Genomic DNA, 56754 nt, shown 5'->3' with positions numbered 1-56754 from the left:
AACCAAGCAGTAGCATTTTAAAGAATACGATGGGATCTAGGGAGGGACGCCCATTGTTCTCACAGTAATAAGGTTTAACCAGATCAATAATGAAATTAAAATCGATATATTTGTCGATGTTGCGCAAAAGATGATCTTGAGGAACTAATTGCTCCAAGCAGACCAGTTCATACTCTAATTGAGGGTTTGTATCATTTGTAAACAACATAAAATCACCGCTCTCTGGCATATATTATATAGATATTATACCATATTAACGCGGTGATTTGGTGAAATAATGACTTTTTCAACAGTCTGATAATTGCATGCTTTCAGGCCATAAGGACCTTTGAGTTCTACGGATTATGAAATCCCTGAGATTCTTGTGATTCTTGTGATTCTTGAATACCTTGAGACCCTTGAGTACCCTGAGAGTCTTCCTTCGCTTCCGCCTTTTCCTCTCTTGGCCCCTGATCGATCGACTTTTTCTTTTTCCGACTGACCGGACGAATATAGCGAATAGCGAGCCAAATGAACAATACGATTAATATGCTGTAAAAAATCAGAAACTCCAGCCACAGCTCAATCGGTGCAGATGCCGTCAGGTTGCTGCCCTGAACCAAAAAAACTGTATCTGAAAAGGAAGGTTCAAAAATGCTGATCAGTGCACCAGCTGGGTTAAGTCCAAGAATAAAGCCGATCCATGAATACGGCGGCGGTTGTGAACCAGTTGCATACATATTCGACTGAGTAATGCCAAGCGATAGTATATACACAAGTCCTGTGACCAGAAAAATGACTAACCCTACTCCATACGTCATAATGACCGACAGCATCGTCCGCTTGAACAGAGTCGAAAAAAATACGCCTATCGATCCTAGCAGCAGCATAACGAATAAATAAAACAAAAACACAAGTACAAGCTGCTTCGGCGACACTCCGCCATACAGGAACACAATACTGTACACCGGAAGCGTGGCCAATATGATAAGAGTCATGAAGCTTAAGGAGGAAATCAGCTTACTAAGAATGATAGTAGATGAGCTCTGCTGAGTCGTAAGCAGCATATTCAAGGTCTGCTTTTCTCTTTCTCCACTAATTACACCTGCGGTCAATGCAGGGGTCATAAAAGCAATCAATACAAGCTGAGCCATACTAAGTGCATAAAAAATCATTCGGCTAACGCCAGCATCAACGCGTCCCATTTGACTTGAACCGCTGCTTGTCGCGACATAAATAATTCCCATAGCAAGAAGGCCCATTACGAGAATATAAGCAAGCATGGAGAATGCCGAACGAGGCGTTCTCATACGAAGTCTGAATTCTTTATCCAGTACGGGATTAATGAGCATTTTACGCCAATTCATCGTGAGACCCACCTTTCGTAATCTCCAGAAATACATCCTCCAGATTGCTCTGAACCTCATTGTAGGAGATGACTTGAAAACCTGATGCAATAATATTGCCTAGTAAAATAGATTGCTCAGCATCTCCGCCAGTAAACTGAACATGGATACCCATTGCATCGCTAAATACTTGACTGACATGTGCCTCATCACGAATTCGGGCAGCTAATTCCTCAGCACGATCGATTACGCGAATGTGCAGCACTCTTTTCACACGTAAGCGGTTCTGAATATCGGATACTCTGCCTTGGGCAACCATCGCCCCATGCTCTATTACGCCGATCTCATCTACCATTTCCGCGAGCTCAGGCAAAATATGAGAGGAAATAATAATTGTCTTGCCCATGAGCTTAAGCTCCTTCAGGATTTCGCGCATTTCAATGCGAGCCCGTGGATCTAATCCTGACGCTGGCTCATCCAGTATGAGAACATCCGGGTCATGCACAAGACAGCGCGCAAGACACAGCCGCTGCTTCATCCCCCGTGAGAGACTGTCGACGTAAGAGTCCTTTTTATCACTCAGGTTGACCAGATCCAGCAGCTGAGGTATTAATTTTTCCCGCTCCGGACGAGCAATCCCATAACTGGCGCCATAAAAGTGCAAATATTCAGTCGTCTTAAACTGATCATATACTCCAAAAAAGTCCGGCATATATCCGATTTTTTTGCGTACTTCATGAGGATGCTCGGTCACATCAAACCCGCCTACCTTCGCTATACCTGATGTTGGCAGCAACAACGTAGCAAGAATGGACATTGTCGTCGTTTTCCCAGCTCCGTTAGGACCGACAAATCCAAAAACCGTCCCCTTGTCGATAGACAAATTCACAGATTTTAACGCCTCGAAATTGCCGTATGTTTTTGTTAAGTTCTGAATTTCTATCATCGGCTCATCTTTCCTTTCAGGGAAATTTCGGGCATATCAAAGCTGGTCCATTCACTCGCCGTAATACGGATTAACAGCCTGGAACCATTCTGAATATAGTCGTCCACTTTCTCCGTAATGGCTACCTGCCCATTAACCCATGTCAGCGGTTCCCAGTTATTCATGGTATTATTCCAGATCATCGCTGTTGTCCGCTGTCCGTTATTCTGTTGTCTGATATTAAGCTCCGACAAGTTGGCGCTATGGCCTATGGCAGTTAAATTGTACTCAAAATCCATATCACCTTCGGACATGTTGATTCCTATAGAGCTATCTTGGCTCCACTCACTTGCAGTAATGTTGCTGATGCCTCCTCGAATGTAACCAAAAGGAACCTGTATTTCATTTTTGTCATTTACAAATTGAGGCTGTACCTGCTGTACCCACATATTTAGCTGCTCTGTTGGCACCTCTTTACCATTCACTTTATAATCGCTTATTACCGCTTGATCCCAAGCAATAATTACATTGTTAAATTCTGAATTACTACCTAAATAATTATTCATAAGCCCACGTTCCCGCTGGTGTGGATCATTTCGATTGTTACCAGTGTACGGAAAGGCAGTATCCCCGTAATTACCATATCGAACAGGAATTTTATTCGAAGGAATGGGACTTGATTGGTTTTTTTCAAGATTACCGATCATGTACAAATCGCCCCCAACAATCAGGGCAGTGTTGCTAAAATTACGGTCCGTATTGTTTGTTATCGTGCCTTGAGGCTGTCCCTTTTCATCATAAGTCATAACAATATCAAGCTTACCAAATTCTCTGTTCTCCGCTTGATCAACCCATACTTTAGCAATAGAACGATGAGTCATATCCAGCAACTTAACATCCGTTGCATCCTCTTGTTCTCTTACGAATTCCCTTGCAGAATTGCTCAAACTATTGCCCGTGATCAACCCGTCCTCACGTTTCAACGTCACGTGCGTTCCAGCTGCAAACTGCAATTCATACTTACCGCCTCGCGGTACAAACAATGAGGATGCTGTTGTTCGCTTGGCATACCCGTTACTATCCAGTTCCATCACATTGATTGTGTGCGTGCGCACATTAGTTTTTCCGGTAGTTCCTGCAAAATAAATTCCGACACTGGCCACAATAGCAATCACTGGAATGCATACCCATGCCCATTCACGTTTATCTAACTTTTTCAGAATATAATATAGGGCAGGCGCTACTACTAGTGCATATGCAATAAATATCCAAAACAAGCGTGAAAATGGGGGGAAAGTTAATGAAGGAAAATAGTCCAGCAAATAATCCATGCCCGATCTGAAATTCACATAAGCATATTTATAGTTGCCGCCTTGAAAAGCAGCGTTAGACAACAGTTTTTTGCTCAGAACAGAACCCCATACACCAGCATGGCCGCTCCAACTATCCAGTGGATCCTGAGACACGTCATATGCTGCATATAGCACTTCACCTTTTCCTACACTCCATGAAGCAAATAAGGGTTCATTTCCGTTAGAGAGTATAGTGGATGCTGTATCCTTGAGTGTGGCCGTCGAGATAGTCAAAGGATGATCAATAGACAACGCCTTGCCTCCAAGGCTGGCCAATTCAGGCAATGCGTTAACCTCGGTAGTTCCGGTAAATTCCACAGGTGACAGAGCTTCCAGCCCTTTTACGCTTTTTGTGTATCCAGCTCCACCAGCTAATACGAGTGTACCGCCTCTTTTCACCCAATCCGAAATAGCAGCCAACTGCCCCTCTGTAGAAGTATCCATAGAGTAATTGTTAACGACCAGCACATCCAGGGAGCTTAAGTATTGACCGTCATTGGGCAGTTGATCTCCCTTGAGCGAGGTTACTGTAACATTTCTTCCATTATCATTAAGCGCACGCAAAAAATTCATCGTGTCTGGATCAGAAGCCAGTACACCTATTACTGCACCTTGATTGAAAGCAGATTGCAAATACGCTTTACCTGAAGAAAACGGTATGTATTTACCCGATTCTGCCGAGCCACTATAAAAACGTATCGTAGTATTATCTTTGGTAAAATTGTTACCGATTACTCCGACCGTGATCTTCTTCGGCGTACCTGCCGGAAGGTCGACCTGCTTGATCTGGGACACGCTTCCCTGCATATACGGTAACTCTGCTCGAACAACTATTTCACCCGAAATGTCGGCATCGCTTTTTAAAGTAATCGTAATCGGAGTCCATTCATTCTCCTTATAATTTTCACCATAGCCTACTTCCGTTTCAATGCTGATCGCAGGCTCTGCAGCTGATACGTAAGCCGGAGCAGCTCCCCAAAGTCCCGCAGCAATCATAGTGATCAACACGAACATAGGTATGATCCTTTTCAATTGACCTACCAAGAAATTCTCCCCCTTCATTTCTGCTTCTTTCTTTTTATAACGGCAAACTTCCTCAGAAAGTTACTCTTTCTAGCGAAAACAGTCATAATCTAACAAAAAACCGCACAGCCCGAGCTTATCGTCTGTACGGTTCTATTTACGCATCTATTATTGCGACTTCTAGTTGAATACTACCGTTTTGTTCTGATGAACAAGAATCCGGTCCTCAACATGCCATTTAACAGCTCTTGCGAGAACGACGCGCTCGATGGTACGACCGATCCGCTTCAATTCGTTTACGTTATCACGGTGACTGACACGCTGAACGTCCTGCTCGATAATTGGACCTCCATCGAGTTCTTCCGTTACGTAGTGAGCTGTAGCGCCAATAATTTTCACCCCGCGTTCATATGCTTGGGCATACGGCTTACCTCCTACAAACGCAGGAAGGAAAGAATGGTGAATGTTGATGATCCGGTTGCGATAAGGTGAAATAAGCGCTGGGGATACGATTTGCATGTATCTGGCCAGAACGATGAGGTCCACCTTGTCAGCAACGATTTCAAGCTGCTTCTGCTCAGCTTCTTTTTTCGTGTCCGGCGTAACAGGAATATGGTAATAAGGAATACCGAAGGATTCCACATATTCCTTCATATCGGCATGATTACTAATTACCATAGAGATCTCTGCGTCAAGATCGCCTGCTTGCCATTGCCAGAGCAGCTCAACAAGACAATGATCCTCCTTCGATACAAAGATTGCCAGCTTTTTCTTTTGCTTCAACGGATAAAGCTTCCACTCCATTTGGAACTTGTCAGCAATAGCTGCAAAATCGGCTCTTACATTGGATAAACGATCATCCAGCTGATCAAGATCAAATTCAACGCGCATGAAAAACATGCCGCCCTCAGGGTCCATGGTATACTGGTCGAACTGAACAATGTTTGCTCCATGCTCATGCAAAAATTGTGAAACTGCTGCTACAAGTCCAGGTCCATCAGGACAAGAAATGAGCATGCGCGCCCGATTCTCCTCATATGGTTTAACAGGCTGAGTGCTGTTCTTAATATGCGTATCCATTTAGTATGATGCCCCCCAATAATCTATAGTTCTATTTAGCAGAAGCTAACCAGGCAATCAGTCGATGATTGATTTGCTCTTCCGAAAGATTCGGAAACAAGCTGGCTTCGGTTACAAGATCAAAAAGACGTTCCAAAGGCTCGCGTGGATCAGCTTTTTTTGCTTTGGCATCATTTTTAAGCAGGCTCCAGATATCCAGAACAAATGCACGTGGATCAATCTCTTGTTTCTTAAAGAAAGAAGACAACTCTTCTACTTCCCTAATGAAGCCATTACCAAAGCGACCAGCTACATCCCCACGCAGAAGTGCAATTTCGACTTCATACATCGGACGTTGTGTTTTTGCATCTTTACCTACCCATGGTGTTTCAAGGATAAACGATCGACCCGCAAGAGCCTCATGATGAACGACACGATTAATCGCATCAAAGCCAATCCAGCCCGAACCAATCGGTGTATGACGGTCCTTATGAGCTCCAATCGGATTTTTACTATCGTTAATATGAACCACCGCAATCCGGTTCAGCCCGACCAGATCATCAAACTTGCGAAGAACGCCGTCCAGATCATTTACAATGTCATATCCAGCATCGTGAATATGGCATGTATCCATACAAATCGTTAATCTCTCATTATGCTGTACTTTATCGATAATCGCTGCAATTTCCTCAAAGCTGCGTCCTATCTCGGTACCTTTTCCCGCCATCGTTTCAAGCGCAATGTTCACTTCAGTCTCGTTGGTACCGTTAAGCACCTCATTCAGCCCTTCAGCAATTCGCTCTACGCCGTAATCAGCATCCTTATCGGTGAAAGCACCCGGATGCAGTACGATATTCCGAACACCAAGCGCATGTGTACGACGGATTTCCTCCTGCAAAAAATCTACCGCAAGCTGATACGTACTGGATTTGTATGAGCCAAGGTTGATAATATACGGCGCATGTACGACAATCTCACCGATCTCGGCAGCCGCCATCGCCTCATTGCCTTCTTCAATAAACATCGTATCAATCGGTTTACGCCGTGTATTTTGCGGTGCACCGGTATATATCATGAACGAACTGGAGCCGTAAGAAACAGCCTCCTTCGTCGCACTTAACAGCCCTTTGTCCGAGAACGAGACATGAGAACCAATTTTAAGCATCTTGTATTTCCCCCTTTTGGACATTAAATCGCTAAACAAGCTTATTTTATCTTGAATATCGAAATAAATAAAGAAATACGGTATAATTCTTATCAAATTGAATGTTTTGTGACAAATTATGAGGTGATCTCTATTGTTATATTCTAGCTCGCTGTATTCAGCTTCCTTCCTGTTAGCTTCAGAGGGGCCAAGTCGATTCTTTATGAACAGCATCGTTTTTTGGGCTTTTGTTATGCTCGGTGCTATGGTGATTGGCGGTTACTTTATGTTCCGTAAATTTCTTAAGGTGCTGCCTAAAGCAGACGGAAAATCCAAGCTAGACTGGCAAAATCATTGGGTCGAAAGCAGCCGCCACCTGTGGACTGATGATTCCAAGGATTTTCTCACGATGCTCGTTCAGCCTGTTCCAAGTGCATTCCGCGACATTGCCAAACACTCCATCGCTGCCGAAATCGGTAGAATCGCTCTTGAAGAGAAGGCCCCCGCAGTTACAAGAGAGCACTGCATAAAAGGCTACATATCAGCAACACCTAAACGCGATAATAAATTTCTCGTTACTTTCCTGGAGAAAAACCAGATTGATTATCAGCCTTATCGTCATTTGATGGATAAATAACCGATGTAAAAGATGAAAAGCACGATGCAGAGTCTAGCTTTTCTCTTGATCTCGCCCTTTTGTCATCGGAGGTTAAGCAGCCTCTGACAAAAGATGTTGTCCCAAAAGTTATCTAAGATAACCTTGAGGGACGCTGTTTTTTAGCAGTGGAAGGGCAAGATATCAGGAAAAGCATACAAAAACAACTATGACGCCCAGGCGTTACCACCTAGAATGAAAATAAGATCCCCCAAATTTCCAAATTGCGCTTTAGTGAAATAGTACAGCTAGCTTATTCGTGAGAAGTCAGAGGATTGCAGATCGAACACACTAGAGGAAAAAATCTCCTTTATATTCAAAAATGAGATGATTTTAAAGAAAATAAAGGAAGTATTTTCCTTTATCCTTACTGAAATTGCCCTAAAATGCCAAAAACAAGCGTTTATCACCAAAATAGAGGAATTAAGTTCCTTTATTTTATGATCTTGAGCGAATCCTGATGGAATAAGGGAACTTTTTTCCTTTATTGCTACCGAAGTGCTGAGATAGGCTGAAAACGCCCAGATACGGTCATGGAATGTGGCGGGATCAAGCGGTGCAGGGATCGTCTTCCTTGCACCGCTATTTCTAGTTTTAACATGTCTTTTTATCAGGCGAACCGTCCCATGAAGCTAGTAAACCTACTTTTGGGACAGCCCCCTTTTTATGTTCACAAACCCTTGTTTATCAATGAGTCAGATTATTTCAAAATACTCAAGCAAAAGTTATCAATTGGTATCTATTATTTTCGAAAATATATTTTAGGTGGATTCCTTTAAATAATATCAGATGCCCCCAATTTCTACTTGTTGAAACAATGTTATGTATGATAAATTCAAAACACAAAAAGGACCATTAATGTTATATTGATCCATCCTCGCAATGAATTAATTGATTTTTGAAAGAAAATAAAAAACCTCTTGTATTCTGGAAACGTTGCGACCTAGAGCAAATCCCACATACGATGGAGATACCCAGCATGAAGTGTAAGCAAGAAGCAGGATCAACATGTTACACGAATAACCATTCCACATTGGTGGTGCAGACAGTCTAAATATAACTGATTTTACTCTTAAAGCTGCTTCCGGAGAAAATATTGTTGTCGTTGAAAAAGACCTGACTTTCGGTAAAAGAGAAAATTTAACGCTTGATGGCAAAAGAAATATGACAAACGTACAACCAACCTCACATCTATTCATCTATGAAAATCAAGATCAATCCAAACAAATCATAATTAGATTTTCCTTTAACACTAATTTTATCGGAAATGACTTATTGGATTGGTCTGGTACAAATAGTTATGAAAATATCAATTCAAAACTAGCAAGTCAGATGGACATGGCCACATTAAGTTATAAAAATATATTAATTACGATCCAGCAATTAGCCATCATAGAGACAAATTTCGAAATAACAAAAACCTCGATAAAAGAGGTAATACAATTATTGAAAAAATACTAGATTTTAATAATTTCTAAAATTTATACATAGTAATCTATTACAAAAAGTACATCTTACGGCATCTAAAGAGAAAGGGACAGTGAGTATGCGATATACTATAGTACAATTCAAAAAGCTAGAAACTAATCCTAAAGTATAAAAGTCACCTTCTAATAGTAGATTTCTTTTCATTTACCATCCACATTAAGGGTTCAGTTCAACTCTACATCGTCTTTTGTATGTTATTATTACTAATCCGTAATGTATAAGCCTGCTCAGCTATAGTGAATGTATCCCCTACCGCTAAAGAATATTCCTTATACGGAGCTATCTCTTCCCCGCTCAATTTCGTTCCGTTTCTAGACCCCAAATCCTTAATCGTACAGCCATCCCTAGTGATCATTAGTTCAAGATGGGCTCGTGACACACCTGTCGCAGTCTCCACATATTGAACAATATCTTCTGACCGTCCGATAACAAAGCTTCCAAAATGAAGCTGAATCAGCCCTGAACTTTCATTATTTTGTCCATGACGTTCTAGGCAATATGTAATTACAGGTGCTGCTCCTTGAGACGAAGTCGCTGGCTTGCCTAGCAGCACCGTTTGCATCGAAGACGACGACGGCATAAATGAATTTTCCGGAATCGCTTCTGAAATCGGTTCAAACTGAGGATGGGATACTGATTGATACTGCTGATTTACCTCCTTTTTAATATCATCCCAATTAATGCCCCTTTTTGCTTCTAATGAAGTGAATGAACCGGAATCATTCCACCGCCAATTTGTAGACAATTCACGGCTATCTTTTTCAGCATGTATTCCCCAGCCTCCGTCTTCAGGGTCAGTAAAAGAGGAGGGACTTCGTCTCCGGAAAATGCTAGACATCCGATCTGATATAGACTCAAACATCGCTCCAGCTCCATTACGAACAACAAAAAATACAACCACAAGCATTATAGTTAACCCCAAGCTAATATATACAGAGGTGTTAGGCCGATCAAAATATAGAAACTTCCAAATGAGTGCATCAATCAATACAAGTGCAAGTAATAGATACGTTGACTTTGATGGACTGCTATCTTTTTCAATCTGAATTTCTTTATCATGATCTTGCACATTTTCAGCAACGGCCTCTTCCTCAAATCCCCGCGGTGTGTCGATATATTCCTTTATTGTAACCCCTGAATGTATACGATTAATGGCAGGCTGAACAGCCTGATTAGGTGATCTCTGTGATTTAGACACGGTCTCCTTACCTGCCAAAAACTCCAAAAGCATACCTTTAAACACTGGAATTGAAAACAGATCATCACAGCAAAACCTCAATAACTGTTGAATTCCATTTCCTTCTATTTCCGTAACACTTGTCATCATTTTGGTGATTAAGCTTACTAGTGATTTACCTAGCGGTTCTGATGTAAAATTTTTCTTAAGAGGAACGTAGGTAAAATATAAACCCCCAGAACCAAGCGGCTCTTCAACATAAATGTAGTTCTCATCTAATAAGTAGTTGGAGGATGACAGCATGTACTGCTTACAATGATCCAACACGGTTGCAACTTGCAGGAGCAAATTATAGAACTCGTTCATACTGAGCTTATCGTTTCGCAGACATTGCGATAGCATTCTTTTGCCCGTTATTTCATAGTGAAGACTGATTTCAAAATCTACTTCCCTGACATCCAATTTCAGCAGATTCGGTATATTTACTGATGCCAGCATCGAACGCTGTACATGATTGATGTCCTGAGACTGAATCATTTCCTCGCCCTTCAAAATCATGTATGTTCCGCCATTTCTATCAAAATCGGTACATAACTTTGACATCCCTCGATCACTTCCTTCCACATGATGAATTTGAGTTACATATAGGTTACTGCCAAAATCGCTCCCGGAAGCACAGCAAGCATAAACGGCATTTGCAGCTGTTTATTTGAACCGGATTCGATAGGACTCCAGTTTTTTGTAACGACTGCTCCTAATACATTTTGCAGCAAGCTCCGCATACGACTGAACATTTCACGTCGCCACAATAAGACTATAAGTCCCAGACACCCTGCAGCAAGGATGGAATACATCATGATGGAAAGAGTTAGCCACACTCCTGTCCAAGCACCAATTCCGGCAAACAGCTTTACGTCTCCGCCGCCAACAGCTCCAAAAATGTGCATCAGAAACATCAGTCCAAATCCAATTCCTACCCCTTTTATTGCAAACAACATCCCGCTCCAGCCCCACATCACTCCATGATAAGCAATCCCTGCTAAAATTCCGGGCAATGTAATGTAATTAGGTATTTTCATCGTTTTAATATCGCTGACAAAAGCCGCACACAGCATCAAAAAGCATCCCCAATATTCCATTGGCATGAGACCTGCACTCCCTTCACTCCATTTATTTTCATCATTTACTTATTGTTAGGACTCTCAACATTAAAACTAGCAGTAGTCGTTATACCGTCCTGCGTCTCGATCACTAAGGTCCAAGTGCCTGGCGTAGTATTGCCGCCGACTAACCATTTCCATTCCACGATCCCGTTCTCATCTGCTGTAACCTCGCCTAAATATTTGGCCTGACTTACCCCGCTTTTGTAATAGACCGTCAGCTTTGCTGTTGAACCGGGGGCAACCTTTGCTGTTACGATAGCCTTATGCCCAGCATAAGCGGGGCTTGGTTTGGAGAGTACTATTGCTGCTTCCCCCTGTGTACCCTCATCACCACTGCTATCCTTATTTAATTCATCTGTATCTCCGATCCATACCCGCTCTTCCGCTTTAGCCTGCAAAACAATACGTCTCCCAATAAACGGGACTTGTATAGGCAGCTCATAACTAATTTCCAGACCAAAATAAGGGGTTTTACCTTTTTTTAAATCAGGGACAAATATCCGACTCACATGCAGGCGTTCCTCCTTAAGCAATGTTCCATCCAGAAAAGGATGCAGGATCGGCTTAACGACTGGATCAAGCACACTTTCGGCAACCTGATTTTTCAAGTCATTGAGCGGCTCGTCGCCCTTGGCTGCTGCATCCTTTATCCAATCTGAAATTGGAGAAGGGAAAGACGAGGCATATTGTGACGCCAACTCTGATAAAGACAGCTTCGATATAGACTTCATTGTATTTAGAGTAGATTTCCCTTCCGTTCCGAACGCTCCCTCTGTTCCGGTCTCTTGTTTTTGTGCATACGACTGCACTGCTAACGCTACAGGATAAATATTCGTGGACACCTCTCTAACGGTATTAGAAGCCACCATTTGCATTTGACTGGATAACAAGGTCATCTGAACCATGTAAATAAAGAAAAAAATTACGATAACAAACACTGGCATAACAAGAGCGGCCTCTAGCACGATGCTCCCTTTTGAGCAAGAACAGCATTTTCTACCATTACTAATAAGAGAAATCCGCTTGTTTCGAGACATAATAAGTGCTTCCTTCCACTCTTCCTTTTAACACTCCAGCTCCCCCCATAGCTTTTGCTACACCCGGCAAAAACCAAAGCGGGAGGGTCACAGTAACTTCACCCTTTAGATATGTTGGCCTTTGATCAGGAGCAATCCCCGTATTGTTTCGGATAACCGCAAGCATACGTGAAAGTCTTTGCTCACTCCTCCCATGAAGCAGCAAGAAGATTCGTAAATGATCTCTATAGCTAAGCTTCAATTTCAGGAAATCACTTAGATAGATGCTGCCTTCTTTTGCTAAATCAAGCATATCTTTTAGCGCATGTTCTACCCCATACAATAAGGCCGCCGCCAAAATAACGAGTGGATGTCCTTTGGTTGCATTTTTGATTAATCCTTCCATTGTCCGAATGGCTAAGCGCATTGCAAATATTTCACCATATGCTGCAGCCAAGTTGCCAACCGGATTGTGAAAGCCGTACAGTATGTATTCCACTTCCTGCTTTTTTGCTGCAAAAGAATCCGATAACGTATCTATTTTCTGAGATCCACTTTCTTTCAAGAGCTCATCTAATGTGCTGATATCAAACAATTCATAATAACTAACTATGTATTCGCCCTGAAAACAGCTATCTGACATCCCCTTCATTAAATTGGATAACCCACCGTAGAGCAGGTCCATTCCACCTATAGCTTCACTTCCAGCTTCGTAGGGATCAATAGTGGTTCTTTGATCAGTTCCCGAGTAACCTGTTCCAGTAGAATCCAGCGCAGCAGAATTAAAATTTCGATTCCCGTTATAGTAGGACTCCAACTGATCGAACTCCTTCTGATAGTCTCCCAGCTTACTCCTCAAATCCTTGATTTGTTTCATCAGATTTGCAGCTTCCTTTAGCTTGCCGCTTGCTTGTTGTTCTATCTGCTTGCGCTCCTGATCAGAAGATCTATGTCCATCAAGGTTTCTCTTATTTTCATCCAGAACATTACTGGAACCAGCATCCGAGTACTTACGCAAATAGCGATCTACCTCATTATCAAATTCTCTTAATGCCGAATGTAATGAGCTTTCTGATGCAGAAGCCGAACTTACCAAACCTTCCATAGAATAAAATGAGCCTGATGCACTCTGGAGTCTCAAAAACTGTGAAGCCTGTCCATCGATATCTCCCCTAAAATCATCAAACATGGATTCAGGCACAAGTAGTGACTGACCCTTCTTTCTAATTTGGGCAATTTCGCCTCCGTCGCCTAAAGATTCATTGCCACTCGTGCTTTGAATGCTAGAGACCTCGTTATATCCATCTTGAGCTGAACGATGCTCCGCTTCCTCAATGGTTTTCCTCATTAATTCATTGATGTCTTGAGCCTCGGTCAACAGTACATTTGCCTCGTTAAGCAATGTTCCGTGCAGCCCATCTGCCTCTTTCCGAAGATTGCCTAGTCTGCCAAACATCCTTCCAGCTTGATACCTGTATTCGTTAATTTCCTTCATATACTGTTGTTCTGAGGGCTCTCTACCAAAATCTGCTTCATACATATAAACGAAATCACTATATCCTGCCATAATATCTGAAGCGGTAGAACTACCTTCACCTTGCGAATCACTATATGAGCCAGAACGAGGAATAACGGTAGAAACCGATTCAACTAATTTGGCGACCATACGCTGCTTTTCCAGCATTGCATCAAATTTGGCTTCACGACGTTCATATAGTTTTTGCAATTTCCCTAGCAAATCTACTGTATTGGACGTTTCTTTCATTACCTGTGACATCGGTTTAAAACGATTAATCAGTTCTATGGTGAAATCAATTGGAGCTTTATATTTCATTTGCTCACGAATTTGTTGTTCAAATACGTTATACATACCAAGTGGACGCTGAAATTCTGCAGATGACGAATCTAGCCTTGCTCCTAAAACAGGCAAATCATCACTTCGTTTAGCCATCTCCAGGTTATCTTGCAGCACTTTTGACATAATGTAATTTCCGTCCGTCTCACCATAAGCAAACAATCCGTACTGTTCCAGAAGCTGCTGATCATACGACGACATTACAGAACGGGAAGCGGCATGAGCCAGCACCTCTGCCTTCGCTTGCAGTGCAAAAATCCGAGCAAAATCTATTAATAAAGCAACAAATGCAAATATAGATGCAAAAATAACGATAAAAAATACTGTTACTGCTCCCTGTTCTGAACGGCGCAAATCATTCATCACCTCCTCCTTTCATATCTTTATTTGCCGAATTTCTTCAGCGCTTCTCCGGCTTCTTGTTGGTCCATTTTATTTCCTCCAGCGTCCCTTCCCTTGAACTTGGCTCCGTAATAACGCACCAAATCAACCGTTCGAATCCACTCAACCGGATCAACAACATAAGCTTCCGCCCTAGTCCTCTGTGTTACATCACCGATCACTCTCTCCAAAGGAACCATAGGTACAAGACGTTCCAAGGACACTGTTACCTTGCGGAACAACATCCTGTTACTAAATTCCATGGTTCCACTCATTCCTTGGGGAAGCTCTTTTCCTGTGCTTGATAGCTTCTTCATAGGTAAAGAGCTTTCTGAGATTCCTTCAGATGGCAATTGCAAACGAGCAGCAGAAGATGAATTATCTGAGTTGTACCAGCCAAAAAAGGTACTCAGCATACCGTCGTCACTTAATCTCCAATACAGTGAATCGTACTTGTCCTCCTCATATTGACCCGTTCGAGGCTCTCGATAGCTATTGTCCCATGAGTACGCACTTCGCTCGGCAGCAACAATTGCAGCCTGTCCAAGCACTACTCCCTGATACAAGTACATGCAAAAAAACATCAATAGGAGCAAAGTACAAAAGATAATCGGGAATACGAGAGAAGCTTCAATTATGAAGCTGCCCTCGCGGTTACTAATCAGTTTCATTTGCTGCAATTTCATTATTCCGCGTCCATAAATTTATCTGTTTTAGAATCCGCCTTATCAAGCAAGCTCTCGACTATTTCACTAAGCTTATCTCTGAAAATGATGGCGATAATTACGATTACCGCAATAATCAGTATCATCTCAAGCATTCCCAGTCCCCGTTCATCACGCCATAATCCCTGCAATTTCACGTTAAGCTGACTCAACATTACACTTCACTCCTCTGTTTATTTGATTTCATAGTTAGAGTTACATATCCATGATCATAAAAGCCGGTGCCCCAACCAAAATAACGATGATCAAAAAAATCAATACCAGTGGAAAAATGAGCTTTGATGAAGCCTGCTCACCTAAGGTCTTACTTACAGATTTACGCTTGTCCCATAAGGAATGGGATAAATCACGTAGTGCCAATACAAAATCGTTGCCACCTCGCCGATAATTCAGCAGCACAGCCGTCGTAAAAGCGGATACTTCCTGAACACCACAGCGTTTACTGAACCCTTCAAGCGCTTGTTGAAAGGAATATCCGCCCTCCAGTTCTCTTTGCATTCGAAATAGCTCACCGTATAGCGGATGCTGTTCCTCTTCTTGTTTTCGATCCAGACATTGTCTGATCGCTTGCTGAACAGTTGATCCTGCTCCGACCAATAGCACCAGCTTATTCAGCAGCTCAGGTAATTCCAGATGGATTGCTTGTTCACGTTTAACGACTTTACGATGTAAATCATTTATTAAGGCTGCCGGAAGTAAGACAGACAAAATCCCCCCGATAACAATCCCCGTAATTTCTCCGTCCATTAGAAGAGTCATCAGACAGCCTGCAACTAATAAGAGCCAACTGTAATTGAGCATCTCCGCCAAAAACAATAGCGTAAATTCTCCCCCTCGCCTGTCGCCGCTGATCTTCTGAATTGAATGCTGTACTTTATAAAAAAGAATAGGAAATCTTTGCGATATTTTCAGTTTTTCCAGTACATACAGCATCGGAGGAGCCATTTTTTGCAATCGGATTCCTTCCATCTTCATGTCTGTACAGCCCCTGAATCTACCCGCTGATCGCTGATATGTCATTCCCCAGAACAAGACCAGAAAAATAAAAAGGCTTCCCCACACCCATAACATCTTCAACAGAAGTCCCTCCTAGATCTTGATATCCATGATTTTAATGATCCACCACGAGCAGACCGCATACAGAACCAGAGAAAAAGCGGAAATAATGATGCCTACCCCGTTGTGTAACGGCTGCATATAGTCCGGAGACGACATTTCCATGAATAAAAGAAATAATATCGGAGCAGCTAACATAGCCTTCGCTTCGAATCTCTTCTGGGCTAACATAACTCCGATCTCCTGACTGATTTCAAGCTTCTCGGTAATGATCGAAGAAGTGCGTCTCACGATCTCTACCAAATCTCCGCCAGAGCGTTTGCACGTGGTAAATACATCAGCAAAATTGCTGATATCCTCCATTCCGGCTCGATTGCTGAAATCCTGCAGCGCCTCTTCAATTGGCTGTCCATACTCCATACGCGTACAAATAATGCCTAGCTCTCTTATCAAATCGTTATTACCGTCAGGATAGAGCAATTTTAAATCTTCAATCGCCTCACGAAACCCGTTTTCTACCGAGCGACCCGCTGCCAATGAGGAGGAAAGAGAATATAATGCCTGCTTGAAATGTAAATTAAGCGCTTCTCTTCGTCTTCGCAGCATATAACGGCTCCATTGTTTTGGTACGAGCACCGCTCCACCTGTTAAAATTAGCGACAGAAAAACCGATTGAAAAAAAATGTACCCAACCGCAAACAGCCCAATTCCTCCAATAATAAGACAAACCACTTTTTGACGATGAGAAAGGATACACACTCTATAATCTGACAACGATTTTTGAGAAGGGGGATTACTCCCATTTTGCCTACCGGCTCTGCTACTCTTCACCTCAGTCACCTTCAAATCTCATGCCGCTTAGCCCCATTCCCGCCATTTTTAATTTATCTGTATACATAAGCTCATTTCCGGTACGTTTTAGCCTTCCGATAATTTTGCCATCCTGCTCACCATCCTCTTGAAAAATAAACAGTGGATTAAGCACCACCTCCCCCTCCCTTACCCCTGCGACCTCACAAACTTCCGTCACCCGACGCGACCTGTCTCGAAGTCTTGATAAGTGAACAAAAATATCTACCGCCGAAGCAATTTGCTGTCTGACGACCGAAATGGGCAAATCAGCTCCACTTAGCACCATCGTCTCTAGTCGACTGATCATATCTTTCGTACTGTTCGCGTGACCAGTAGATAGACTTCCATCGTGTCCAGTATTCATCGCCTGAAGCATATCGAGCGCTTCCCTCCCCCGAACCTCACCAACGATGATTCGATTTGGCCTCATCCGAAGTGAGGATTTGATCAAATCCCTGACTGTTATTTCTCCTTTTCCTTCCGTATTCGCATTTCGTGTCTCCAGTGAGACTAAATTGGGAACGGTCGTGATTTGCAGCTCAGCTGAATCCTCAATGGTAATCACTCTTTCTTCAGCTGGTATGTATTGAGATAATGCATTCAAAAAGGTCGTCTTGCCTGAGCCTGTTCCTCCGCTAATAAAAATGTTGTATTTACATTGCACAAGGGTCTGTATAAAGCTCGCGGATTCCTCATTCATTGATCCTCGTGCTACCAGATGCTCCATCGTCATTGGAGTTTCTGGAAACTTTCGTATCGTCATCGTAGGCCCTTTGAGCGCTACAGGAGGAAGAACTATGTTTACACGCGAACCGTCCTTAAGCCGGGCATCTACAATAGGCGATGACTCGTTAACGACTCTGTTTACACCGGAGACGATGTTTTGAATAATGTCTTCAAGTCTTTCTTTTGACTCAAATTGAACGGAAAGGCGACGAACCTGACCATCCTGCTCGGCAAAAATCTCTCTATGACTGTTGATCATGATCTCAGTTACACTGCGGTCATCAACTAAAGGTTGAAGAACATCCAACCCGCGAAAAGAATTATAAAATCGACGGACCCATTTCCACTTTTCCGAAGCAGTGAGACCTGACAAACTCCGCTGTCTCAGCACACTTTGTTCTATATGCTCCATCAGTTCCTCATCGCTCAGTGTTGATGTTACGTTCAGACTGGAACGAATCTCATTTCGTAACTCTCTATACAATTCCTCATCCATCCATCGTCACAACAGATTCACGTGCTTTATTGCTACGCACGATCTTCTCCTTTCTCATAAATGTTGTTCTTTCTCTGCTTCTCCGTGTAGTGTAAGACAGAGCTTATGGACATCACGTTGATAAATCGGAGATTGTAAAATAGCATCTCTTGATGCACCTTTATTCCAGGCAGGAATGTAGGGCAAAGCTGCTTCAATTTTTATTTCTTTCCTTGAGATATATCCCGACATTTCACCAGAATAACGATTCATCACAAGTAATGCTTTTTCCACAAGAATGCAGTATTCAGAGTGATGCGATCGCTCCAAATAATTAAGCCATGTTTCAGTTTTACTCAAGACGTCTGCATTTTCCGTAACTAGCCAAATGATTCGATCCGCCCGGGCTAACACAGCATCTGTTCTATCATTAGGACAGGAATCTACGTCTACTACGATCACATCATATGAGCCGCTGTTTGCAATGTATTCTAATAGTCTGCCAGTATCCTTTACATCCATCTCCAATAGCTCATCCAAATTATCCAGCAAATAAAAACTGTCTCCTTGCAGCTCGGAATCCCGATAAGCATAGGCAGATACAGGCGACTGAATTGACTCTTTTCGATCTTCGGCAGCTTTCAAATCATATAATAGTCTCGCTAGCCCTGTTCCCGATGAATCTGTCCCTGATCCTGTCCTGGCATTCCTTGATTCACATCCTAGACTGCTCATCACCGTCTCAAGATTCAGGTAAAACACATTTCCGCCATCCGCCGCTAACTGTCTCACCAAATTCAAAGCAACGGTCGTTTTTCCGCATCCCCCTACAATTGAATAAACAGCAATGATCTTTGTGTTGCCGTTTGTTTGTCTTATGTCTCCTTTATTTCCCCGAACGATATTCTGAACATTTGTTAATAGATGCTGGAGGGGTTGATACTTAGAAAGTACATGATCTCCGCACTTTTCATCCCCCAGAGCGCCAAGCTGAATACGAACAACCCTTTCGTTCCAATTCTCCCAAGCTTCAAAAAAGAGAGCTTCACCCAGCACCACATCTACCGAATCGCTCGAATGCTCCATATATTTCACAAAAGCGTCCTTTCGACTAAACGCAGTGACCATAATACGTCTGTCAAATTCACTACAGTGGACATACTGTAAAAATGGCTCAATATACTGCTCATCCTGAACAGCCAATACAGCTCTGACAGGCAACACACATTCACCAACCTTTCGCAGAACGCAAAAAAGCACCGTCCAAAAACCGATATTTCGGTTCATTGGACGGTGCTCCCGTTCCGAATTCCTTAAATTTACAGTTAGAATAACATAAATATAAAATACAGACAAGCCCCATTAACATAATATTTTCTAATATCAATTGTACCTTATTTAATCCTCAATAAATCGTTTCCTTATCTCAGGGGTAGGCACCATGCAGGCATCATCTTTACCAAACCAGCGATAGCGATTAGCAGCAATCCATTTGTATACTGCATTTCTGATCACGGGAGGAACTATAATGAGACAGTAGAGAATCGGCCAAGGAAAACGTAAGCCTTTGGCAATACGCAGCGCCGCCGTGGAGCGGGTATATTTATTCTCCTTCTCGATCAGCACAATGGTTCCCAATTTATCTTCAGCCCGAACGCCGTTATTGCTAAGTAATCGTTCGGCAGTACCACTTTGCAGTGAAGCGAACTTAAACCGACCAACCGGATCGCGCTTGATGATAAATTTAACCGCCCCTTGGCACATATGGCAGACTCCATCAAATAAGACGACAGCATGTTGATCGTTCCCATTCATTTCGCCCATCACCTCGATATTTATATATACTGCTGGTTCTTCAGAAAATCTATAACCTCTTGTTGAGTTGCATAAGAGCTTGTCACATTACCGATTTCAACCTCATATCCCCATTCACCAGTCCGTTCATCGTAAACATAAGTTATAGTTATCGTACTGTTGTTGCTTTTAATTTCAATATACTTGTAATAGTCCACGCCTCGAGAGTCAATGTAAGACAGCATATTGCAACTTTTCTTCAATTCATAATACAAAGCGTATGTGTAATACTCCTTGCAATATCCAGCCGTTGTAGAAGAATTCAGCAAAAGAATATCATGAGCATTTTTCATTCGTATATATTTGTTTGTACCACAACCGTGCTCGATTAAATTTTCATACTGTATAAAATAATATCTCCAATCTGACACATTACAGTTATCAATGACGTTTTGAAGACTGGATGCAGCATTTTGTGGGTCGATATCATCTAATAATTGCCGTACTAAATCTCTCTTTTGAGGATCTCTAAGAAGTCTTTTCCAACTAATATCTCTATGGCTATCAATCAAGAAGCTGCGATTCAGGTTATGACTTAATAAATAATCTCCTTTACTTAACAGAGCTCTTCTCCAGAGATCATCATTTACACCTAAACCGTTGTGATCAAACACAGAGCTAGCTTTTTCATAATATTCCTTAAACTTATCAAAGTACTCATTATCAAGCTGCTGAGACCAATTTGATACTGGATCTCCTTCTCTGTATGCTGTCAAAATATTAGAAAACATTAGAATAAAGCTGATTTGTCCTTTAAAATATCCATGGTTTTCAGCCTCGATAATTGCCTTTTTCCATCTATCACTTTTCAGAATAAGTTCCGCTTTAATCTTTTCTTCCTCTACCTGCTCGCCTAAGAAACCTATATCCGAATTTTGGACCCCTATCAGAAAATTCAGGATGTCTGAGCTATTACTGACCATCTGAACAACAGATTTAATCGATCTTACAAAATCTCTCGGATTATTATATTGAGTGTATTCGGACAGATTTCTGATGACACGCATCCAATGATATAGTTGATCACTATTTACATTGGGTTGATGCTGCTTGAAAAATTGACATAATGCATAAAAACGAATTCTCTCCGTGTATGTTACATTTGTATTTTTGATGATTTTTTCAAATAAAAAATTCTCATCAACTAGCGATACATCTGGCAAAAATGTTCTTATTCTATTTCCGTTACTACAATATAGAGTATCTAATGTAAATGCAATATCTTCAATTACATTACTATCAAAGCAGTCAAACTCCTCATACTTAACAAATGACACATGCTTATCGTGCTCAATCAAGTAATTAATTCTTTGATCTAATTCATGATTGTCTATGTTTTGCGTTAGCGCGTAGTTATTAATAACCATAGCTCTAATAAAATTCATGATTTGATCATCAAAAAGTTGGCTTGTCGTATCTCTATAGCGCCAAAATAAATCTGTCCATTCACCATCCATTTTGTTTGCAAATTGTTTCTTATAACCTTGAGTCAGCTCTCTATTATTTTCTTTTATGCTTAGCAGCTGCTCAAATTTGGCTTTAAAATTCTCAAAGCTGGTTAATGCTTTTCCTCTTGCATTCATTTTTATGTACAGACTATCTTCCAAACCGAAGTTCTCCAATTTAATAAACTGAAATGACACTAGATTGCTGCCTGGATCAGTTAGTTTAGTAAATAGCTCTCCACATTTATGAAATTTTTCATGAATAGCATTGATCATGACCAGCATGGATTTGATCGTCGGGTCCTTTTCCCATGAAATAAAAAACCAAGGAGCATCCTCAATTTGAGTGCTCACAGATAATAAAGCTTCGATCTTCGTATTATCATCATTCACTAAAGATTTACAGAACTCTCTGGAGCTTGTTCTTGTCTCATAAGTAAACTTATTTAAGAACGGCCTTGCTTCTTCCAATTTTCCTTCTTTTACAGCCAAATACCAATGTAACAGGAACAAAGTAGTTAGCCTCTGCTGCCCATCTAGTGGAACAAAGGTCTTATTATCTTGTAAATTTCCGTATACAAAATCCAAATCCAAATGTTGATTGCCAGTCAGTGCCTCATATAATTTATCCAAAAAACTATTCCGTATTTCCAAAATCTTATCGCTGCCTCTACCTTGTGCGTAGTCTCTTTGAATAATTGGAATTTCTATCGAAAACTCAGTAATTAATTCCCAAAATGAATATACTTTTGTTTGAGTGCTCATTGTCCCCCTCCTTCTGCTATGGAATAAAATCCCCCAAAGTTTCGATTATTGCATCAACATAACATTTCCTGTCATCCTTCCCCCAAAAAGTCATTTGAGAAATATCGCTGCTATAGTACTTCAAAAATACATTTTTTGTGCATAAAGGAATAAATGTCCCTGTCTTATCTTTTGCTAATATAGTCTTTCTTTTGATAGGAAAAATAGCATTTTTATAGGAACGATTTGTTGAAGAATCCAACAAGGTTAAATTAGAAATATCGTTAATATCTTCGCCTTCTCCATGTTGTTTCAGCACATCCATATAAATCGTTTCAAATACAGTATGGTCAGTAAACGTTTCATTCTCTAAACTATCCTTGATTCTTGCTTGTAATACCGGATCATTAACTTCTCCCTCGACTGCTTTTAGCCAATCTATTCGATGTTTCCGATCATTTGGCATTTCGGAATGTACAGCATGAATATGCTCAATGTCCCAATCCTCAAATTTATAGCTTGAAAAGGGGAAACGGAAATTTGACTTACTGTTCGACTGGATCGAGATAATATTGAATAACAAAAGGAGGTTTCTTATCACAGCTTTATTACTATTGCTTTCACAGTTTAAATCTTCGATTTGCAAATCCCGGTGAAATGAATTTCTGATTTTCGCTTTTAGAAATTGTTTCATTTCTTTTTTTGTCATTTTTTCCGTATCTGCTTTTATCGTTTCAATAGCTGTTCCGGATGACACAATATATCCAACTAAGTGATAGAACTCCCGATCTGAATACCATTCTTCAAAGGTCATGTAAAATTTTTTAATAGATAACCATAAACTATCAATCGGTGAAATCGAAAAATGATTATTTTTCTTCTCATCATTAAATAACTGGTTGAATACTAAAAAGGAAAAATATTCATTATTAGACTTCTCTATTTTCTTATCTGAAGTCCAAGAGTTGTTAATCTGTTCTGACATCATGTCAAATATAAATTCAATTCTGGTCTCGTATTTCTTATCCCCGTTGTTCAGAAAGAGCCATAAATCATCATTTTGAAGCGAATACTCCATCCGATCCCATTCACTTGCAATTTCTAACTGCTTCAATCGAATTTTCTCAACTTGTTCAGAATCTCCAAAATTATCTTTCTTTAAAAACAAAGCTTTGATTAGCTCTGCATTGGTTAACGGTATTTTCCCCAGATTTATTCTGGTGAAAATTTCGATTGGATCTGCTTGATCATTGATCTGGTACCATATTATTTTTGTCTGGTTCCGAAGCTTATCATATATCCCGATGCCAGCAGTAGTTTCATCTTCCCTAAGCTCAAACCATTCCTTCACAACATTAAAAGCGGAATAAATATGAAAATAATCGATGTTGCTGTCCTTTAGACTTAAATCCACACTCTGTAAAAAATTTTTACTATCAGGACGTGTTTCATATTCTAAAGAAAAAGATAGCTCTACTTTAGGAAGAAGGTTTAGTTTTATGTATGACAAAATAATAAATATGGTTGTTAATCTTTGTTGGCCATCAATGACTTCCCATTTTTCTTGATTATCCACTAGGATTGGCTTTACAACGATCGGCTGCAAGCAATAAAACTCATCATCCTTAGGTTTAAAATCCCATATGTCAGACAACAGGTCAGTGACCTGCTGCCTGTTCCATCTATATCCTCTTTGATACGAAGGAATATAAAATGCGTATCTTGACTTAAGCAAATCATTGATCGTTTTTAAGTCAATGATGTTAGTTGTCATCACAATCATTCCCCTCACCCAATTCAGACTTTGTTATTTATTTTCTCTACTTCTATAGAGATCAATTGACTTATATCCCTCGGCTAAAATAGCTTTCATTTCCAGCAGTCTTTTTTCCTGAGTTTCGTTTCTTTTTGCGCTGTATACGTAACGAGCCCAGTCCTTCTGGTATCCGGGAGCCAATTGATTGTACCGTTCCAACACATCCTCATCGTTCTCCAAATACCGCTTAATGTCAGGAATTTTATCGATATAATCATCAACGCGCTGGCTGCTCTTAGCATTGGCAGCAGCTTTCTTTGCTTTTTTCACTTCTGATTTTAGACCTACAACAGTGAACACATCATCAAAGCTAACCATTCTGGAAAACTTCAAACTGCTGTTATACGCATACCCTTCCTCGTCAACTGAAATATTAGGAAATATACTATCGCGCTCGATATACTCCTTGTATTTTGGGTTATTCTTTTTGGGATAAGCAAAGAACAGATATCCTTTCTCATTTACCGCATTTTGCTCGATCACTAGCTGAAGGTATTTTTTCATTTGCTCAAGATCAAAGACGAACACAAAGATCAGATCATACTTCTCTTCTGTAAATTCAGTATCAAAATCCAACTCGTTGAATTCATCAATATACTCTGGCTTATTCAATATTAGTTTTGAGGCATATTTGTGCAGACTTAACTTAGTGATTGCGCTGTTCCTTGAATTCAAAGAGGCTTCCCCCATTCCGCAAATTTTAGTCTTAGTATTTCTTATAGAACATTATAATATATTGCAATTAATCCGGAATCCCCAGAACACACTTATGAGCAACAAATTCCTGTAAAAGTGCAGTTTCTATACCCAGTCTATTTTTTGAAAAGTATAATTCCTGCGAATGTGCAGCTTTTTTGTTCCAATATGCCATTCACAGCCATTTGAGTGAGAAATTCCTGTACTTTTGCATGTTTTTTACTCATTTATACTTTTTTATGAAAAATAACTGTATTATTGCAGGAATTCATGTTCAAACAAAAAAATAGCTCAATTCGGAGAAAACGAATTGAGCTATAATTATGAAAGCTATTATTTTCTAGCGCCATAAGTGAATATCGATGTAATAAACCCTATAATCAGCATTACAATCGGTGAGCCAATCAACAGGATCAGCGAAGATGTCATCCCTTCATACGAGGTTGATCCAATCACGATCGGAATTTCTCCTCCCATTCTTGTAACAATGAAGAATAGAATTCCCACCCCAAGGCCAATCAGGCCAAATAGCTTCATGTATCCGAACATAAATGAACCAAATGATTTTGTTTTCATTGTGATGCCTCCCGTTTCTTATCCAATATTCTTAGACTGTTCCGAAATGATTAAGAATGCAGCAACAGCCTAGACCTGAACGCATATGCCAAAATCAGCAACCCCAGACTGGCCAGCACATAGACTAAACTCATTATCCCAACATTCAGCCCACCATCAGCTCCACCCAAGAAATCGAGAACTGCCGTTTTGTTTAACGGGCCCAAATACCATATGATCATGTACAATACCTCAAAGGTTCGACTGGTGCCCGTAAGCACACCGGAAGCTAACGCAAGACTCGGAATAAGAATTGCCGAGATGATCGCTAATATCAGATGCTGATAATCGCCTTCAATCACGAATCGGATTAACATACCTAGATCTATAATTAAGGTTAAAATAACTCCTGCGACCCAAACCGCTGATAGCTGACGGATCACATATCGTGGACTTGATACTACTAGATATTTGCTCTGATAACGCGCTTCCCGATTCCCCATCCCTGACCAGAGAAGCAAAGGCCAAATCCATAATAACGGCCAGATTAGCCATTGAGATGACAGCTTAGCTGGCATGACCAGACATAGTAGAGACAATATTCCGGCAATTGCATACCATCCAAGTGAAGCACTTTTCATCATCAACCCTAGTTCTGCTCTCACCAGAGGTAAAAATTGAATACGAATCTTCACCTTAGTAAGCTCACTGGCACGAACTAAAGAAGGTGACCCTTGGCTAAATCCGCTCAATCCGTCCCAACCTGACTCCATCTCCGCATTGCTTTTTTTCTCTACTGAATCCATTCCATCCTTACTACTTTTCCCTTTCATCCCCAGGCTCTTCTCATTTGATTCCTGAAATCCACGAAACAATAGAGTAGCCACCACAACAATCCCTAATGCAACCAAAAAGATGGACAACTGTCGCAAAACAAGTTCGCCGGTCCAATTCACTCCTTGCCATTCAAACCGCTCAATTGGCACCTCAGGAACAAGAAATCCAATTCCATACGAGCCATTAAAGCCCTGTTGTAATTTTGAAAACTCCTCTGTCATATCTGAAGTAACAACTGCTGTTCCAAGTGACGTCAAGCTAGGTATCGTGTTAAATAAAATAAAAATAATAAAGTATATAACATTACCAAGCCCGCCTATCAACGCCATCCGTGACTCAAAAAGCACAGCCAACGCCGCTATAACAGACATCATTGGCAATGTCACCAACAGGAAAGGAGAAACTAGCGGCCACAGTTCAACCGCCACCACTTCTCCGCGAGTTAGCTGCATGATCAGAGCCATGATCATAACAACCCCTACTATAATAGAAAGGACTATAAAATTACTGATTGCCTTTCCTAATAAATAATGCAGCTTTTTCACAGTAGTCGAAGCGATAATGTATCCGACCCGTGTCTGATGATCTCGTAAAATACTGTTCTTCACTAGATAAAAACCAAATAGCGACAGAAACATCGTGATGGAGAGCGCAACCGATCCACCAACCCATGCAGAATTGTAGATTCCTCGGTAATGATCGCCCATATGCAGCGTAACATAACCTGCTTCCAGTGGCGGTACAAAGAAATAGGCTACCAGCATCGTTAATCCCAGCGTAATTAGAAAAGAAAATCTTCGAATTCTTTCATACAAATCGGCTCTTGCTATGTGATAGACAGTATGAACCCACATACTAGGCTCCCTCCTGAATTGTCCTGGCGTACAAATAGGCATCCTCAAGGTTAGGAGACAGCTCGGAAGCTTGCGGGAGCGGTGGTCTATCTGAAACGATACGGAGCTGCAGTCCGTCCTCCCGTCTGACTGTACTGCTAATAGTCCATCTGGTTCTCGCTTCCTGCAGCTCATCGTCAGGGATGACAACAGACCATACTTTTCCTTGCACATTACGCAGGATCAACGAAGGGTCTGATTTCATAAGCAGGTGTCCCTGCGACAATATTGCGATCTGATCAGCAGTTGCTTCTATATCCGATACGATGTGCGTTGAAAATATAATGACCCTTTTTCCCGATAAATCCGTCAGCAAGCTTCTAAACCGCATCCGCTCTTCTGGGTCCAGACCAACTGTCGGCTCATCGATGATAAGTAATTCCGGATCATTAAGCAGCGCCTGTGCAATTCCGATTCTCTGACGCATTCCACCTGAGAATCCCCCTATAGGACGCTTCCTAGCTTCATGCAAATTCAGAAGCTCCAGAAGCTCAAGTATTCGAGTCTTTACATTGCGACCGCTAAGACCCTTCAGAGCAGCTGCATATTCTAGGAACTCAATAGGATTGAGCTGTGGATATACACCAAAATCTTGAGGCAAATACCCCAGAACACGACGCAATTCATCGGGATGTTTACGAATATCGATGCCTTTCCAGGTAACGGTTCCTTCCGTTGGCTGCGATATTGTTGCGATAATCCGCATGATCGTGGATTTACCTGCTCCATTAGGTCCTAGCAAGCCTATGATTCCAGGTTTTAGCTGCAAATGAATATCCCTAAGCGCCCATAGCCCAGTACTATATTGTTTACTAACATGATTAATTTCCAGCATAAAGATGCTTCCCCCCCATACTCTATAGCCTAGTTTCACTAGCTTACAGAAACAGTGTAGACCAGCAAAGTAAATACGAGGTAAACAACAAGCAACATCAATCTAAATTATGATCGGCAGCGTAATAGCAATCGTAGTTCCTTCATTAATTTGGCTGGTCACATCAATAGTTCCACCGTGTGCCAACACTAATTGATGCGCAATCGCCATTCCAAGTCCGGTTCCCTCTGACTGTGAATCTGTAGTCGTTCCGCGATAATATTTGTTAAAAAGTCGGCCAATATCTTGCTTACTGATCCCGGTTCCATCATCTGTGATCATAATGCTCAATACGGTGGTTTTTATAATACGAACTTGAATATTCGTTCCTACAGGATTATGCAGAATAGCGTTAATCAGCAGATTATGAAGAGCACGCTGAAGAAGCTTAACGTCCAGCATCGTTTCAGCGCTTGGCGTATCCGTCTCAAAGGATAGATTGAATCCCTCTGCCCGTGGATCATTAACCGCATCGGCTACGATTCTCCGAACAAATTCAACAAGATCATATTTTTCCATCTTCAATGGCAGCTTCTGTCCATCAAGGCTGAAGGATAGATTCAAATCTCCAATAAGCTCTTCCATATGATCCGCCTTCAGGAGAATTTCCGATGCAAATTTGATTTTTTCCTCTGAGTTCCATTCGTACTGTGGGGAAATTAACATAGAAGAATAACCTTTAATGTATGTAAGAGGTGTTTTTAAATCATGGGAAATTCCTGCGATCCATTCCTTCTGCATAGTGTCCAGCCTGCTTCTCTCTTTCTTGCTGCTCTCCAACTCATTGGCCAAAGTATCCAATTGAATGATCAGCTCTGTAAATAAGGCATACGACCTCTTCAGCTTCATCTCGTTTTTTGTGTAGATTTTCAGATACTTGTCCGGTTCCACATAAATTCCTTCTGCCAACCGATTCACCCTGCCGATAATATAAAAAATGGGTCTCCCGATATACCAACCGTAAACAATTACAAATGCTATAAAAACAACAAAAATGTTGATTAAAATAGCAAGTTCCTGCTTATCCCCTTCATTAGGCAAGAGCAACTCCGTTATCAAAAATAGACCTGCGCTTACTGACAAAAAGAGTAGAATAAGACTAATTGTAGTATGAACAGCAAGGCGAAAGATGAGACGCAAATTAACCTTCATGGGTCTCTCCTACTCTCGGTGGAATAAACTTATATCCGATACCACGAACATTTACGATTATTTTCGGATTCGAGGAATCAATTTCGATTTTTTTACGAAGTCTGGAAATATGTATCACCACCGTCTTCTCATCTCCCATAAGCGACATTCCCCAGACCTGTTCATATAATTGAAGTGCTGTAAATACTTGATTCGGGTGAGTACATAGGAATGACAATAATTCAAATTCTTTGGCTGGGCAGTGTATGACATTATCATTCACAATTAGCTGGGCAGCACCCTTGTCCACAACAAATGATCCGAAATTCATCACATTTGCTTTATGCTGAGTCTCAGCACTGTATAATTGCTGACGACGTAATTGAGATTGAATTCTCGCTACCACTTCCAGAGGGTTGAACGGTTTAGTTATATAATCATCTCCACCGATTCCAAGTCCAAGAATTTTATCCAAATCGCCTGATCGAGCGGTCAAAAATAAAATTGGAACAGATGTATGACTGCGAATTTGCTGACATAGTTCGAATCCAGTACAATCTGGAAGCATCACATCAAGTACGATGAGGTTAAAGACCTCAGCGCTTACCAAACGTAGAGCCTCTTTTCCCGTAGAAGCAGTAGTAATTCGGTGAAAACCTTCTTTTTTCAGGATTGTTGTTACCATCGTCAATATACCTTTCTCATCATCAACTAATAAAATGTGCTCGTTCCACAATGTCAAGGTCACCACTACCTTCTGCAAGTTTGATAATGCGCAATCCAGAATTAAATCATTTTATATAATAGTTGCTTTCAATTACTATCTTTTCCATCTGAATATACGTACCAAATGATTCAAAGTTGCGAAAGATCGTAGTTCACAGCAGAAAAAAGCACGGGGATCTCCCCGCGCTTATTATCTAATCGTTTTATTTGCCTGACAACTTACTCAGCCAGTGCCTTGTCAAACCATTGTTCGTCCGACATTTGACGTTCAAATTCTCCCGTAAAACTGTCCATACATTTACAAATGAAATCTTTACGGCAGACCGGACAAGGTGTTTTTTGCAATCGGCTAATATTAGTCAGTCTCCATTCAGGAAAACGGTGGTAAAACACGCGACACTCCGTACCATCGACCAATTTAACGATAAATTCGTACAATCCATCTTTATCATTGCTTGCGGCCTTAGTCACGTTATCAATACTCGGTCTGTAAGACATGGTCATCACCCGTATTATCAAATTTAAAACCTGTTTTTAGTACTTAGACATATTAAAGAATTTTGGGCATCATGTCAACTTCCTATTGCATTTTTCCCCTTAACAGAAAATTTTATCTCTTTTGTAACTGAACCGCTTACAACAAAAAGTTTCCCTAGACAAAAAATCTTGTGGGTGTACAATAAAGAAAAAACAGTCAGGTTGACGATTTTTGTACTCTAAATTATAGGGATGATACCATATGAAAGAAATTCAAGAGCAGACAGGGACCGGTATCAACGGATGGAAAAATAATGGCGATCAGCCATCTCTTCCAGAAGCTCATCGATCGATGCGCATTCCAGCTGGGGGCTCCTGGTTCAGAAAATTTTTAGCTTTTGCAGGCCCGGGTTATATGGTTGCTGTAGGTTACATGGACCCCGGCAACTGGGCTACTGATATCGAGGGCGGCTCACGCTTTGGTTATACGCTGCTTTCCGTTATTTTGATTTCCAATCTGATGGCTATTTTGCTGCAATCACTGTCAAGCAAGCTAGGCATCGTGACCGGCAAGGATTTGGCTCAAGCGTGTCGGGACAATTACTCCAAGCCAGTAAGCATCATGCTGTGGATTCTCTGCGAGCTGGCCATTACAGCAACGGATTTGGCGGAAGTAATCGGTGCAGCTATCGCGCTTAACTTACTATTTGGCATACCCATCATCTATGGAGTCATGATTACAGCCATTGATGTCCTGCTCATCTTATTATTACAAAATAAAGGTTTTCGAACCCTTGAAATATTTGTCGTTGTTCTGATCGCAACTATAGGTATCTGCTTCGGGATCGATCTGTTTTTGGTTCAGCCGGATATGGGCAGTGTTGCTCTTGGATATATTCCACGGACAGAAATATTGAAAAATCCTGAGATGATGTACATTGCTATAGGCATCCTTGGAGCAACTGTAATGCCCCACAATTTATATTTGCATTCATCTATTGTACAAACCAGACAATACGATAAAAGCTCGGCAGGCAAGCGGCAAGCCATTAAATATGCGACATGGGATTCTACGATTGCCCTCACGTTTGCTCTATTCATTAATTCAGCTATCCTAATCGTAGCTGCAGCAACCTTTCATAAAACAGGGATGACACAAGTAGCAGACATAAGTGAAGCATATCATCTGCTCACTCCGATTGTAGGAACGACACTGGCAAGCGTAATGTTTGCGGTGGCCCTGCTCGCTTCTGGACAGAATTCCACTCTAACAGGCACTCTCGCTGGACAGATCGTCATGGAGGGCTTCGTCAATATCCGTCTGGCCCCATGGCTGCGGCGTTTGATCACGCGATTAATCGCTATTATTCCAGCGGTCATTGTTACAGCGATTTATGGCGAGCGAGGAACTCAGGATCTTCTGATCCTAAGTCAGGTTATTCTGTCACTTCAGCTGCCTTTTGCAGTCATACCGCTCGTTAAGTTCACTTCCAGCAAAGCAAAAATGGGGGAATTCGCCAATAAGCTCTGGCTTAATACTCTCGCTTGGCTGATCGCTGGAATCATCGTCCTGTTGAATGTATATTTGTTAGTTCAGACCTTCTGGAGCTAAAAAAGCAGAAATCAAAGGAACCTCATTACCGATTTAGTAGTAAAGGTATTGAGATTCCTTCTTTTCTATTTGTCTTTAATTTCTTTAAAAGCAGCATCATATAACCTAAACATTGTCTTATAACCTGATTCATCTATTTTGATTCCAACATCAAGTCTTCCTGTAATTTCAATCGCTTCCGAAGTATATCTCAGCTTGACGTCATCCGGGACGAATACGATCATTATTTTGTTCCAATACGTCTCATCCCCGTTGTCAAAAGGACACTCTGCACCAGGCTCTGGAATGAGCAAAAACCAGTTCTTCTCAAACGACAGCACCTCACCCATAAATCCTTTGATCGTTACAGTGGAGCCGCTCAGATCCCAAAATTGCTCGGAAGGTGTCGTCTGATCATCACCGTCAAAAAAGCCCGACCAACTGATGTTGCTTGTAGCTTCTGCAGATTTCTTCTGATTTACTTGCAGTTTTGAATTTGTGGCTATAGACGTCTCTTTTGCTTGTTGCTCGCCAGTTGAGCTCTTTTCAGCAGCTGGTTTTATGTTTTTCGCCTCCGCGGCTTCAGCCTTATTATCGACCTTTACAGGCTTTTGTGATTCTTTAGCTTCAGAAGGCTTTTCTTTAGTTGCAGCAGCTTCCTTCGTTACAGTATCTTCTTTAGTCACAACAGCATCTGTAGTAGTCGCTGGTTTCGAATCTGCTGCTTTTGGGGCAGTATTATTGTCTTCTTTGTCTGTTTCATTGGCTTGTGTCTCTTGTTTTTCTTGTTTCTCTTCTTTATCCACTTGCTCCGGTTGCTCTACCTGTACTTCTGTCTGCACTACAGCTAGTTTACCTTCAGCCGCTGAGAAGGAACCAGCACTAGATTTATCAGCCGACGGTTCATTCTGACCGCAACCCTGAAGCAACAATACGAGGAAAACAAAAGAAGCTATGGCAATAAATTTTTTCAACAACTATGTCCCTCCTCAGGCTTTGAACAATGTTAATGGGTCCATCCGGTACATCCTTATTGCAGGAACAAAAGAGGCCACAAGACCAATAAAGATCGTACCTGCAGCAATAATCAGGTGATCGAGCGACCATTGGAGTGGATTAATTTGAATACCAGCATATGAGAACAATGTATCCTGCAGCAAGTAGCCCCCAACATGACCCAACAACAGTCCAAGTACAAGACCAATCGATGTTATGACCAGTCCCTCTCCAATCATCGCCATCCATACAAAACCTCTGGATTTCCCCAGTAACCGAAGCAGTCCTACATCTTTCGTTCGTTCACTCGCCGCTGCAACAAGAGATAGGAGAATAGATATAGCTGCCAAAACGATACATAGTATCGTAATCATATCCACGATTTCTGAGCCTTTATCGACCAGATTAACGACATCGGCTACCGCCTTGCTGGAATACACAACCTGAACGCCGTTTATCGATTCCAGTTCGCTCCTTAACTGCTGCGCGCTTAACAAATTTGCTGGTTTAACCAAAATCGCAGTGATCTCTTTATTATGATCGGCACCTTCATGGACAGCCCAAGCATAATCCATTGTTGTGAATATCGCCCGATCATCCGGAGTATTCAGCTTCGGTAAAATCCCTGTTATCGTATATTTAAAAATAGAGTGGGCATCGTCGCCATGCTCTTCATGCTCTCCGCCCTCTTCTTCCTCCTCGCTCTCAAGATGCCCCCCCTCTACGAGCCCATGCGCCCCGTAAAAGGTGTCTCCAACACGAAGCTGAAGCATTTTAGCTGCATATGCACCCAGGACAACTTCTCCCGTATTGCTATACAAGCTGCCATCAGAAAGGCGCTGATCACCATATCTCGTCATAAAGTATTCCGGTTCAATCCCTATAATGGGATATCCATTGTACGAGTCGCCTGTTGTAAATCCATATGCCCGATCCACCTCACTGCTCTCCTTGACTTTATCAAGCGTATTGCCAGAAATATTCCCTGTAGGTGCACCCACATGATAAAACGTATTCAGCACTAGCTGAGTGTCACTTCCCACTGCACCGATTACAACATCAAAAGGCCCGTATCCCTTTTCCGCCCCTTGCTCTACGCCGGCTTTGGACAGAGAGAGAACAATAATAAAGGCTACAGTCGCGGTTACCGATAATACAGTCAATATGGACAACGCCTTCCGATGCCAGATATTACGAATCAGCAAATGGAAGAGACTCATACAACACACTCCTTCGGTGTTACACGGTTTCTGTGGCTTTGACTTTGATTAAAATTGATGTCATGAATATGAACCTGTCTGGGAAAACGCTCTGCCATTTTCAAGTCATGCGTAACGACCAACAAGGTGTTTTTTACACTTTTGCACAATTCCAGCATCAGCTCAGTTACCTCTTCCGCTGTCTCCGCGTCAAGGCTTCCTGTTGGCTCATCAGCCAACACCAGAGTAGGCTCATGGATTAATGCGCGAACCATAGCGACGCGCTGCTGCTGGCCTCTGGATAGTTGTGAGGGTAGATGATTCATCCGGTCGCTCAGTGCTATTTTTTCAAACCAAGCCTCTATCTTGTCTTTCCGCTCGGAGGATGATCCGCTTGCTCCTCTCATCGCGATTTCGACATTTTGACGTGCAGTCAAAGAAGGGATCAAGTAAAAATCCTGCAAAATATACCCAATGCAATCAGCACGAAACTGGTCTCTAGCATGCTCCTTCATCTCATGAATTGCGCGACTCCCAATGATGATCTCTCCAGCGTCAGGCGTCATAATTCCACTTATTAAATGAAGGATCGTACTTTTGCCAGAACCGCTCGGACCCGTGATTGCAATCTTTTCACCCTGCTCTACATTCCACTGCGGGATGTTTACAATAGGGATACTCTTCCCTGCAACATGGAACTGTTTTGTGAGCCCACGAATCTGCAGCATCATCCTGTTAACCGCCGTCCTCTCATCCTAAAATACAGGAAAACAGGAGAATCTAGTCCCCTGCTTTCCGAATAACTGCTAGATTTAGTGAAGCTTATTTCAAAATAATCCGTTCAGACAAGGTATCCCATTTCAGTGTTTTGCCAGTAGCTTGATTGAAAGCAGCCAAAGGCAGGTACAATGTTTTATTATCTACATCAACAGTAAAGGATGCCGCCTTGCCGCCTACTTTTGCAGTTCCTGCGCTAAGATCCACAGTAATTACTACGCTTTTTCCGGTCAAAGTCGCAGTGCTTCCTGATTCTTTATAAGCTACGCCCAATGCTTTAGCGAGAGCCTGAGCCGGATAAAGCACTTCCTTATCACGATTGATTTTGAACTTCGGATACAGGTATTTGGATTGCAGCTCGGAAGAAGCTTTTTTCAAATCTACTCCAAGCACTTCTGCCCCTGCGAAAGCAATCTGCGTATTATCAACTTGACCCTTTACTTTCTCAGCAATCGGACCGTATGCCCATACACCTACATCAACGGCTGAGTGACCATGCCCTGACCAACCAATCAAAAGACGCTTGGAAATGACAGCATTATATCCACCTTCACGCTTGTAGGAAGAACCGTCTCCGTCCAAAATATACTGAGCTTCCTCATCCGTAAGGTCTGTAATCCAAGTATTGTTTTGCACTATTTTTTTTACGTCATCAATCGTCACCGCTTCATTCAGAGCGGAAGCCAGAGATTCGGAAGAGTGCTTCTGTTGATCCCACAGGTCAATGTTAATTTCGTAAATGTTGTCGCGGGACAAAGACAGGCCGCCTGTTTCATGGTCTGCTGTAACAACAACCGACGTATTTCCGTTTTTCTTGGCAAATTCAATAGCTACTTTAAAAGCAGCGTCAAAATCGAGCGCCTCCTGAACCAAGGTAGGAAGATCGTTGGCATGACCTGCATGGTCAATTCTTCCGCCCTCAATCATAATGGCAAAGCCGTTTTTGTTCGTGGACAAAATATCGAGCGCCTTGGAGGTCATAGTCGCCAAGTTTGGCGTTTCCGCACTGCGGTCAGGAACGTAGCTAACGTGCGAGCCTCCGAATAAACCGAGTGCTTTGGCGTTTTTAGAAGTCAGGGCTTTCAAATCCTTGGCTGTTTTAACGATTTTGTATCCTTTAGCTTCGAATTCTGGCAGCAGGTTTTTATCTGTACGCTTACCTTTTTCATCTTTAGTTACGAAGAATGACTCTCCGCCGCCAAAAAGCACATCGACTCCGCTATCCAAATACTGTGAAGCGATTGCACTCTCATTGTCACGGCTGCGAACATGGGAAGCATATACAGCAGGAGTAGCATGAGTAATTCGTGCGGTAGTTACAAGACCTGTAGATTTGCCGCTTAATTCTGCAGCCTCAATGACAGAAGCAAATGGTTTGGACACATCTTCATTAGATACGCTGATCCCAGCGTTATACGTTTTGTGACCTGTAGCAAAAGCAGTACCCGCCGAGGCAGAATCCGTAACGATCCCGGAGACGACAGTTCCTCCATCTTCTCCACGATCTGCATATGTGGTCGCTTGTCCAACATAATATGGATCAAGATTCAGTTTTTGAATGCCTTTTTCATATTGTTGATAATACCGCGCCGCAGAAATCTGTGCCGGACCCATGCCGTCACCGATCAGGACGATCAAATTTTTAGATTTTCCTTTGGTCTGATTATTCGTAGCTGTTGTGCTCTTCGCTGCCGCTGAAGTTCCCGCTGCAATCATCGAAAACGCAAGACCGCTAATTGCGAGCCCCTTCAAAAACTTGTTCATGAATACCCCTCCCAATTTTGTGTAACTAAATCGAGTTTATAGGTGGAATATTAAGAGAATGTTTGGAGTTTGTTGATACGAGGTAAAAATCGGAATATTTACATACAAAAAAACACTTTATCACCAGAAGGTTAATTCTGATAAAAAAGTGCTTTTCTAAGGATGCGGTCGAGAGGACTCGAACCTCCACGGGCGTACGCCCACTACCCCCTCAAGATAGCGTGTCTGCCATTCCACCACGACCGCGTATTATTTTGTGAAGCGAACATTTAATATTATATCTCCGTGTAAACGAAATGTAAAGTGGAATTAATTGCCTACTATTTAACTTGCTTCAGACGAAGCTTCATCGTAACCAGTAAACCTATGGTAGCTCCAATCAATCCTCCCGCGACAAGTCCAATACCACCTAAATGCAGCATACCTGCAATCGTAGCCACAACAGCCCCTGTACATGCAGCAAGCATAGACGCCATACCACGCTGTCCTCCAAATAATAACGCCAGAAACAACGCTGGAAGAGCAAAACTTAAAATATTCGCTACATCAGGAGTTACAGCACCACCAAGTCCCGACCCGGCAATTGTTCCCAAAATCCATGATCCGTAAGCAGATATAGCGAAGGTTAAATAGTAAGTAGGCGTTAATTGTTCTCCTTTATTGACACGACTTGAGACCACCGCAAATATTTCATCAGTTAATCCCAATGCTGCCAGCCACTTGTAAGGCTCTCTCCACTCTTTTACGGAAGGTCCTAACGTAGCCCCATAAAGTACATGACGCAAATTTACAAGCAAAATTGTGGTGATGATGGTCATAGGTACAATTGCCTCTGCGAACATACTGACCAACATAAACTGCGCCCCGCCAGAATAAACCCACACCGAACTTAAAATACTATACAACGCCGGCAGCCCGCTGGCTGAAGCCAGTACACCAAACGTCATAGATAACGGAAAATAAGCAATAATGATCGGAATTGCATCTCGCAGTGCCACCGTCATTTCTTCACGACGTTTCATAATAAATCATCCTAACTGTAAATCAATATTTTATAGTAAATAATAAAATGCAGCATAAAAGATTACTCCGGCTGTAACTGTCAACAACAAACGACGGGTGCTCCAAGCTACTATTATTGTAGGAATCGAAGCCAACAGCACCTTATTTTCCGTTAACGAAACCAACTGATCATCCTGAAGCAACAACAATGGTCCAAGCAGCGCTCCCAGTACAGCAGGAGATACATAAGACAACCACTCCTTCGTCCTCTCCGACCACTGTAAACGGCTTCCTAATAGCAAAGATGCAGCTCGAAATAAATAAGTTCCAATCCCTATGATCATAATAATCCACAATTCCGATGCCATTTACCTCAGTCCAATCATGAAAATATACAGTTCAGGCTTGATTCAAGTCAATTTCACCTGAAGTGTTGACCTGAAATGCATTTCATACCGTATACTCGTTACAACATCACTTACATACCCTGGACATTGAGGAGGATACACGACATGAAACTTATTGCAATCGATCTTGACGGCACTTTGCTAACTTCTAAAAGTAAACCAAGCAAAGAGGGTCTTGACGCTATTAAAGCAACGATATCTAAACGACACAAAGTAGCAATATGTACCGGACGAGCCTATTTTGACGTCAAAGGCTTAATTGATGCTGACCTGAATATGAATATACCTATCATTTCATCTAATGGTGCCGCTGTAAATGATGAAAACGGACAGCTTCTAAGACAGACCCCTCTTACACAGGAAGCGGCTGCGGCTGCGATCCAGTATTTAAGCGAGCAGGATGTATATTTTGAAATCTTTTGCCCGGAGGCAATCTATTCTCCTTTTGATGGAGAAGACAAACTGCAAGCGGAAATAGATATGCTGATCAGCGCTAATCCTGATATGGATCGAGATACACTATGGAAAAGTGCCCTGATCCAATTTCAGCAATTTGGTATCAAGCCCATCAACGATCCGATGGAAGTGATTCAAGCAGGTATGCCAGTGTATAAGCTGCTCATTTTCACATATGATGAACACAAATTAGAGCGCATTCGTGAACACTATCACCACAATACCTCCGTCCATACGACAGCCGCCGCACAATTAACACTTGAAATTATCGCAAAAGAAACCGACAAAGGCAAAGCATTAAGTTATTTAGCAGATCACTATGGGATTCCACTTTCGGATACGATTGTGATCGGCGATAACTACAACGATGTTTCTATGTTTCGCGTCGCTGGAACCAAGATAGCCATGGGAAATGCCGTTGATGAAATCAAACAGCTTTGCACTCAAGTCACTCTAACAAATAACGAACATGGCGTTGCTCATGCATTGATTCATTTATTAGAGCTTTAGATTTAATAAATTCCTTACACAAAAATGTGTAAGCAAAAAGGAACCCTGTGAAAAATCAAGGTTCCTTTCTTGCATAAAGGATGCGGTCGAGAGGACTCGAACCTCCACGGGCGTACGCCCACTACCCCCTCAAGATAGCGTGTCTGCCATTCCACCACGACCGCATATTCAATTATGGTGACCCGTAGGGGATTCGAACCCCTGTTACCTCCGTGAAAGGGAGGTGTCTTAACCCCTTGACCAACGGGCCATATTTGCATTAATTCACAGCTCGTTGCTGTGACGACAAAAATGAGTATATCAAAATAAAATCGCCATGACAACCCCTTTTTTAGTTGTTTACAAAAAAATATGATTGGCTTATTTCATTACGCCTCACTGTTTGGTAAATACCGTCTGAAAGCATAAAACCTGCAAAAGTGCAGCTTTTTTGAGAAAAAATGGCGTTTACTGCGAAAAACCTGCAATTATGCAGGAATTTCGAACATTTTATTCTGAAATCGCAATAAATTTGGAAAAAAGATGTACTTTTGCAGGTGTTTCAAAAAATCGCCGCTAGGAGCTTGAAAGGCTGTACTTTTGCAGGTATTTTTCACATCACGAGCATGTTAATAAGATAAGTTTCAGTTTAGAAGCTGTCTGATTGGTTAACAGCCCCTTCCTTTTCGGCACGATTCAAAATAAAAAAGCTTCCGTTTCCGCTGTTTGTGCGGGTTTCGGAAGCTCACTTTTTATTGTATATCGAACGGAGAGAGAGGGATTCGAACCCTCGCACCACTTACGCAGTCTAACCCCTTAGCAGAGGGTCCCCTTATAGCCACTTGGGTATCTCTCCAAGAAAATGGCTCCCCGAACAGGACTCGAACCTGTGACAACTCGATTAACAGTCGAGTGCTCTACCAACTGAGCTATCAGGGAATATCATCATCAGATACAAAAATTAATTTATCATGATTTTACGTCAAAGTCAAGATACCGTCATACCCATCGTTTGTTCATATAGCCTCATATATTCCTTAACAGAACTTTCCCAGCCCACAGGGCGTGTCATAACATTTGTAACAAGTTTATTCCACTTATCTGGCTTGTGATAGACGTCAATCGCCTTGCGGATCGTATCAAGCATAACCCACTGACTTGCATATTTAAAAGTAAAGCCAGTACCTGTCTCGTTTTCTTCACAGAAAGGTTCAACTGTGTCACGTAAACCTCCAGTCTCGCGAATAATGGGCACTGTACCGTATCTCATACCGATCAACTGGCTGATTCCACAGGCTTCCGTATAGGAAGGCATCAGGAATAAATCTGCTCCTGCGTACGTTTTATACGCCAGCTCCTCGCTATAAGTGGAATAATACATTTTATTCGGAAAGGCCTTCATTATATTCGAAAACAGGTAATCATAATAAGGAATTCCATCTCCAATTACGACAAATTGAAGATCTTCCTTGAGCAGCTCATGATATGATTTTTCGATCAAATACAGGCCTTTGGTAATTTCCAATCGAGAAATGAGCGAAACGATCGGCACATCGGCCCTGACTGGCAAACCTAACGACTCCTGCAGTCTTTTCTTGTTCTCAGCCTTGCCTTCTAAATGATCAAGGGAATAATTTGCAAATAATCGGGAGTCTGTAGCCGGATTGTTCTCCTCAAGATCAATACCGTTTAAAATACCGTGTAAATCTCTTCTGCGCTTAAACAGCGACTCGGTCAGAGGCTCCATATGAAGCGGCGACATTTTACTTATCTCGGCTGCATAGCTCGGACTCACTGTGGACACTACATCCGAGGTCATTATCCCGACCTTCATACAATTAACCTGATCATAATAATCAAGGCCCTGCTCTACAAAATAATTCCAATCTAAATCCAATAAACTCTTCGTATTACTTTTGTTAAAAACCCCTTGATAAAGGAGAGCGTGAATTGTAAATATTGATTTCATAGATTTATAGAATTCAAGCTGCCGATATTTTGTCTTCAAGAAAAAAGGGATAAAGCCCATTAGCCAATCATTACATTGAAGAATATCCGGCTGAAAGCCTATCACTGGCAGTGATTCCATTACTGCTTTGCAGAAAAAAACAAATCTCTCCATCTCATCATCATAGTCATAGATTCTATCACGACCAAAATAATAGGGTGCGTCCACAAAATATATCATATTTCCGTTATACAAAATACTTTCCACACTATACCAGTGATTTCGTCCTGCAAACTCAATATCCATAGTGACTACATGATGCAATTGATGGCCATACTTGTCCTCAATTCCTTTAAACTTTGGCATAATGATACGGATGTCGTAGCCTTCGCTTCGTAAAGCTTTAGGCAAAAACGCCGAAACATCCGCAAGCCCCCCAGTCTTAGCGAATGGAAAAACTTCCGTAGTTGCGTACAAAATCGTAGGTTTTCGTCCCATTTCATATCTCCTCACGCCAGCTTATACTCTCGCAGAGTATTAAGACATATGTATCTTCGCATCCTAATATAAGTAATTTTTGTATTTATAATGAAATATACCATGAGTTATTTAGAAAAACAAAGATTAAAAGTACTATTTATTACAAATAAAAAAGAACCATCGTCTCCGTTATAAGAGTCATGGTTCTTGAATTTATTTTTACTGCTATTTATTAGCTCTGTCTTACTCTTGGTCTTTCTTGACCGTAAATCTGCAAAAGCGAACGGACTACGACTTTCTTCCGGATTTCTTCGTCCTTCACGAACTAGCTTCTGACGCATCTTCTTGGCTCTGGATTGTGCCAAAATAATCACTCCTTATTGTTGAACTATCAGGAACAGCATATCACAAAAGATGCCTCATTTCTAATTCTGGCTAAGACGACGAAGAACTTTTAAACAGTGTCCTCTTCTTAAACTGAATAAATCAGAATTATATGTTTTTTGAATATATTTCCAAATTACACAAAGTCTCCTTTTTGTGCAGCTTCTTTCTATTCAATTACACCATTTGAGCTGCAATCCTGTTTTTTTCTTTACTTTGTCTGTTGTATCTTTAATTTTGCCCCTATTTGTAAGGGCTTTCATGATATATATTTTAAGGCAAACGGATCTCGCCCGAGGGAGGAGGAGATATACATAAGCGGGGTACATCAGCCCGTCGGGAGCATTTATTACAAGCATGATTTGCACAAGTATCATCATTCTCAACAAAGGAGTTGACACATGAACATGCACTTGCACATCAAAAAGAAAACGTTTTCAAAATTTACTGCAATGCTGCTTATTACTGGTCTGGTTGCAACAAGCACTCCGCTTCAAGTACAAGCCGGAGATACTTTGCCATTTACAGGTGAAGCAGCGCATGGAGTGAATCAGCCTAGCGTGCACGGTTACACTAGCGGTCAAATTCTGGACTGGAGCCCGGAGACGGACAGCGATGCAGAGATGCTGCGATCCTTCGTACCTTTGCAGCAAAGAATCAACCCGTTTGCCGCTACACAGGCTAAGCCCAACCTGAATCCTGACGTAAAAATGACCAACGTAAGCGGCGATTACGGGAATGCGTTCATCGAAAATGCAGCTTATACGAACAAGTTTGCTCAATACCACTTTGGCTTCTGGCAGTATGTGGACTATTGGTCTCCTTGGCATGGTACGGCTTCGGCCTATACACCGCCTGAATATTACGATGATACGGCGCAATCGGACTGGAAGCAAAAATGGTTCGAATTCGGCATGCTGAATATTCCTAACCCTACGTATACGGACGCCGCCCACAAAAACGGCGTATTGTCCCTGGCAGGCATATTTTTCTCCAACAATGACCGCGGGCAACAGACTTACAAGCAAATGATTGTCAAGGATGAGAACGGGGATTTTCCTGTTGCCAAAAAAATGATTGAAATGGCCAAGTACTTCGGTTACGACGGATATTTCCTCAATCAGGAAGAACAAAATCCCAACGTCCAAACGAGCGATATTCCTGATTATATCGAATTTATCAAAGCGCTGAAGCAGGGCGGGTTATACATACAATGGTATGATTCCCTGAGTACGACCACCGGTGCTAATACATTTGCCAGAACCTTCAGTGATAACAATATTTCTTTCCTGTATGACAAAAATAAAGGAGAACCCGTATCTGACTCCTATTTCTTTGATTACGGTGCAGGCTCCAGTCAAATTAATAGCGCTAAAACGTATCTTGATCAGTTAAATACTGACTACGGAACCAACTATTCCATTTATGATGTTGGCTACGCCGGTCTGGAAGCTGGACGCGACAGATTCACCAGTAAAAACGTCACTGCGCTCAAAAATAAGCTGGATGAAGGCGGTGTGCCGCTTGTCAGCATAGCTACACTGGGAGCCGACTTTGTTCATGCGGGCTACAATGACGACAAGCCTTGGCCGTCCAATGACCGGGCAAACAATGACTACCAATGGGAAACAATAAAAAGAGAGCAGCAATGGTGGTCAAGCCCTAACACAAATCCTCGTGAGACCGCTTCCTCCACGGTATGGCCGGGGATTGCGTCTGTCATTACGGAACGTTCCGTCATTGGCGACTCCAATTTCTACACGAGCTTCAATACCGGACACGGCTTGTCTTACTACAAGGCTGGTGCGGTATCGAACAATGACGAGTGGTCCAATATGAGCTTGCAGGATGTGCCGGTAACCTGGCAGTGGTGGCAGGATACAACAGGCAGCCGATTGACGGTTGATCTTGATTACGGCTCGAAATACAAGAAGGACCCTTCCTTCACCTATGAGCAAATTGGAGGATACGACGGAGGAAGCTCGCTTGCTGTAAGCGGCAACCTTGATGCAGAAAATTTCCTGCGCTTGTATAAAACCGAACTGGACGTCAATGCGTCCTCCAAGCTGTCGATTGCGTACAACAAGCCTTCGACGAATGACAGTTCTTCCTTGTCCATCGGGCTGATCTTCAAGGACGATCCGGATACAGTAGTTAAAGTATCCGCAGCAGACGGTAGCAAAACAACCGGCTGGACTACGAAAGAACTGGATCTCAGCATGTATGCCGGCAAAACGATCGCCGCCTTCGGTCTTGTTTTTGCTCCAAACGGCGATGCAGTAACGAACTATCAAATGAATGTCGGACAAATCCGGATTTATGACGGCTCTGCCGCTGCTCCAACTGCTCCGACAGGCCTTGCCTTAACCGACGTATTCACCGATACCAACGAAATGATTATTCATTGGGACTTGAATACAAATTATTCTCAAGTCAAAAATTATAATGTCTATGTCAATGACGTATTCGTTGGCGGCAAATATGACAAAACCTTCTATATCAAAAAACTGCCGGCCAGATCGGGTGTAGTGAAGGTTGCTCCAGTTGGAGCGGACGGCCGCGAGGGCGCGGCAGCATCCCTATCCTTCAATCTGGACGCCGCCGTCTCCAAAATCAAGGTTGATTCCAGGGAAAACGGAGAGCTTACTGTATCCTGGACTAATCCGGCATCGGCATCCGATGCGATCACAGTTAGCGTAAGATCGCTGAACTGGATTACAACAGATACACCGGTATCCGCGACCAAAACGGTATCAGCCGGATCGACCTCCGCTGTGTTTACGGACATGCCTATCAACGGGGATGACTATATCGTCAGCGTAGCAGTCGGCAATCAATCTCCTGTTGAAGTTAGCGGCAATTTTATCGACAAGACGATCGACCCTTATGCGGAAAAATGGTCCTGGAACGGAAACACCTTGAGCTTGCCGATGCCGAACACCAGAGACTGGCGATATCTGCACGTCTATGAAAACGGGGTAGCGCTGCAATTCGATACCACCTACTCTTCCGGCAAGAAGCCTTATATCGTACGTGGACGTTCTACAAAAGCTTCATTATTTATTACACCTGCATCCACTACAAGTACAATTTCACTTGTTATGGAAGACTATGCAGGCAACAAGTCAGTACCTCTATTCGTTCGAGACAATGAACTCAGCTCCGAGATGTTCCCTGATGCGGCGCTGCTGAACGCTTTAAATGAACTGGGATACACCAAAGTAAGCGATCTTACGAAAATTACAGGAACGCTGGATCTGTCCAATCGTGATATCAAGGATTTGACAGGATTAAAGCTTATTACCGAAATGACTGGTGTGAATTTATCCAACACGAAGCTTGAGAAATTAAGCGATACTTATTTCCCTTCGCAGGTGACAAGCATTGACCTGTCAAATAACGAAAGCTTGCAGCAAATTAATAGTCGAGCCTTAAGCGGTATTACAGATCTGCAGCAATTGAATATTACCGGAAGCAGCAAGCTGCAATTGCTTGATGTATCCAATTCAAAACTGAAAAATCTCGTGTACGGGGACAAAACAACATTCCCTGAAATGATCGTTCTCGATTTGTCCGGCACCCAGCTTGATATGACAGAGGGACAAAGCGCAAAATTGTTCGCTGATCAAATCAAACAGCAGGTGAAGCCAGGCGAAGCGGTTACGACTACCAAATATGAGAATGCGGCCCGTACAAGTACAGTAAGCGGAGGTTTTTCCAATGCGCAGAGACTTATTGACGGATCGCTTACTGCGTATGGAACTGCCGCCTCTTTACCGAAGCAAGCCATCTTGGATTTTGGCAATGAGATAGAGATGACTGCATTCAATATGTATGCGTACTCCAACTCGTATAGGGCTACAGATTTCACATTAAGCTATTCCGCGGACGGTACTGACTATACGACCATTGGTAGCCCTTTCGTAGGTAACACACTAAAAGACTTCAGCTATAAGTTTGCCTCACCTGTTAAGGGGAGATACTTTAAACTTGATGTTACAAAGGGCCAGAGCTCCATTGTCTATCTAACAGAACTGGAACTGTGGGCAAATGTACCTTACTCATATCCAAGCAGTGTCAAATATGACGGCTATACCGGACTGCATACGGTAACTTTTGATGCAGACGGCGGCACCAATGCTCCAGCACAATTGACCGATGTAGCGCTTGGCTCCACCATTAACGAGCCTGCAGAAGTGGTAAAAGAAGGCTATCTGTTTGACGGATGGTATTCTGGTGAACACAAATGGAATTTTGCAACAGATAAAGTAACAGACAACATCACTTTAAAAGCTCACTGGGTAATTGATCCATCGAAAACAATGGCGTTTACTACAAACCTTGAATCCACCAAAACGGTTAGCAAAGGCGATCAGGTCGATCTTACGGTTGTGGCGGAAGGCGGCGTAGATTCCATGGTTTGGGAAGTGAAGTCCCCTGTAGAGGATACATGGAACCAGACTTCTGTTACTACAGCGGTTTATAGCTTTACAGCCCAGGAAGAGGATAACGGAAAGATGTTCCGCGTCGTACTGACCGGCAAAGATGGTGTTCAACCATCCACCCTGACAAGTAACGAGCTGACCTTGACGGTAATTCCAGACGGAGTTGTAGTCGAACAGCCGGTAATCGGACGCTTTGATGTTACCAAAAATCCGGCGATTGTTGGAGATTCCGTAAGCTTCACAGTTGAAGCAGCAGGGTCGGGATCACTGAGCTATCAATGGTATAAAGATGGCAGCCTGATTGGAGATGCAACTGGTGCAAGCCTTGAGCTCCAGAACGTAACTGCAAACGACGCAGGTCGTTACAAGGTTGTTGTCACCAACACAGTTATTGCAAATGAACAAGCTTATACAGCATCTACAACTAGCGATGAAATTGTATTTGCAATTAACCAAGGAATTGCTCCGGAATGGAATCAGCTTCAGACGCTTCTGGCGGGCATTGACGCTCTTGTTAACAACGATAAGTACACGTCAAGCTCAATTGCTGCCCTGAAATCCAGCACAGCTTACACTGAAGCCAAGAGCCTGACCTCTGATGCCAATGCTGAGTTGCTGAGACAGGCTTATGACAACCTGGTAAAAGCGAAAAATGATATTCTTGTCGCATATACACCAGTAACGCCACCGTCCAATAACAGCTCTAACTCGGGATCTGGATCTGGATCGAGTGTAACTCCACCGGCTCCGAAACCAGCCGATCCAAGTAAAGCGGTTGTTTCTACCGGCGACTTGACCAAGCCTGCGGAGAACGGAACAGTAGTCGTTACAGTCGGTTCGGCGGTGAAAGATATTGAACTGCCGATCAATGCAGGCGAACTGCTCGGCAATAACACACTGCAAATTCAAGCCGGCGAAGTGAATATTGATATTACACCGGATGCTCTGAAGCAATGGAAGGATTCCGTGAACAAAGAGCAGCTCTCCGGCAGCAAGCTTCATGTTACAGTAAATCCGAAAACAATCAGCGAAGCAGCAGTCAAGAGCGACGCCAACGTAGCGCTCAAAGGTAATGCGATAGCCCTCGGCTTCAGCATCGTGACCAGCGACGGCAAGTCTTATCCGTTGTCCGAAGCTGCGGAGCCTGTGAAGGTAAAATTGCCGATTAATGCGTCATTGAATGCTGGATTGCTCGGCGTTTACAAAGTGGAAGCTAACGGTGCCTTAACCTATCTGGGAGGAGTTCTTGCCGAAGGTTACATGGAAGCTGAAGTTCAACAAGGCGGAACCTATGCGCTGCTAGAATATGCCGTGAATTTCACCGATGTTCTGCCAAGCCATTGGGCATCGAATGCTATTCAACAATTGGCTGCCAAGCATTTGATCCAAGGTGTTTCCGTTAATGAATATCAGCCAAACCGTATGATAACGAGAGCTGAATTCGTGAAGCTTGTATCAAGCGCGTTGAAGCTGAAGGATAAAGGCGAGCTTGCCTTTACCGACGTAGCAGCCAATGCCTGGTATCAAGAGGATTTGGCCAAGATGGTTAAAGCAGGATTGATCAACGGCCGGACTAAAGATAGCTTTGAACCGAATGCCGTAATCACGCGTCAGGAAATTGTGCTGATCCTGATGCGCGCCTACAATATGGAAAATGGAACGCTGCCTTCAGCAGCTGGCATTTCCTTCAGCGACGATTCGGATATCGCCGAATGGGCATTGGAAAGCGTGAAACAAGCTGCTGCATTAGGTCTTGTACAAGGCCGTTCCAAAGGGCAATTCGCCCCTAACGATCCGGCGACAAGAGCCGAAACCGCACAGTTCATTCTGAATTATTTGAAATAAATCATTGAACAGGAGCGTTCCTCTCACAGATATTTGTGGCGGAATGCTCCTTTTTTATTTCGCACGCCGACTCTTCCCGATCATTGGCAATAACTCAATTATACTTAACTTCCCCCGGCATTTCCCGCAGCGATAACGCTGTATGTCTACTCTCCGCTTTCGAAGATACTCCATACCACAACTGGTACATACAAGCTTGTAACGATATGGTATAGATTTGCGTGTTGCCCTCCCTGGCAGCGATTGACAAAAGCGACTACCCTTCACTTTTGCTAATAACGCTTTAAACTCAGGGTCTCGATGCCGATATCCTCTACCCGCCAAGTGTAAGTGGTAGTGGCACAGCTCATGCTTGATTATTTTCTCTACCTCTTCTTTACCATAAGCTTCAAGCTGACCCGGATTGATCTCGATGTGATGCGTCTTCATAAAATATCTTCCTCCGGTTGTTTTCAACCGACTGTTGAACCTTGCTTGGTGGCGGAACGGGATTCCAAAGCTGTGAAGTGATATTTCCTCCACCCAGGACTGTAGCTGCTCGTTAGTCACATCGATACTCCTTTCTCTTTGTACTTGAATTTTAACTTCAGCTTACGCTACACTGTCAAGTAGGATGTAACAGAGAGGAGATTATACTGTGACGGCTCAAATGAGATATGTAATTCTACAGCAGGAACAAGACTTAAAATTTGTTGAAATGCCTAGTGAATATGCTTATCAGCTAAGCGCATTAAATTTGCGGCTTAACAAAGAAATTGACAAATTGACGGCCGACCAAGTACCTGTGTTGCCACGAGCAATTGCAGAGTGCGATTATTTAGACTTGCTTCAGGAATCACTACAAATTACTAGCGGACTTCATTATATTAATGAACTCGAATCCTCATTTTCGGCTATTCGCGAAGAGAACTACCCATTGATCTCCTTGCTGACAGAAATTCGGGCTCTTCAGGCCCAACTTGAACAGTGGTATGAAGACGAAGGAATGATCTGAAGAATATGCTATAGGACCTGCACAATCCCCGGCTTTTCCCCATATGCTAACGTACAAAGGGTGCCGGAGGAGGAGATATTGGTGCCAAAGTGGCTAAGCAATCAAATTATGCGTGCTTTCCATAAACGAGATCGCAGGCAAATCAGGCTGCTTAATGATTGCTGGTTCTTTTATTATAATCGGCAGCATTTAAGTGATGATTATAGCCATCTTCAATAGAACAATATGCAAGTAAAATCAGGCTGCCCCTCCTGTCATTTTTTGACGGAAGGGCAGCCTTTATTCGTTCTTGACGAAGCTTACATCTCTAGGAGTTAGACTGATTTGGTTTACGCATCGTAAGTCCAACTCTGCCTTTTTTCAAATCAATATTAAGCACCCATACGGTTACATTATCGCCTACGGATACAACATCCATCGGATGTTTGACAAATCCATTGCTTAATTGAGAAATGTGGACCAGGCCATCATTTTTAATTCCGATATCAACGAATGCCCCAAAATCGATTACATTACGTACAGTTCCTTGCAGTTCCATACCTGGAACCAGATCTTCAATCTTGAGTACGTCCGTCCGGAAAATCGGCAATGGGAGTTCTTCCCTGGGATCACGTCCTGGTCGCTGCAAACTGTCCAGAATATCTCGTAGCGTCGGAACCCCGACACCGAGCTGTGTAGCAAGCATTTCAGGCTCGAGGGCAGACAGTTTATCTGCCAGCTCTTTAGAACCAAGCTGTCCGAGCTCCACGCGCAGCTCATCAAACAAACGATTGACCACATCATAAGATTCAGGGTGAATCGGTGTACGGTCCAGCGGATCTTTTCCTTCCGGAATTCGCAGGAATCCAATGCATTGTTCATATGTTTTTGCCCCTAAGCGAGGCACCTTTTGCAATTGCTTCCGACTTGTGAACTTGCCGTTCTCTTCGCGGAATTTTACGATATTTTTGGCTATCGTAGCATTTACTCCTGATACATAAGACAATAATGAAGGCGAGGCTGTATTCACGTCTACACCGACATGGTTCACCGCAGACTCTACTACGGTTTTCAGACTCTCATCGAGATGTTTTTGGGATACATCATGCTGATACTGACCTACGCCAATCGCCTTGGGTTCAATCTTAACAAGCTCAGCAAGCGGATCTTGCAGACGACGCGCAATAGATACTGCACTGCGTTCTGCAACATCCAAATCAGGAAACTCCTCCTGTGCCAGCTTGGAGGCAGAATATACGCTCGCTCCAGCTTCATTGACGATCAAATAAGCCAGATCATTGTCTTTACGCTCCGTAATAACCTCAGCAACAAATTGTTCTGTCTCACGCGATGCAGTACCGTTGCCTATTACAATAAGCGAGATTGCGTATTTATCCATTAATTCATGAAATTTGGCCCCTGCTTCCCGCTTCTTGTTATTCGGAGGCGTCGGATAAGTGACGGCAACTTCCAGCAGCTTGCCTGTATCATCAACTACTGCCAGCTTACAGCCCGTCCGGTATGCTGGATCAACTCCGAGTACATGCTTGCCGCGTACTGGCGGCTGCAGCAACAAGCTGCGGAGGTTGCCGGCAAAGATTGAAATCGCCTGACTCTCAGCCTTTTCCGTTAATTCAGCTCTTACTTCCCGTTCTATTGAGGAAGCAATTAGCCGTTTATACGCATCTTCAATAACGGTATGCAGAATTTCCTCCGTCTTCGACTGACCTTGAATCCACCTTCCGGCTATATAACGATAAATTCGTTCCGCTTCTACATCGAGCGAAACCTTCAGCACATCCTCCCTTTCACCGCGATTAATTGCAAGAATACGGTGTGACGGAATTTTTTTTGCTGGTTCACGATAGCTGTAATACATTTCATACACAGACTCTTCGTCAGGGGATTTCGCTTCTGAAACAATGGCTCCTTGATCCATCGTATATTGACGTACCCAGGTACGGGTTGCCGCTTCATCGGCAATCATCTCTGCTACGATATCCATTGCTCCTTGAAGTGCATCTTCTGCCGATTCCACACCCTTCTCACTATCAATGTATGTAGAGGCTTCCGTAAGTGGATCATCCTGTTTAGGCTGTGATAACAACCATTCTGCCAGTGGCTCAAGTCCTTTCTCTTTAGCTACACTTGCACGCGTTTTCCGCTTTTGACGATAAGGACGATAAAGATCCTCCACTTCTTGCAGCTTGACCGCTTTACGGATGTCAGCCTCCAATTGGTCGCTGAGTTTTCCCTGCTCCGCAATTATGCGAATAACTTCCTGTTTGCGCTCCTCCAAATTTCGAAGATATTGATTACGCTCTTCAATATCTCTAAGCTGATTCTCATCCAGTTCTCCAGTCATTTCTTTACGGTAACGTGCAATAAATGGTATGGTGTTCCCTTCATCAAGGAGCTGCACCGTTGTTCGTACTTGCTTTAATGACAGACTAAGTTCTTTTGCGATCTGCTTAATGATGGCTTCCTGATCGCCATTTTCTATTTTGTCTTGAGCTGTTGTGTTGTTCTTAGCGGATTGTGACAATAGAATCCCTCTTTCATTCTAAAATTACCCTGTCCTTATTATCACAAACTTCGAGGTCCTTTTCCAGCAAGTATCTACAGATAACAAAAAAACACCATACCTGAAAAGTATGATGTTCTTAGTTTGCTTTTTAAAAATTAGTGTACATGTCTGGAGTGGTCGAGAAAAGAACTACTGCCAAAATAACAATAAAGATAAGAATAGCATATATCACTGTTCCAACAATTCCACAGACTAAACCTGCAATAGCAAGCCCCTTACCTTGTTCCTGATTCTGTTTCATTTCCTTGAAGGACAGGCTGGCCATGATGATAGCGACAATACCCAGAATAAATCCAACATATGGAATGAACAGAGCCAAAATACCTAGAACCAAAGCCGCAATAGCTTTTCCATTAGTCTTCGGTGGAGCTACAGGCTGCATTGGCATATCCCCGAACTGGTTTTGCTGTTCCGAATATGTTGGAGGCTGATTGTTGAATGTAGTGTAACGATACTCATCTGAAGAATTTTGATTCATTCAGTTGATCCTCCTTATAATGATACATAAAATGACAGATTACTCATTTTTCTACCCTTAATATTACTTCAATTCCTGTTATGTTACCAACCATTTTTTACAATTCCAATTCATAATTATAATATTAATAGAATTTTACTTTCATTCCAGTAAAAAAGACGCCCCGAATAAAAATTCGAAGCGTCCAAACAGACGGATATACCGCCGATCTCTATCATCAAAAATCAATTAAACCAAGACTGATAAGCAAAGCTTCATTCACTTTTTTCATAGTCTCATCGTCTAAGTGCGTGATTTTGTCAGTTAATCTTTGTTTGTCGATTGTTCTGATCTGTTCCAGTAAAATAACGGAATCCCGATCAAATCCATGAGTAGCTGCATCAATTTCGACATGAGTAGGCAGCTTTGCCTTCTGAATTTGCGCTGTGATTGCAGCAACAATAACTGTTGGACTGAATCTGTTACCGATATCATTCTGGATAATAAGCACCGGTCTTACCCCTCCCTGCTCAGAACCAACAACAGGTGAAAGGTCTGCAAAAAATACATCGCCGCGCTTTACGATCAATAGTTACACCCCGCTTACTAGGCGGTCCAGAGTGATGTCTGCATCTTCCTCCGCATGGAACGCTTCGGAGGCCATGGTTAAATTAATCTTGGCCATCTCCATATAGCCACGCTGCATCGACTCTCGGATAAAACGTTTCTTCCGCTCATTCAAATACAGCTTCATGGCCTGCCTGATCAGCTCACTGCGATTAGAATTTTCCATCGCCACGATTCCATCCACTTCTTGCAAAAGATGATCCGGTAAACTGATCATGATTCTTTTGGTGTTGTGCATATTGGCCATCTTCAACTTCCACCCCCAAAACCTTGTCAACCCTGATCCCTTGACCCTCTAACTCAGTATTGCATTATTCAAGGAAATTTATACAAAGAAGTATATGCCTAGAGTATATCAAGTATGCTGCAATCATTATAATCAAAAAAGTGATCGCCGTACATACTTGATCATTTCCATCTATTGTATCATTCGATATCCAGACATAAATTCCTTCATATTCAGGAAAAGTTTTGTTGATTTTTGTCAATTGTCACAATTAAGGCAACAACGGGTTCACAATAATGTCAGATTGTGCCGACTTTTTGTACACCCGAGAGACTCTGTGAGCCAACATACATATCAACTCATAGTGAATAGTTCCAATAGCAGATGCCAGTTCGTCTGCGGTGATTTCCTCACCTGACTGCTGGCCGATGAGTACAACCTCTTCTCCCGCTTGAATTTCTTCAGCCTCTTCAGCTAAAGATTGTAGCGAAACCATACATTGGTCCATACAAATCGTTCCGACAACAGGAACGCGGTGTCCACGTATCAGTACTTGCGCCTTGCCGCTAAGCATCCGGGAATATCCATCGGCATAGCCAATCGGAATGGTAGCAATTTTCTCTTCTCCACTAGTTACATACCTTGCTCCATAACTGATTGAAGAACGTGCCGGCAATGATTTAACCCATACCGCCTTAGTCTTCAGTGACATAATTGGAGTAAGCTTAACCCGATCCCGCTTTACTTCATTGGAAGGATACAATCCATATAAAGCGATGCCGAGTCTCGCCATTTGGCAAGTAATATCCGGAAGATCAATGGCAGTGGCACTGTTACCCGTATGTATTATCGGGATTTCAATTCCATTCTCCCGCAGTGCGTAGACCACGCTCTGAAAACGACGATATTGCTCCAATGTATAGCTCTTGTCTTCTTCATCGGCTGTAGCGAAATGTGTAAACATTCCCTCTACCTCCAAATGAGGAATTTGTTGTGCTCTGCGTATAAAAGCAACTGCACCTTCTCCTGGCAATAGGCCTAAACGTCCCATTCCAGAGTCGATCTTAATGTGGGCCTTCAACTTGTTAGGAAACTCAGAAGGATCAAGCTTTGCGATCGCCTCCAGCACATCTTCACTGAATAAATTCACAGTAATGTCGTGCTCCCATGCGACACGTACACCTTCAGGCGGCGTATATCCAAGTATTAGAATCGGGAGAGTAATACCAGCATTCCGCAGCTCCAGTGCTTCATCCAAAAAAGCTACACTCAAGTAATCTGCACCATAATGCTCCAGCTCTTTGGCTATAGTCACTGCTCCATGCCCATAGGCATTGGCCTTGACACAGGCTAAAAACTTCGTATCAGCTGGTAATCCACGCCGCAATTCTTGATAGTTGTTATACAGCGCATCTAGGTTTATTTCCGCTTGGGTGGGTCGATAATTCACTTGCACTTCTAGGTCACCTTCTCTGAATATTTGAAAGTCCAATCTTAAAACAATACATTAATGGTAATGTTCAAAGAAGCGACTGTCAAATTTGTGTGAAGGCCAAAATATAGAAAGAGGCGAATAGACGGATTCCGCTAGACTGTGCATCTATCAGAAATTTCCGCAATCCGCCTATAATGTATTATTTACCCGTTTGGTCCTGCATAGAAGCGGCGATTTTTGCCATTTCATTTAATGGAAGATTATCACTTGTAATTCGGAATTCAAGACCGTCAATTGTCCAGGTCAAGGTCTGTAATTGCTCCCCTGTCAACAGTCCAGCTGTAAATCCTAGATCAACCAATTCACCCGCCACTAATGAAGCAGTTCGGTCAGGAGATCTTGATTCCGAGAGCGTGAATTGATATGTACCGTCGTATCTCAGTAATACCAGGCTTCGCTCACTATCATCAACGACTTTGTCATCTTTGTATACTACGCCATCAGGGAGATAAGTCGGAATAATTACTCCAAACGGATCTGACAAGGCTGGCAATGATTGTGCTGTTGAAGAATCCGAGCCCTCCGGACCTGCAACAGGCTCCCCAGTTCCTTCGCCTTGCGCCGTCCAATCATCCTGGAACTCTTGATTACTACCATTCGTACCTGCTGCTGACTTTTCAACCAGCATTCCATTCTCATCAACCTCAAGCATCGTTCCTTGCGAATCCCGTGCCGCTGTATCCAGATTATGCTGCATATCAAACGATTTATTATCAAATTTTGCATCAAAATCAAATTTATCGAACTTCACCTCAACAACCACTTTAGCCTGTGCATCTGATACTTGAACCTGTTTTGGCGCGTAATCGTTTTTTGCCAGCCATATTTTTTGACGGACGAGAGCATGCGTATTGTAATTAGCCGCCACCTCAAAAACATAGCTCTCTTTATCGTCTACAAATTGCCGTGAATTATCGCTTAGAATGCTGCGTACTAGAGTCTGGTAAAGATACACCTGCCCTTGATTCTCCGGCCAATCACTCTGGAAGCGGAAGCTCTTGTTCAGGCTAGGCGTCAACACGTACACCCCCTGCTCATTGCGAAGTACAATTTGAGTTACATCCTTCTCTGCATTCGTAAGCGCAATCCGGTAAAAAGAAGGGTTCTGATACCACACCTCTACCTTGTACTCTTGGGGCTTATCACCAGTATACAGCGTCATGGTGCCAGCACCCTGGTAACTCTCCAACTTCGTAACGACTTTGTCCAAATCCTTGACAACACCCGCGGCGTCTTTTTTTCCACATGCCGCAAGTACCATGCTTAGCACTATCACGATGGTTAACATCATTGTGATCCGACGCATGAGAACATCCATCCCCTCTGCAAGTTGATTTCCTAAACTGATAACATGTCTATGAGGGACCTTGGACGATTATGCGGACAATCTTGACGAGCATGCAACGAAATATTGTACAGCTACAGTCTGGTACTACAATGTTCATGCTATTGTTTGCGACTATAGATACATGATGGCCCGATGTAAGAATTGAACACTATATATGCATTTATGTTTCACACGAAAGTAAAAGCCTGCAAAAGTGCAGGCTTTCATAAGAGAACAATCTCGATGAAGTAAAAAAAATGCAAAAATGCAGGAATCCTATGCTAGTTTGGTCAGGAAAGTAAACTAAGTGAGATATAGATGTACTTTTGCAGTTATTTTGCTAATTCAAGCTTATTTTTTTAGAAAAGATGTACTTTTGCAGGAAATAGTTCTGCTCTCCATACTTCATCAATTGCTAACTCCATTTATATTTATACGAGTGGTCTATCGATTAATGTTGCAAAATTAAACTGATGTCTATGTCCATCATTTACTGTTGTCGATCCTGTTACGAAATGAACATGCTTACCGTTTCCTACAGGAATGGCAGGTCCAGTTCTGATCCTCTTGAGATTGTGAAAATGATTCAAAAAGTCAGTTTTCGATAAGTCAATTTCGTGAACATGACTGTTGCCAGCACGAATTGCTTGCCCTGTAACTCCTGCAAATCGGTGGTTATGTCTGTCAGCGCCTTGCTCAGCAAGTTTTGTACTTCCTTCGAACTCATGCACATGTCTTTGACTTCTTGTTCCTGTACTCCGCTTTTGAGATGTTTTCCGCACCATGTAGCCACCTTTCCATTCGATATCATGATCCTAATATCTTATGAAATAG

At 42.5% G+C, this 56754-nt stretch carries 48 protein-coding genes and 5 tRNA genes; 6 read left to right on the top strand and 47 right to left on the bottom strand.

Translation table 11 applies throughout. From position 1 onward, the window contains the following. The 6 genes from BLS49_RS14515 to BLS49_RS14490 form a co-directional block, all read right to left on the bottom strand. Nucleotides 1–208 (bottom strand): transposase (locus BLS49_RS14515; protein WP_483864716.1); only part of this gene is annotated, 208 nt, incomplete at its 3' end. Nucleotides 209–335: 127 nt separating this feature from the next. Further along, entirely contained in the window at nt 336–1346 is a 1011-nt protein-coding gene (locus tag BLS49_RS14510) for an ABC transporter permease (protein ID WP_091231778.1), read from the bottom strand. Then, a complete protein-coding gene (locus BLS49_RS14505) occupies nt 1333–2271 on the bottom strand; it encodes an ABC transporter ATP-binding protein (RefSeq protein WP_091231775.1) in 939 nt (312 codons plus the stop codon). The genes BLS49_RS14510 and BLS49_RS14505 overlap by 14 nt, the downstream gene beginning before the upstream one ends. Then, nucleotides 2268–4646, bottom strand: coding sequence for a DUF7408 domain-containing protein (locus tag BLS49_RS14500; RefSeq protein ID WP_091231772.1), 2379 nt, complete (start codon nt 4644–4646; stop codon nt 2268–2270). The genes BLS49_RS14505 and BLS49_RS14500 overlap by 4 nt, the downstream gene beginning before the upstream one ends. Before the next feature lie 159 nt (nt 4647–4805). Further along, nucleotides 4806–5705: a formyltetrahydrofolate deformylase gene (gene purU, locus BLS49_RS14495; protein WP_091231770.1), complete on the bottom strand. Its 900-nt coding sequence runs from the start codon at nt 5703–5705 to the stop codon at nt 4806–4808. A gap of 31 nt (nt 5706–5736) precedes the next feature. After that, nucleotides 5737–6849 carry a deoxyribonuclease IV gene (locus tag BLS49_RS14490; RefSeq protein WP_091231767.1) on the bottom strand — a complete coding sequence of 371 codons (1113 nt, stop codon included), beginning with the start codon at nt 6847–6849 and terminating at the stop codon, nt 5737–5739. A gap of 202 nt (nt 6850–7051) precedes the next feature. On the opposite strand from BLS49_RS14490, the gene BLS49_RS14485 reads away from it, so the two are divergent. Then, complete coding sequence (locus tag BLS49_RS14485; RefSeq protein WP_091231802.1) at nt 7052–7465, top strand: DUF2621 family protein; 414 nt, start codon at nt 7052–7054, stop codon at nt 7463–7465. Nucleotides 7466–9146: 1681 nt separating this feature from the next. Here the strand turns inward: BLS49_RS14485 and BLS49_RS14475 are convergent. From BLS49_RS14475 to BLS49_RS14380, 20 genes are all read right to left on the bottom strand, one after another. Continuing rightward, the gene (locus BLS49_RS14475) at nt 9147–10751 is read right to left on the bottom strand and encodes a DUF6382 domain-containing protein (RefSeq protein ID WP_091231761.1); all 1605 of its coding nucleotides are present in this window, start codon (nt 10749–10751) and stop codon (nt 9147–9149) included. A gap of 35 nt (nt 10752–10786) precedes the next feature. After that, entirely contained in the window at nt 10787–11293 is a 507-nt protein-coding gene (locus tag BLS49_RS14470) for an A24 family peptidase (RefSeq protein WP_091231758.1), read from the bottom strand. A gap of 38 nt (nt 11294–11331) precedes the next feature. Further along, the gene (locus BLS49_RS14465; RefSeq protein WP_091231752.1) at nt 11332–12348 is read right to left on the bottom strand and encodes a pilus assembly protein; all 1017 of its coding nucleotides are present in this window, start codon (nt 12346–12348) and stop codon (nt 11332–11334) included. Continuing rightward, complete coding sequence (locus tag BLS49_RS14460) at nt 12317–14545, bottom strand: TadE/TadG family type IV pilus assembly protein (protein ID WP_091231747.1); 2229 nt, start codon at nt 14543–14545, stop codon at nt 12317–12319. The genes BLS49_RS14465 and BLS49_RS14460 overlap by 32 nt, the downstream gene beginning before the upstream one ends. 20 nt (nt 14546–14565) lie before the next feature. Then, a complete protein-coding gene (locus tag BLS49_RS14455; protein WP_245742435.1) occupies nt 14566–15249 on the bottom strand; it encodes a TadE family protein in 684 nt (227 codons plus the stop codon). After that, on the bottom strand, nt 15249–15443 hold the full coding sequence (locus tag BLS49_RS14450) for a Flp1 family type IVb pilin (RefSeq protein WP_091231744.1): 195 nt from the start codon (nt 15441–15443) through the stop codon (nt 15249–15251). Before BLS49_RS14450 ends, BLS49_RS14455 begins: the two co-directional genes overlap by 1 nt. A gap of 40 nt (nt 15444–15483) precedes the next feature. After that, nucleotides 15484–16359, bottom strand: a complete 876-nt coding sequence (locus BLS49_RS14445) for a type II secretion system F family protein (protein WP_091231796.1) — start codon at nt 16357–16359, stop codon at nt 15484–15486. Nucleotides 16360–16377: 18 nt separating this feature from the next. Beyond that, the gene (locus BLS49_RS14440) at nt 16378–17175 is read right to left on the bottom strand and encodes a type II secretion system F family protein (protein ID WP_091231740.1); all 798 of its coding nucleotides are present in this window, start codon (nt 17173–17175) and stop codon (nt 16378–16380) included. Nucleotide 17176: 1 nt separating this feature from the next. Further along, a complete protein-coding gene (locus BLS49_RS14435; protein ID WP_091231736.1) occupies nt 17177–18418 on the bottom strand; it encodes a TadA family conjugal transfer-associated ATPase in 1242 nt (413 codons plus the stop codon). 54 nt (nt 18419–18472) lie between these two features. After that, complete coding sequence (locus BLS49_RS14430) at nt 18473–19684, bottom strand: AAA family ATPase (RefSeq protein ID WP_091231733.1); 1212 nt, start codon at nt 19682–19684, stop codon at nt 18473–18475. 111 nt (nt 19685–19795) lie between these two features. Continuing rightward, complete coding sequence (locus tag BLS49_RS14425; protein ID WP_091231729.1) at nt 19796–20212, bottom strand: thiol-disulfide oxidoreductase DCC family protein; 417 nt, start codon at nt 20210–20212, stop codon at nt 19796–19798. 20 nt (nt 20213–20232) lie between these two features. Next, nucleotides 20233–22461 (bottom strand): DUF262 domain-containing protein, encoded by a 2229-nt coding sequence (locus BLS49_RS14420; RefSeq protein ID WP_091231726.1) that lies wholly within the window; start codon nt 22459–22461, stop codon nt 20233–20235. A 16-nt stretch (nt 22462–22477) separates the two neighbouring features. After that, nucleotides 22478–24223 carry a DUF262 domain-containing protein gene (locus BLS49_RS14415; RefSeq protein ID WP_091231723.1) on the bottom strand — a complete coding sequence of 582 codons (1746 nt, stop codon included), beginning with the start codon at nt 24221–24223 and terminating at the stop codon, nt 22478–22480. A gap of 24 nt (nt 24224–24247) precedes the next feature. After that, nucleotides 24248–24931 (bottom strand): YdeI/OmpD-associated family protein, encoded by a 684-nt coding sequence (locus BLS49_RS14410; RefSeq protein ID WP_245742434.1) that lies wholly within the window; start codon nt 24929–24931, stop codon nt 24248–24250. Nucleotides 24932–25285: 354 nt separating this feature from the next. After that, on the bottom strand, nt 25286–25528 hold the full coding sequence (locus tag BLS49_RS14405; RefSeq protein WP_091231715.1) for a hypothetical protein: 243 nt from the start codon (nt 25526–25528) through the stop codon (nt 25286–25288). Between the two features lie 50 nt (nt 25529–25578). Continuing rightward, nucleotides 25579–27198, bottom strand: coding sequence for an ABC transporter permease (locus BLS49_RS14400; RefSeq protein ID WP_091231711.1), 1620 nt, complete (start codon nt 27196–27198; stop codon nt 25579–25581). A gap of 1 nt (nt 27199) precedes the next feature. After that, nucleotides 27200–28072, bottom strand: a complete 873-nt coding sequence (locus tag BLS49_RS14395; protein WP_091231708.1) for an ABC transporter ATP-binding protein — start codon at nt 28070–28072, stop codon at nt 27200–27202. 102 nt (nt 28073–28174) lie between these two features. Beyond that, nucleotides 28175–29263, bottom strand: coding sequence for a sensor histidine kinase (locus tag BLS49_RS14390; RefSeq protein ID WP_091231705.1), 1089 nt, complete (start codon nt 29261–29263; stop codon nt 28175–28177). Further along, on the bottom strand, nt 29253–29978 hold the full coding sequence (locus BLS49_RS14385) for a response regulator transcription factor (RefSeq protein WP_091231793.1): 726 nt from the start codon (nt 29976–29978) through the stop codon (nt 29253–29255). Before BLS49_RS14385 ends, BLS49_RS14390 begins: the two co-directional genes overlap by 11 nt. Nucleotides 29979–30187: 209 nt before the next feature. Continuing rightward, nucleotides 30188–30466 carry a hypothetical protein gene (locus tag BLS49_RS14380; RefSeq protein ID WP_091231702.1) on the bottom strand — a complete coding sequence of 93 codons (279 nt, stop codon included), beginning with the start codon at nt 30464–30466 and terminating at the stop codon, nt 30188–30190. 241 nt (nt 30467–30707) lie between these two features. Here BLS49_RS14380 and BLS49_RS14375 point away from each other — a divergent pair, with 241 nt between their 5' ends. Further along, the gene (locus tag BLS49_RS14375; protein ID WP_091231699.1) at nt 30708–32057 is read left to right on the top strand and encodes an Nramp family divalent metal transporter; all 1350 of its coding nucleotides are present in this window, start codon (nt 30708–30710) and stop codon (nt 32055–32057) included. Between the two features lie 65 nt (nt 32058–32122). Here BLS49_RS14375 and BLS49_RS25345 read toward each other — a convergent pair whose 3' ends face one another. The 7 genes from BLS49_RS25345 to BLS49_RS14340 all read right to left on the bottom strand — a co-directional run bounded on the left by BLS49_RS25345 (nt 32123) and on the right by BLS49_RS14340 (nt 38142). Next, nucleotides 32123–33013: a hypothetical protein gene (locus tag BLS49_RS25345; RefSeq protein ID WP_245742433.1), complete on the bottom strand. Its 891-nt coding sequence runs from the start codon at nt 33011–33013 to the stop codon at nt 32123–32125. A gap of 12 nt (nt 33014–33025) precedes the next feature. Further along, complete coding sequence (locus BLS49_RS14365) at nt 33026–34252, bottom strand: ABC transporter permease (protein WP_091231696.1); 1227 nt, start codon at nt 34250–34252, stop codon at nt 33026–33028. Continuing rightward, on the bottom strand, nt 34249–34962 hold the full coding sequence (locus BLS49_RS14360) for an ABC transporter ATP-binding protein (protein ID WP_245742432.1): 714 nt from the start codon (nt 34960–34962) through the stop codon (nt 34249–34251). Before BLS49_RS14360 ends, BLS49_RS14365 begins: the two co-directional genes overlap by 4 nt. 91 nt (nt 34963–35053) lie before the next feature. Continuing rightward, complete coding sequence (locus BLS49_RS14355) at nt 35054–36772, bottom strand: alkaline phosphatase (protein WP_091231693.1); 1719 nt, start codon at nt 36770–36772, stop codon at nt 35054–35056. A 163-nt stretch (nt 36773–36935) separates the two neighbouring features. After that, a tRNA-Leu gene (locus BLS49_RS14350) sits at nt 36936–37018 on the bottom strand. 74 nt (nt 37019–37092) lie between these two features. Further along, nucleotides 37093–37794, bottom strand: a complete 702-nt coding sequence (locus tag BLS49_RS14345) for an AzlC family ABC transporter permease (RefSeq protein WP_091231692.1) — start codon at nt 37792–37794, stop codon at nt 37093–37095. Between the two features lie 30 nt (nt 37795–37824). Beyond that, the gene (locus tag BLS49_RS14340; RefSeq protein WP_091231689.1) at nt 37825–38142 is read right to left on the bottom strand and encodes an AzlD domain-containing protein; all 318 of its coding nucleotides are present in this window, start codon (nt 38140–38142) and stop codon (nt 37825–37827) included. A gap of 144 nt (nt 38143–38286) precedes the next feature. On the opposite strand from BLS49_RS14340, the gene BLS49_RS14335 reads away from it, so the two are divergent. After that, nucleotides 38287–39147, top strand: coding sequence for a Cof-type HAD-IIB family hydrolase (locus BLS49_RS14335; RefSeq protein WP_091231687.1), 861 nt, complete (start codon nt 38287–38289; stop codon nt 39145–39147). Between the two features lie 81 nt (nt 39148–39228). On the opposite strand, the gene BLS49_RS14330 is transcribed toward BLS49_RS14335, so the two are convergent. From BLS49_RS14330 to BLS49_RS14305, 6 genes are all read right to left on the bottom strand, one after another. Then, a tRNA-Leu gene (locus BLS49_RS14330) sits at nt 39229–39311 on the bottom strand. 11 nt (nt 39312–39322) lie between these two features. Continuing rightward, nucleotides 39323–39397 (bottom strand) — tRNA-Glu (locus BLS49_RS14325). Between the two features lie 496 nt (nt 39398–39893). Further along, nucleotides 39894–39982: transfer RNA gene (locus BLS49_RS14320), tRNA-Ser, on the bottom strand. Nucleotides 39983–39989: 7 nt separating this feature from the next. Next, nucleotides 39990–40065, bottom strand: a tRNA-Asn gene (locus tag BLS49_RS14315). 49 nt (nt 40066–40114) lie between these two features. Continuing rightward, entirely contained in the window at nt 40115–41572 is a 1458-nt protein-coding gene (locus tag BLS49_RS14310) for a glycogen synthase (protein ID WP_091231685.1), read from the bottom strand. A 107-nt stretch (nt 41573–41679) separates the two neighbouring features. Next, entirely contained in the window at nt 41680–41919 is a 240-nt protein-coding gene (locus BLS49_RS14305; RefSeq protein ID WP_091231681.1) for a hypothetical protein, read from the bottom strand. A 420-nt stretch (nt 41920–42339) separates the two neighbouring features. On the opposite strand from BLS49_RS14305, the gene BLS49_RS14295 reads away from it, so the two are divergent. Next, entirely contained in the window at nt 42340–48228 is a 5889-nt protein-coding gene (locus tag BLS49_RS14295; protein WP_091231677.1) for an endo-beta-N-acetylglucosaminidase, read from the top strand. Between the two features lie 54 nt (nt 48229–48282). On the opposite strand, the gene BLS49_RS14290 is transcribed toward BLS49_RS14295, so the two are convergent. Then, the gene (locus BLS49_RS14290; protein ID WP_091231676.1) at nt 48283–48777 is read right to left on the bottom strand and encodes a SprT family protein; all 495 of its coding nucleotides are present in this window, start codon (nt 48775–48777) and stop codon (nt 48283–48285) included. Between the two features lie 100 nt (nt 48778–48877). On the opposite strand from BLS49_RS14290, the gene BLS49_RS14285 reads away from it, so the two are divergent. Next, on the top strand, nt 48878–49222 hold the full coding sequence (locus tag BLS49_RS14285; protein ID WP_091231787.1) for a hydrolase/acyltransferase: 345 nt from the start codon (nt 48878–48880) through the stop codon (nt 49220–49222). Between the two features lie 81 nt (nt 49223–49303). Next, nucleotides 49304–49441, top strand: a complete 138-nt coding sequence (cmpA, locus tag BLS49_RS14280; protein ID WP_091231671.1) for a cortex morphogenetic protein CmpA — start codon at nt 49304–49306, stop codon at nt 49439–49441. Nucleotides 49442–49529: 88 nt separating this feature from the next. On the opposite strand, the gene BLS49_RS14275 is transcribed toward cmpA, so the two are convergent. The 7 genes from BLS49_RS14275 to BLS49_RS14245 all read right to left on the bottom strand — a co-directional run bounded on the left by BLS49_RS14275 (nt 49530) and on the right by BLS49_RS14245 (nt 56705). Beyond that, entirely contained in the window at nt 49530–51704 is a 2175-nt protein-coding gene (locus tag BLS49_RS14275) for a Tex family protein (protein ID WP_175471421.1), read from the bottom strand. 172 nt (nt 51705–51876) lie between these two features. Next, nucleotides 51877–52266, bottom strand: a complete 390-nt coding sequence (locus BLS49_RS14270; protein WP_091231666.1) for a DUF4190 domain-containing protein — start codon at nt 52264–52266, stop codon at nt 51877–51879. A gap of 217 nt (nt 52267–52483) precedes the next feature. Then, nucleotides 52484–52834, bottom strand: coding sequence for a type II toxin-antitoxin system PemK/MazF family toxin (locus BLS49_RS14265; RefSeq protein WP_091231663.1), 351 nt, complete (start codon nt 52832–52834; stop codon nt 52484–52486). Between the two features lie 3 nt (nt 52835–52837). Further along, the gene (locus BLS49_RS14260) at nt 52838–53119 is read right to left on the bottom strand and encodes a CopG family ribbon-helix-helix protein (protein ID WP_091231659.1); all 282 of its coding nucleotides are present in this window, start codon (nt 53117–53119) and stop codon (nt 52838–52840) included. 250 nt (nt 53120–53369) lie between these two features. Further along, entirely contained in the window at nt 53370–54554 is a 1185-nt protein-coding gene (alr, locus tag BLS49_RS14255; protein ID WP_091231656.1) for an alanine racemase, read from the bottom strand. A gap of 178 nt (nt 54555–54732) precedes the next feature. Beyond that, entirely contained in the window at nt 54733–55899 is a 1167-nt protein-coding gene (locus BLS49_RS14250; RefSeq protein ID WP_091231653.1) for an outer membrane lipoprotein-sorting protein, read from the bottom strand. A 452-nt stretch (nt 55900–56351) separates the two neighbouring features. After that, the gene (locus BLS49_RS14245) at nt 56352–56705 is read right to left on the bottom strand and encodes a YmaF family protein (protein WP_091231650.1); all 354 of its coding nucleotides are present in this window, start codon (nt 56703–56705) and stop codon (nt 56352–56354) included. Nucleotides 56706–56754: the final 49 nt, after the last annotated feature.

This window comes from Fontibacillus panacisegetis, from assembly GCF_900102215.1.
GTDB classification, from domain to species: Bacteria; Bacillota; Bacilli; order Paenibacillales; family Paenibacillaceae; genus Fontibacillus; species Fontibacillus panacisegetis.
The sequence above is the reverse complement of the archived record's forward strand: the minus strand, read 5'-3'. Positions and strand labels throughout refer to the sequence as shown.

What these genes read in the sequence shown, in the direction of transcription:
- BLS49_RS14270 (WP_091231666.1), bottom strand. Translation starts at nt 52,266, where the DNA reads ATGAATCAAAATTCTTCAGATGAGTATCGTTACACTACATTCAACAAT.
- BLS49_RS14490 (WP_091231767.1), bottom strand. Translation starts at nt 6,849, where the DNA reads ATGCTTAAAATTGGTTCTCATGTCTCGTTCTCGGACAAAGGGCTGTTA.
- BLS49_RS14430 (WP_091231733.1), bottom strand. Translation starts at nt 19,684, where the DNA reads ATGAACCGAAATATCGGTTTTTGGACGGTGCTTTTTTGCGTTCTGCGA.
- BLS49_RS14395 (WP_091231708.1), bottom strand. Translation starts at nt 28,072, where the DNA reads ATGCTGGAAATTAATCATGTTAGTAAACAATATAGTACTGGGCTATGG.
- BLS49_RS14425 (WP_091231729.1), bottom strand. Translation starts at nt 20,212, where the DNA reads ATGAATGGGAACGATCAACATGCTGTCGTCTTATTTGATGGAGTCTGC.
- BLS49_RS14295 (WP_091231677.1), top strand. Translation starts at nt 42,340, where the DNA reads ATGAACATGCACTTGCACATCAAAAAGAAAACGTTTTCAAAATTTACT.
- BLS49_RS14460 (WP_091231747.1), bottom strand. Translation starts at nt 14,545, where the DNA reads ATGAATGATTTGCGCCGTTCAGAACAGGGAGCAGTAACAGTATTTTTT.
- BLS49_RS14450 (WP_091231744.1), bottom strand. Translation starts at nt 15,443, where the DNA reads ATGTTGAGTCAGCTTAACGTGAAATTGCAGGGATTATGGCGTGATGAA.
- BLS49_RS14390 (WP_091231705.1), bottom strand. Translation starts at nt 29,263, where the DNA reads ATGAAGGTTAATTTGCGTCTCATCTTTCGCCTTGCTGTTCATACTACA.
- BLS49_RS14340 (WP_091231689.1), bottom strand. Translation starts at nt 38,142, where the DNA reads ATGGCATCGGAATTGTGGATTATTATGATCATAGGGATTGGAACTTAT.
- BLS49_RS14380 (WP_091231702.1), bottom strand. Translation starts at nt 30,466, where the DNA reads ATGTCTTACAGACCGAGTATTGATAACGTGACTAAGGCCGCAAGCAAT.
- BLS49_RS14285 (WP_091231787.1), top strand. Translation starts at nt 48,878, where the DNA reads ATGAGATATGTAATTCTACAGCAGGAACAAGACTTAAAATTTGTTGAA.
- purU (WP_091231770.1), bottom strand. Translation starts at nt 5,705, where the DNA reads ATGGATACGCATATTAAGAACAGCACTCAGCCTGTTAAACCATATGAG.
- BLS49_RS14420 (WP_091231726.1), bottom strand. Translation starts at nt 22,461, where the DNA reads ATGAGCACTCAAACAAAAGTATATTCATTTTGGGAATTAATTACTGAG.
- BLS49_RS14310 (WP_091231685.1), bottom strand. Translation starts at nt 41,572, where the DNA reads ATGGGACGAAAACCTACGATTTTGTACGCAACTACGGAAGTTTTTCCA.
- BLS49_RS14355 (WP_091231693.1), bottom strand. Translation starts at nt 36,772, where the DNA reads ATGAACAAGTTTTTGAAGGGGCTCGCAATTAGCGGTCTTGCGTTTTCG.
- BLS49_RS14435 (WP_091231736.1), bottom strand. Translation starts at nt 18,418, where the DNA reads ATGGATGAGGAATTGTATAGAGAGTTACGAAATGAGATTCGTTCCAGT.
- BLS49_RS14360 (WP_245742432.1), bottom strand. Translation starts at nt 34,962, where the DNA reads ATGATGCTGCAGATTCGTGGGCTCACAAAACAGTTCCATGTTGCAGGG.
- BLS49_RS14335 (WP_091231687.1), top strand. Translation starts at nt 38,287, where the DNA reads ATGAAACTTATTGCAATCGATCTTGACGGCACTTTGCTAACTTCTAAA.
- BLS49_RS14375 (WP_091231699.1), top strand. Translation starts at nt 30,708, where the DNA reads ATGAAAGAAATTCAAGAGCAGACAGGGACCGGTATCAACGGATGGAAA.
- BLS49_RS14465 (WP_091231752.1), bottom strand. Translation starts at nt 12,348, where the DNA reads ATGTCTCGAAACAAGCGGATTTCTCTTATTAGTAATGGTAGAAAATGC.
- BLS49_RS14505 (WP_091231775.1), bottom strand. Translation starts at nt 2,271, where the DNA reads ATGATAGAAATTCAGAACTTAACAAAAACATACGGCAATTTCGAGGCG.
- BLS49_RS14245 (WP_091231650.1), bottom strand. Translation starts at nt 56,705, where the DNA reads ATGGTGCGGAAAACATCTCAAAAGCGGAGTACAGGAACAAGAAGTCAA.
- BLS49_RS14455 (WP_245742435.1), bottom strand. Translation starts at nt 15,249, where the DNA reads ATGAAATTGCAGCAAATGAAACTGATTAGTAACCGCGAGGGCAGCTTC.
- BLS49_RS14400 (WP_091231711.1), bottom strand. Translation starts at nt 27,198, where the DNA reads ATGTGGGTTCATACTGTCTATCACATAGCAAGAGCCGATTTGTATGAA.
- BLS49_RS14250 (WP_091231653.1), bottom strand. Translation starts at nt 55,899, where the DNA reads ATGCGTCGGATCACAATGATGTTAACCATCGTGATAGTGCTAAGCATG.
- BLS49_RS14475 (WP_091231761.1), bottom strand. Translation starts at nt 10,751, where the DNA reads ATGTCAAAGTTATGTACCGATTTTGATAGAAATGGCGGAACATACATG.
- BLS49_RS14470 (WP_091231758.1), bottom strand. Translation starts at nt 11,293, where the DNA reads ATGCCAATGGAATATTGGGGATGCTTTTTGATGCTGTGTGCGGCTTTT.
- BLS49_RS14405 (WP_091231715.1), bottom strand. Translation starts at nt 25,528, where the DNA reads ATGAAAACAAAATCATTTGGTTCATTTATGTTCGGATACATGAAGCTA.
- BLS49_RS14510 (WP_091231778.1), bottom strand. Translation starts at nt 1,346, where the DNA reads ATGAATTGGCGTAAAATGCTCATTAATCCCGTACTGGATAAAGAATTC.
- BLS49_RS14345 (WP_091231692.1), bottom strand. Translation starts at nt 37,794, where the DNA reads ATGAAACGTCGTGAAGAAATGACGGTGGCACTGCGAGATGCAATTCCG.
- BLS49_RS14260 (WP_091231659.1), bottom strand. Translation starts at nt 53,119, where the DNA reads ATGGCCAATATGCACAACACCAAAAGAATCATGATCAGTTTACCGGAT.
- BLS49_RS14365 (WP_091231696.1), bottom strand. Translation starts at nt 34,252, where the DNA reads ATGAGTCTCTTCCATTTGCTGATTCGTAATATCTGGCATCGGAAGGCG.
- BLS49_RS14445 (WP_091231796.1), bottom strand. Translation starts at nt 16,359, where the DNA reads ATGTTATGGGTGTGGGGAAGCCTTTTTATTTTTCTGGTCTTGTTCTGG.
- BLS49_RS14485 (WP_091231802.1), top strand. Translation starts at nt 7,052, where the DNA reads ATGAACAGCATCGTTTTTTGGGCTTTTGTTATGCTCGGTGCTATGGTG.
- BLS49_RS14415 (WP_091231723.1), bottom strand. Translation starts at nt 24,223, where the DNA reads ATGATTGTGATGACAACTAACATCATTGACTTAAAAACGATCAATGAT.